Annotated in this window: 45 protein-coding genes and 1 pseudogene (2 of these 46 running past the window's edge); 18 read left to right on the top strand and 28 right to left on the bottom strand. The window is 73.4% G+C overall.

The genetic code is table 11. From position 1 onward, the window contains the following. Together SMD11_RS31935 and SMD11_RS31930 are read right to left on the bottom strand one after the other, a co-directional pair. Window positions 1–79, bottom strand: partial view of an MFS transporter gene (locus tag SMD11_RS31935; protein ID WP_418952498.1) — the beginning only. Its footprint begins 1,169 nt before the window's first position; only the first 79 of its 1,248 coding nucleotides appear in the window; the start codon lies at window positions 77–79; its stop codon lies off the left edge, out of view. 164 nt (window positions 80–243) lie between these two features. Next, complete coding sequence (locus SMD11_RS31930) at window positions 244–522, bottom strand: helix-turn-helix domain-containing protein (protein WP_087929747.1); 279 nt, start codon at window positions 520–522, stop codon at window positions 244–246. Window positions 523–611: 89 nt separating this feature from the next. Between SMD11_RS31930 and map the strand changes: the two genes are divergently transcribed. Then, on the top strand, window positions 612–1,379 hold the full coding sequence (map, locus tag SMD11_RS31925) for a type I methionyl aminopeptidase (protein WP_087929746.1): 768 nt from the start codon (window positions 612–614) through the stop codon (window positions 1,377–1,379). Window positions 1,380–1,737: 358 nt separating this feature from the next. Next, window positions 1,738–2,934 carry a cytochrome P450 gene (locus tag SMD11_RS31920; protein ID WP_159395419.1) on the top strand — a complete coding sequence of 399 codons (1,197 nt, stop codon included), beginning with the start codon at window positions 1,738–1,740 and terminating at the stop codon, window positions 2,932–2,934. On the opposite strand, the gene SMD11_RS31915 is transcribed toward SMD11_RS31920, so the two are convergent. Continuing rightward, window positions 2,898–5,426, bottom strand: coding sequence for a bifunctional lysylphosphatidylglycerol flippase/synthetase MprF (locus SMD11_RS31915; RefSeq protein WP_087929744.1), 2,529 nt, complete (start codon window positions 5,424–5,426; stop codon window positions 2,898–2,900). The two genes, SMD11_RS31920 and SMD11_RS31915, sit on opposite strands and share 37 nt — an antisense overlap. Next, a complete protein-coding gene (locus SMD11_RS31910; RefSeq protein ID WP_234366262.1) occupies window positions 5,423–6,739 on the bottom strand; it encodes an alpha/beta hydrolase in 1,317 nt (438 codons plus the stop codon). The genes SMD11_RS31915 and SMD11_RS31910 overlap by 4 nt, the downstream gene beginning before the upstream one ends. A gap of 260 nt (window positions 6,740–6,999) precedes the next feature. On the opposite strand from SMD11_RS31910, the gene SMD11_RS31905 reads away from it, so the two are divergent. Beyond that, window positions 7,000–7,959: a 2OG-Fe(II) oxygenase gene (locus SMD11_RS31905; protein ID WP_087929743.1), complete on the top strand. Its 960-nt coding sequence runs from the start codon at window positions 7,000–7,002 to the stop codon at window positions 7,957–7,959. A 68-nt stretch (window positions 7,960–8,027) separates the two neighbouring features. On the opposite strand, the gene SMD11_RS31900 is transcribed toward SMD11_RS31905, so the two are convergent. Then, window positions 8,028–9,512 carry an amino acid permease gene (locus SMD11_RS31900; protein ID WP_087929742.1) on the bottom strand — a complete coding sequence of 495 codons (1,485 nt, stop codon included), beginning with the start codon at window positions 9,510–9,512 and terminating at the stop codon, window positions 8,028–8,030. 615 nt (window positions 9,513–10,127) lie between these two features. Between SMD11_RS31900 and SMD11_RS31895 the strand changes: the two genes are divergently transcribed. Next, complete coding sequence (locus SMD11_RS31895) at window positions 10,128–11,222, top strand: PP2C family protein-serine/threonine phosphatase (protein ID WP_087929741.1); 1,095 nt, start codon at window positions 10,128–10,130, stop codon at window positions 11,220–11,222. Window positions 11,223–11,464: 242 nt separating this feature from the next. Here the strand turns inward: SMD11_RS31895 and SMD11_RS31890 are convergent, their stop codons facing one another. Further along, window positions 11,465–12,373, bottom strand: a complete 909-nt coding sequence (locus tag SMD11_RS31890) for an AraC family transcriptional regulator (RefSeq protein ID WP_087929740.1) — start codon at window positions 12,371–12,373, stop codon at window positions 11,465–11,467. Between the two features lie 247 nt (window positions 12,374–12,620). Between SMD11_RS31890 and SMD11_RS31885 the strand changes: the two genes are divergently transcribed. Beyond that, entirely contained in the window at window positions 12,621–13,556 is a 936-nt protein-coding gene (locus tag SMD11_RS31885; RefSeq protein ID WP_087929739.1) for an MBL fold metallo-hydrolase, read from the top strand. A gap of 132 nt (window positions 13,557–13,688) precedes the next feature. Here the strand turns inward: SMD11_RS31885 and SMD11_RS31880 are convergent, their stop codons facing one another. From SMD11_RS31880 to SMD11_RS31870, 3 genes and pseudogenes are all read right to left on the bottom strand, one after another. Further along, the gene (locus SMD11_RS31880) at window positions 13,689–14,786 is read right to left on the bottom strand and encodes a hypothetical protein (RefSeq protein ID WP_087929738.1); all 1,098 of its coding nucleotides are present in this window, start codon (window positions 14,784–14,786) and stop codon (window positions 13,689–13,691) included. A gap of 371 nt (window positions 14,787–15,157) precedes the next feature. Beyond that, window positions 15,158–16,420: pseudogene (locus SMD11_RS31875) on the bottom strand (SufS family cysteine desulfurase). Next, entirely contained in the window at window positions 16,407–17,789 is a 1,383-nt protein-coding gene (locus SMD11_RS31870) for a family 2B encapsulin nanocompartment shell protein (protein ID WP_087929737.1), read from the bottom strand. The pseudogene SMD11_RS31875 and the gene SMD11_RS31870 overlap by 14 nt, the downstream one beginning before the upstream one ends. 598 nt (window positions 17,790–18,387) lie before the next feature. On the opposite strand from SMD11_RS31870, the gene SMD11_RS31865 reads away from it, so the two are divergent. Then, window positions 18,388–19,047, top strand: coding sequence for a MarR family transcriptional regulator (locus tag SMD11_RS31865; RefSeq protein ID WP_199843998.1), 660 nt, complete (start codon window positions 18,388–18,390; stop codon window positions 19,045–19,047). A gap of 46 nt (window positions 19,048–19,093) precedes the next feature. On the opposite strand, the gene SMD11_RS31860 is transcribed toward SMD11_RS31865, so the two are convergent. Then, the gene (locus SMD11_RS31860; protein ID WP_087929736.1) at window positions 19,094–19,810 is read right to left on the bottom strand and encodes a DUF998 domain-containing protein; all 717 of its coding nucleotides are present in this window, start codon (window positions 19,808–19,810) and stop codon (window positions 19,094–19,096) included. Between the two features lie 62 nt (window positions 19,811–19,872). Beyond that, window positions 19,873–20,916, bottom strand: a complete 1,044-nt coding sequence (locus SMD11_RS31855) for a DUF6777 domain-containing protein (RefSeq protein WP_087929735.1) — start codon at window positions 20,914–20,916, stop codon at window positions 19,873–19,875. A gap of 448 nt (window positions 20,917–21,364) precedes the next feature. Between SMD11_RS31855 and SMD11_RS31850 the strand changes: the two genes are divergently transcribed. The 3 genes from SMD11_RS31850 to SMD11_RS31840 all read left to right on the top strand — a co-directional run bounded on the left by SMD11_RS31850 (window position 21,365) and on the right by SMD11_RS31840 (window position 24,548). Beyond that, the gene (locus tag SMD11_RS31850; protein ID WP_234366261.1) at window positions 21,365–22,672 is read left to right on the top strand and encodes a streptophobe family protein; all 1,308 of its coding nucleotides are present in this window, start codon (window positions 21,365–21,367) and stop codon (window positions 22,670–22,672) included. Between the two features lie 117 nt (window positions 22,673–22,789). Continuing rightward, on the top strand, window positions 22,790–23,251 hold the full coding sequence (locus tag SMD11_RS31845) for a DUF4190 domain-containing protein (protein ID WP_234366260.1): 462 nt from the start codon (window positions 22,790–22,792) through the stop codon (window positions 23,249–23,251). A 139-nt stretch (window positions 23,252–23,390) separates the two neighbouring features. After that, a complete protein-coding gene (locus tag SMD11_RS31840; protein ID WP_087929734.1) occupies window positions 23,391–24,548 on the top strand; it encodes a serine hydrolase domain-containing protein in 1,158 nt (385 codons plus the stop codon). A 148-nt stretch (window positions 24,549–24,696) separates the two neighbouring features. Here the strand turns inward: SMD11_RS31840 and SMD11_RS31835 are convergent, their stop codons facing one another. Continuing rightward, window positions 24,697–25,776 carry a type III polyketide synthase gene (locus SMD11_RS31835; protein WP_087929733.1) on the bottom strand — a complete coding sequence of 360 codons (1,080 nt, stop codon included), beginning with the start codon at window positions 25,774–25,776 and terminating at the stop codon, window positions 24,697–24,699. 241 nt (window positions 25,777–26,017) lie between these two features. Here SMD11_RS31835 and SMD11_RS31830 point away from each other — a divergent pair, with 241 nt between their 5' ends. Further along, window positions 26,018–26,542: a hypothetical protein gene (locus SMD11_RS31830; protein WP_087929732.1), complete on the top strand. Its 525-nt coding sequence runs from the start codon at window positions 26,018–26,020 to the stop codon at window positions 26,540–26,542. Window positions 26,543–26,557: 15 nt separating this feature from the next. On the opposite strand, the gene SMD11_RS31825 is transcribed toward SMD11_RS31830, so the two are convergent. Genes SMD11_RS31825 through SMD11_RS31815 form a run of 3 tightly spaced genes read right to left on the bottom strand, consistent with a single transcriptional unit; the run spans window position 26,558 to window position 30,508 of the window. Beyond that, complete coding sequence (locus SMD11_RS31825; RefSeq protein WP_087929731.1) at window positions 26,558–27,640, bottom strand: serine/threonine-protein kinase; 1,083 nt, start codon at window positions 27,638–27,640, stop codon at window positions 26,558–26,560. Continuing rightward, on the bottom strand, window positions 27,640–28,152 hold the full coding sequence (locus SMD11_RS31820) for a hypothetical protein (RefSeq protein ID WP_199843997.1): 513 nt from the start codon (window positions 28,150–28,152) through the stop codon (window positions 27,640–27,642). Before SMD11_RS31820 ends, SMD11_RS31825 begins: the two co-directional genes overlap by 1 nt. A 13-nt stretch (window positions 28,153–28,165) precedes the next feature. Beyond that, the gene (locus SMD11_RS31815; protein ID WP_087929730.1) at window positions 28,166–30,508 is read right to left on the bottom strand and encodes an FHA domain-containing protein; all 2,343 of its coding nucleotides are present in this window, start codon (window positions 30,506–30,508) and stop codon (window positions 28,166–28,168) included. Window positions 30,509–30,591: 83 nt separating this feature from the next. Here SMD11_RS31815 and SMD11_RS31810 point away from each other — a divergent pair, with 83 nt between their 5' ends. After that, a complete protein-coding gene (locus SMD11_RS31810) occupies window positions 30,592–31,014 on the top strand; it encodes a gamma-glutamylcyclotransferase family protein (RefSeq protein WP_087930855.1) in 423 nt (140 codons plus the stop codon). A gap of 536 nt (window positions 31,015–31,550) precedes the next feature. After that, the gene (locus SMD11_RS31805; RefSeq protein ID WP_087930854.1) at window positions 31,551–33,296 is read left to right on the top strand and encodes a M4 family metallopeptidase; all 1,746 of its coding nucleotides are present in this window, start codon (window positions 31,551–31,553) and stop codon (window positions 33,294–33,296) included. 159 nt (window positions 33,297–33,455) lie between these two features. Here the strand turns inward: SMD11_RS31805 and SMD11_RS31800 are convergent, their stop codons facing one another. Beyond that, on the bottom strand, window positions 33,456–33,893 hold the full coding sequence (locus SMD11_RS31800; protein WP_087929729.1) for a hypothetical protein: 438 nt from the start codon (window positions 33,891–33,893) through the stop codon (window positions 33,456–33,458). A gap of 94 nt (window positions 33,894–33,987) precedes the next feature. Then, complete coding sequence (locus tag SMD11_RS31795) at window positions 33,988–34,860, bottom strand: helix-turn-helix transcriptional regulator (RefSeq protein WP_087929728.1); 873 nt, start codon at window positions 34,858–34,860, stop codon at window positions 33,988–33,990. A gap of 133 nt (window positions 34,861–34,993) precedes the next feature. On the opposite strand from SMD11_RS31795, the gene SMD11_RS31790 reads away from it, so the two are divergent. Together SMD11_RS31790 and SMD11_RS31785 are read left to right on the top strand one after the other, a co-directional pair. Next, complete coding sequence (locus tag SMD11_RS31790; protein WP_087929727.1) at window positions 34,994–36,049, top strand: NAD(P)-dependent alcohol dehydrogenase; 1,056 nt, start codon at window positions 34,994–34,996, stop codon at window positions 36,047–36,049. Between the two features lie 256 nt (window positions 36,050–36,305). Continuing rightward, the gene (locus SMD11_RS31785) at window positions 36,306–37,088 is read left to right on the top strand and encodes a VOC family protein (RefSeq protein WP_087929726.1); all 783 of its coding nucleotides are present in this window, start codon (window positions 36,306–36,308) and stop codon (window positions 37,086–37,088) included. Window positions 37,089–37,146: 58 nt separating this feature from the next. Here the strand turns inward: SMD11_RS31785 and SMD11_RS31780 are convergent, their stop codons facing one another. Next, window positions 37,147–37,779, bottom strand: coding sequence for a 50S ribosomal protein L25/general stress protein Ctc (locus tag SMD11_RS31780; protein ID WP_087929725.1), 633 nt, complete (start codon window positions 37,777–37,779; stop codon window positions 37,147–37,149). Window positions 37,780–38,640: 861 nt separating this feature from the next. Between SMD11_RS31780 and SMD11_RS31765 the strand changes: the two genes are divergently transcribed. Continuing rightward, the gene (locus tag SMD11_RS31765; RefSeq protein WP_234366258.1) at window positions 38,641–40,794 is read left to right on the top strand and encodes a hypothetical protein; all 2,154 of its coding nucleotides are present in this window, start codon (window positions 38,641–38,643) and stop codon (window positions 40,792–40,794) included. 12 nt (window positions 40,795–40,806) lie between these two features. On the opposite strand, the gene SMD11_RS31760 is transcribed toward SMD11_RS31765, so the two are convergent. The 4 genes from SMD11_RS31760 to SMD11_RS31745 form a co-directional block, all read right to left on the bottom strand. Continuing rightward, window positions 40,807–41,868, bottom strand: a complete 1,062-nt coding sequence (locus SMD11_RS31760) for a TolB family protein (protein WP_087929722.1) — start codon at window positions 41,866–41,868, stop codon at window positions 40,807–40,809. A gap of 117 nt (window positions 41,869–41,985) precedes the next feature. Beyond that, the gene (locus tag SMD11_RS31755) at window positions 41,986–43,305 is read right to left on the bottom strand and encodes a UDP-glucose dehydrogenase family protein (RefSeq protein WP_087929721.1); all 1,320 of its coding nucleotides are present in this window, start codon (window positions 43,303–43,305) and stop codon (window positions 41,986–41,988) included. Window positions 43,306–43,383: 78 nt separating this feature from the next. Continuing rightward, window positions 43,384–43,821 carry an NUDIX domain-containing protein gene (locus SMD11_RS31750; protein ID WP_087929720.1) on the bottom strand — a complete coding sequence of 146 codons (438 nt, stop codon included), beginning with the start codon at window positions 43,819–43,821 and terminating at the stop codon, window positions 43,384–43,386. A gap of 28 nt (window positions 43,822–43,849) precedes the next feature. Further along, on the bottom strand, window positions 43,850–45,562 hold the full coding sequence (locus SMD11_RS31745; RefSeq protein ID WP_267896875.1) for an asparagine synthetase B family protein: 1,713 nt from the start codon (window positions 45,560–45,562) through the stop codon (window positions 43,850–43,852). A gap of 339 nt (window positions 45,563–45,901) precedes the next feature. On the opposite strand from SMD11_RS31745, the gene SMD11_RS31740 reads away from it, so the two are divergent. Beyond that, entirely contained in the window at window positions 45,902–47,293 is a 1,392-nt protein-coding gene (locus tag SMD11_RS31740; RefSeq protein ID WP_087929718.1) for a sporulation protein, read from the top strand. Between the two features lie 24 nt (window positions 47,294–47,317). Here the strand turns inward: SMD11_RS31740 and SMD11_RS31735 are convergent, their stop codons facing one another. The 4 genes from SMD11_RS31735 to SMD11_RS31720 all read right to left on the bottom strand — a co-directional run bounded on the left by SMD11_RS31735 (window position 47,318) and on the right by SMD11_RS31720 (window position 52,586). Next, the gene (locus SMD11_RS31735) at window positions 47,318–48,541 is read right to left on the bottom strand and encodes a cytochrome P450 (protein WP_087929717.1); all 1,224 of its coding nucleotides are present in this window, start codon (window positions 48,539–48,541) and stop codon (window positions 47,318–47,320) included. Window positions 48,542–48,622: 81 nt separating this feature from the next. After that, complete coding sequence (locus tag SMD11_RS31730; RefSeq protein WP_087929716.1) at window positions 48,623–50,419, bottom strand: ABC transporter ATP-binding protein; 1,797 nt, start codon at window positions 50,417–50,419, stop codon at window positions 48,623–48,625. Then, window positions 50,416–51,558, bottom strand: a complete 1,143-nt coding sequence (locus SMD11_RS31725; protein WP_087929715.1) for a hypothetical protein — start codon at window positions 51,556–51,558, stop codon at window positions 50,416–50,418. The genes SMD11_RS31730 and SMD11_RS31725 overlap by 4 nt, the downstream gene beginning before the upstream one ends. Beyond that, window positions 51,555–52,586, bottom strand: a complete 1,032-nt coding sequence (locus tag SMD11_RS31720; protein ID WP_087929714.1) for a DUF1611 domain-containing protein — start codon at window positions 52,584–52,586, stop codon at window positions 51,555–51,557. The genes SMD11_RS31725 and SMD11_RS31720 overlap by 4 nt, the downstream gene beginning before the upstream one ends. Before the next feature lie 342 nt (window positions 52,587–52,928). Here SMD11_RS31720 and SMD11_RS31715 point away from each other — a divergent pair, with 342 nt between their 5' ends. Further along, the gene (locus tag SMD11_RS31715) at window positions 52,929–54,422 is read left to right on the top strand and encodes an FAD-dependent monooxygenase (protein ID WP_087930852.1); all 1,494 of its coding nucleotides are present in this window, start codon (window positions 52,929–52,931) and stop codon (window positions 54,420–54,422) included. Between the two features lie 58 nt (window positions 54,423–54,480). Beyond that, the gene (locus SMD11_RS31710) at window positions 54,481–55,089 is read left to right on the top strand and encodes a WYL domain-containing protein (protein ID WP_087929713.1); all 609 of its coding nucleotides are present in this window, start codon (window positions 54,481–54,483) and stop codon (window positions 55,087–55,089) included. Here the strand turns inward: SMD11_RS31710 and SMD11_RS31705 are convergent. Both SMD11_RS31705 and SMD11_RS31700 read right to left on the bottom strand, forming a co-directional pair. Further along, window positions 55,086–56,312, bottom strand: coding sequence for a lanthionine synthetase C family protein (locus SMD11_RS31705; protein ID WP_159395417.1), 1,227 nt, complete (start codon window positions 56,310–56,312; stop codon window positions 55,086–55,088). The two genes, SMD11_RS31710 and SMD11_RS31705, sit on opposite strands and share 4 nt — an antisense overlap. 159 nt (window positions 56,313–56,471) lie before the next feature. Beyond that, window positions 56,472–57,168, bottom strand: partial view of a lanthionine synthetase LanC family protein gene (locus SMD11_RS31700; RefSeq protein WP_234366256.1) — the final stretch only. 2,345 nt of this gene lie beyond the right edge of the window; 697 of the gene's 3,042 nt are visible here — the last part of the coding sequence; its start codon lies beyond the right edge, outside the window — the gene reads right to left on this strand; the stop codon is at window positions 56,472–56,474.

Here is a 57,168-nt window from a genome sequence, read left to right as displayed (position 1 = left end):
GTACGGCACCGGGGTGCCGGAACAGCGCGCGGTAGCCACCCGTCATGCGTCGCGTACTCCGCCCTGCCGTTCCGCTCACGTGCCGGGGTCTCTTCCCCGGACGCGGGCCTCGCACCCATCAGGCGTGGTGGAGACGTCCGAGGGACGGACGATGCCACCCGGGTGGCATACGCGCACTGCATTCCGCTTGCTGTCGCGGCGGAAGCAGGATGCCTGTGTCGGGGCCGCCCTACGGCGTCCCGCTCATCCGGCCTCCGCGAGTTCCGGCTCCGCGCCGGCGCCCTCCGCCGAGGCCGCGGCGAGGTCGTCCATGGACAGGCCGAGCACGGCGGCCAGGGCGGCCACCGTGAAGAAGGCCGGGGTCGGCGCGCGGCCCGTCTCGATCTTGCGCAGCGTCTCGGCGGACAGCCCGGCCGCCGCCGCGATCTCCACCATGCTCCGGTCGCCGCGCGCTCTGCGGAGCAGCAGGCCGAAGGTCTCACCACGGCGGCGCTCCCACGGGGTCAAAGGATTTCTCACCATGACCGTGATACTAATACCGTGATAACTATACCGGTATAGAAATTGGCTCGGCCTGTCGGGCCGAGCCGAGGGAACGGGAGCGACAGACCATGGTGGAGATCAAGTCCGATGCCGAACTGGACGCCATGCGCGAGGCGGGGCGCGTCGTGGCCCGCGCGCTGGCCGCCGCGCGCGAGGCGGCGGGCGTGGGGGTGAGCCTGCGGGAGCTGGACGAGGCGGCGCGCGCCGTACTGGACGAGGCGGGCGCGACCTCGCCGTTCCTGGGCTACCACCCCTCGTTCGCGCCGACGCCGTTCCCCGCGGTGATCTGCGCGTCGGTCAACGACGCGGTCGTCCACGGCATCCCCGACGGCTACCGGCTGCGCGACGGCGACCTGGTGAGCGTCGACTGCGGGGCGCGGCTCGACGGCTGGACGGGCGACTCGGCCATCACGTTCGGCGTCGGCACGCCGCGCCCCGGGGACACCGAGCTGATGGACGCCACGCGCGAGGCGCTGGCCGCCGGGATCGCCGCGGCCGTCGTGGGCAACCGGCTCGGGGACATCTCCCACGCCATCGGCGGTGTCGTCCGCGCGGCCCGCTGCGGGACGCCCGCCGACTTCGGCGGCCACGGCATCGGCCGCCAGATGCACGAGGACCCGCCCGTCCCCAACCGGGGCCGCCCGCGCCGGGGGATGCCACTGCGGCACGGCCTGGTGCTGGCGATAGAACCGATGCTGATGGCGGGCGGCCGGGACGGCTACCGCACGGACCCCGACGGCTGGACGCTGCGCACCACGGACGGCAGCCGAGCGGCGCACTTCGAGCACACGGTCGCCGTCACCGAGGACGGGCCGCGCGTCCTCACGGCCCTCTGAGCCCCGGGAGTTCTACCGGGAAGGGGCGACCACGGACGAGCCGGTGGGCTGTACGGCACCGGCTCCCCGGTGGCACCCCCGTGCGGTGCGGGCTGCCGGGCGGCGGGCCGTCAGGGGTTCCCCGGCCGTCAGCACTGAGAGCCGGGCAGGTCTGTGGGTCCGGGAGCGCCTGGGGGTTGCCGACGGGCCCGGGACCGTACAGACGGGGTGGCCGATGTCGTGGCCTTGCCCGCGGCCGGTCCTGCCGGGTAGCCGTACTCCCGGTGCCATCATGGCACCTGCCGAGGGGGCCGGAGTGGACGATCGCGGGCACGTTTACGACATGCCGGTACGGGAGTTCAGGGGCGATCCCCCGGCCTTGCCCGAGAGCGCCGTCTTCCGGACGCGCCTTCCCGGCGGGGAGCTGGTCTGGGCCGTCAGGGGATACGACGGGGTCCGTACGGCGCTGAGCCATCCCTCGCTCGCGCGCGATGTCACGGCGGGCACACCGGAGCTGGGCGCGGCCGGGCCGATGGGCGAGGGCGTCCTGCGCGACCGTACGCTCCTTCTCGACGGGCCTCCCCACACCCAGTTGCGCAATCTGACGGCCAAGCCGCTCACCGCCCGCCGGGTCACCGCGCTGCGCCCCCGTGTCCAGGAGCTGACCGACGGGCTCCTGGACGCCCTTGAGGAGTCGGGGCCGCCCGCGGGTCTCGTACCGGGGCTGTCCTTGCCGCTCCCGATCACCGTGATCTGCGAGATCCTCGGCGTTCCGGCCCGGGACAATGTGCGGTTCCGGCGGTGGGCGGACCGGATGGCCGCGATCGGTGAGGCCCCCCAGGACGAGGCGATGTCCGCGTTGCTCGACGTGCTCGCCCATCTTGAGCGGCACCTGGAGGAGAAGCGGGCGCACCCCGGCGACGATCTGCTCAGCGCCTGGCTGGCGGCACAGGAGGGTGACGACCGGCTGACCGACGCCGAGATCGTCCAGCTGGCCCTCAGCATTCTCCTCGCCGGCTACGAATGCACCGCCGGCGCCATCGCGGCGTCCGTCTGGAGGCTGTTGCGCCACCCCGATCAGCTGCGGGCGCTGCGCTCCGAGCCGGAGCTGATCCCGAACGCCGTCCAGGAGCTGATTGGCTATCAGACCCCGGCCCTGCTGTTCCGCGTCCTCGTGGCGCGCGAGGACTTCGGACTCGGCGGCACGGCCGTCCGGCGGGGCGACAGCGTCATGCCGCTCACCTGGGCCGCCAATCGCGACCCCGCGCCCTTCAAGGACCCCGGCCGGTTCGGCATCCGGCACCGGGGCAACGCCCATCTCGTCTACGGCCAGGGCCCGCACAGGTACCTGGGGGCGGCTCTGGCCACGGCCGAGCTCGAAATCGCGATCAGCGGTCTGCTGCACCGCATGCCCGGCCTGCGCCCGGCGGCGCCGCTCGACACGCTGGACCGGTGCACGGACCGGCTCCCCCGGCGGAGGGCTCCGGACACTGCCCGTTCAGTGGCGCGGGCCCCTGACGGCGACCCGGTGGACGGCCCCTACGACGAGAACTGCCTCATCAGCCGGACCCCCTGAGCTGCCGTCATGTGCGGCAGATACGCCTTCCCGATCGCCCGCGTGATCGCCGGCAGCGCCGCCGGGTCCGGGTACGTCATGTACATCGGCCGGTACTCCGGCTGGAACTTCGCCTTGAAAGCCAGCAGGGAGCGGAAGCCGTAGACCGGTTCCAGGACCCGCCCGCCGAGGTCGAGGATGCGCTGGAGCGCCGCCGGTGGTTCTTCCGTCGCCTTGCGGGCCAGGGGGGCGCCGGAGAGGCTGAGGAAGCGGGCGCCCTCCTCCTGGAAGCCGAGGGCGGCGGAGGCGATGAGGAATTCCATCGAGCCGCGGAAGCCGCTCGTCCGGCGGCGCATGAAGTCCAGGGTCCAGCCGACGGGCTTGCCGTGGCCGTACACCGGCATCCAGCTGGTGATGCCGTGCACGGTGCGGTCGGCGTCGACGGCGAGGAGGCAGCGCACCGAAGGGTCGTCGAGTTCGTCGAGGCCGCCGAGGGTGAAGCCCATCTCCGGGAGTCCCTTGTCGGCGACCCATTCCTCGGAGATGGAGCGCACCTGGTCGGTGAGGGCGACGGGGGCGTCGGGGTAGGACCACCACTCGGCGGTGATGCCCTCCTTCTTGGCCTTGTTGAGTGCGGTGCGGACGTCCTGCCACTTCTTGCCGGTGAAGGCGAGGTCGGGCAGCGGGACGACGGTGTCCTCGGCGACCTGCACCGACCGCCAGCCGAGCCGTTCGGATGCCTCACGGGTCTCCTCGCCGACGCTGTAGAGGCAGGGGGTCCAGCCGCGTTCGTCGCAGTACCGGGAGAAGCCCGCGACGGCGGCGGCGCGGGCGTCGGGGGCGCCGAAGGGTTCGCCCGTGGTCAGGGCGACCGTGGCGACCACCCGGTAGGCGACGGCGGCGCGCCCGCGGTCGTCGAACCAGTAGTAGTTGCCGTCCCAGGTGGTGAGGTACGACAGCGTCGAGCCGCCCTGCTCGATGAGGAGCCGCCGGGCCCGTACGGCCGCGTCCGCGTCGGTGTGCAGCCGGGGGCGCCGGAAGGTGAAGAGCAGGGCGATCAGGGTGACGAGCCAGAAGAGGAGGCCGCAGTACTGGAAGAGGGCCTGGGCGGTGCCGCCGACGGGCACGGGCCAGTCGGCGAACGCGCCGACGAGGGTGGGCGGCAGGAACTCGGAGGGCAGCCCGGAGAGCAGCAGGGGCAGGGTGGCGTCGGGGTCGTACTGGTCGCGGACGGCGTAGCCGATGCCGACGTACGCGGCGCAGGCGACCAGGAGCGCGCCGCCGGTCACGGCCGCGAGCCGGCGGATCGTCGAGTGCGGCAGCCGCAGGTCGAAGCGGGCGCGGGTGACGATCAGGAGGGCGACGACGAGGACGGGCAGCAGCATCTGTTCCGCGAAGGCCTGGGCGTAGGTGGAGCGTTCGGTGGGCTCGGCCCAGCCCGCGGGGTGGCTGAGGAAGTCGTTCAGCCAGTACGAGAACAGGGCGATCCAGGCGAGGTGGACCAGGATCGCCAGGGCCCAGGCGAGGCGCAGCCCGCGGCGCAGGCCCTCCGCGAGGACGAGCATCATGGCGGGGACGAGCACGGCCATGACGGTGGCCGGGGAGTCGTAGAAGTTCCGCAGGGCGTGGGTGAGGTGGCAGTCCTCCGCCGAGGCCGCGCAGGCGTCGGCGACCTCCTGGTCGGTGGGCTGGACGGAGACGTAGAGCTGGAAGGAGTTGAGGGGGCCGTAGGAGTCGCGGTAGAGGATGGCCACCATGGGGCCGATGGCCGCGGCGGCCACGACGAGCGCGACCAGGACGCGGGCCTCGGTGTGGGAGGAGTAGCGCAGCCGCCAGGGCCCGGACCGGTGGTACATGACGGCGCCGGCGACGAGGCCGACGACGGCGCCGCCGAGCCGCAGCACGCCCTGGAGGTGTCCGACGTAGAGGGCCATGACCAGGGCGAACGCGACGATGCCGAGTCGGGTGCGGCGGCGCCACAGGGCGGTGAGGCGGTAGCTGAGGACCCCGCCGACGGCGAGCGCGCCGACGCTCGGGGTCACGGCGCGGTAGTCGGCGAGCTCGTCCAGCCACCACTCCCCCGCCAGGGAGCCGAGCTTGACGACACCGACGCCGAGGAGCGTGCCGAGGATCTGGCCGCCGAGCAGGACGGCGGCGGTGCGGGCCACGCCCAGGCGGCGCTCGGCGGGGGTGACGAGGAGGAGGACGACCAGCGTGGAGCCGATGTAGCCGCCGAGGCCGGGGCACCACAGGAGGGAGCTGGCGGGCGTCCACCAGCGGCCCTCGGCGAGCGCGGGGACGCCGACGGCGACGGTTTCCATGCGGTGCCGGCCGGGGCCGGAGCCGAGGCTGCCGGTGACGGCTCCGACGATCCAGAGCACCGCGAGGAAGGCGAGGGTGAAGGGGGCGTGCCGGACGGGGGCGAGGATCCTGTCGAGGGTGACGCGCCAGGCGTGGGTGCCGTCGCCGCGGGTGGGGGCGTCGGGGGGCGGCGCGGCGGTGGCGGCGGTCATCGGATCAGTCCCGTCTGCCGGGAGATCCAGGGCAGTTGCCGCTCCAGGCCGGGGCGCCAGACCTGCCAGCTGTGGCCGCCGGGGAGCAGCACCCACTCGGCCCGCATGCCGGCCTTGACCGCCGCGTCGTAGACCTTGCGCTGCTGCGGCCGGTACGTGCCGTCGTCGCTGCCGGCGACGAAGGCGGCCTTGGTGTCGGGGAAGCGCTGCCGGGCGAGCACGTCGAGGGGGTTGGCCTTCTCGAAGGCGGCGGTGTCGCCGCCGAAGGCCTTGTCGACGGTCTTCTGCCTGCTGCCGAGGGTCGGTGCCTCCTGGCCGGAGATGTCGTTGACGACGCCGTAGACCTGGGGGGCGTTGACGCCGAGCTGGATGGAGCAGGTGCCGCCGAAGGAGATGCCGGAGATCGCCCAGGAGGTGCGGGCGGTGGCGACCTGGAGGTGGGTGCGGATCCAGTCGGGGACGTCGGTGGCGAGGTAGGTCTGGACGTTGCCCAGCCGGGAGTCCATGCAGAGGGTGTTGGCGAACTGGGAGCCGAGCGGGTCGACGACCACGACGACGGGGGCGAGGCCGCGGTGGCCCGCGGCGAAGGCGTTCATCATGTCGAGGAGCCGGCCGGAGTTGATCCAGTCGTCGGGGGAGCCGGGCTGGCCGGCCATGAGGACGATGACGGGGAGCAGGGGGCGGGGGGTGGCGCGGTAGGCGGGCGGGAGGTAGACGAAGGCGCCGCGGGCGTCGAAGCCGGAGCGGGTGCCGGGGATGTCCGACTTGGAGAGGGTGCCGTTCTCGGGGAGGTCGTGCGGGGGCCGCCAGACGTCGGCAGTGACCTTGCCGGGCGGTACGGGCAGGACGGGTTCGGTGCGTCCGGTGGCGTCGGCGAGGCTGGTGGTCTTGGTCAGCCAGGAGTTCAGGGCGGTACGCGCGGTGGGGTACTGGTCGAAGTGCTTGTTGATCTCCGAGGCACCGAGGAGGACGGTGAGCACGGCGGCGAGGACGGCGCCCGCCCAGTACCGGGGGCGGAGGAGCGGAATCCGGAAGACGGCGAGGCAGACGCCGAGGACGGCGATCCCGGCCCAGATCACCACATCGGTCGGCAGCGGGTCGGGGAAGGGCTGCCACCAGTCGTCCACGGCGGTGCGCAGCAGCCAGGTGAGGACGGCGGCGAGCAGCACGGCGAGCGGGGCCCACCGGGTCCACCAGGTGCGGCGGCGGGAGAGGAGCAGCGCCGCCAGCGCGCACAGGCCCACGACGAGGAGGGCGACCGGGATCCATCCGCTCACCAGGGACCAGTCCAGCGGGCCCGCCGCCATCCGCATCCGTCGCACCACGTCCGTGTGGGGATATAGGGGGTGAACGGGTCGCTCTGCCTTGAGCTACGGCCCCTGGAGTGGAGCCGGGTGGACTTGAACGCACCATCTACCCGTTCGGAAATAACGCTACTTGTCATCCGATAGGCGGCAAGCCGGGCGCCGCCGGGCGGGGGGACGCTGGCGGGTTCGGGCCTTGTGACGGCCCGGGGGCGGCGTTTTGATACTCGGCATTCAGCGGATCGCGTTCTCCTCGAAGGAGATGCCCCATGCCCATGCCCTCGGCGCGGAGCGCCGGAACGAGCGCGCTCGACCTCCCGAGAACCCCGACCGGACTCCAGCAGCTCTCGCACGCCCTGCGGGCGCGTACCCCCCGGCGGGGCGCGACGCTGCCGGCGGAGCCGCGGTGGCGGAGCGGGTTCGTGGACCCGGCGGCGGCCGGGCCGCGCGTCTCACTGCGGGAGTTCGGTTACCGGAGCGACGAGCTCGGCGCGTGGCGTGGCCGGCTGGACGACACGGCCGTCGTGGGGCCGTTCCAGCTGCTCACCCACGAGGGGCTGGCCTGCCTGACCGAGGTGTGCGACGCCCTGGAGGGCACGGCGGGGCACAGCCGGTTCATCGCGACGCGGCGGCTGCGCAGCGCGGACCTGCTCTCGCCCTTCATCAACAACATGATCCGCGACCGGGCGTTCCTGGTGGCGTGCTCCCGGCTGGTCGGGGTCCCGCTGATCCCGCACCCGCTGCGGATCCCCACCGCCCAGATCAACTACGGCAGCGGTCAGGGGCGGCCGGAGATCGTGCGGTGGCACCGCGACGGCATGGACTACGTCTTCACGATCCAGCTGAACGGCTACGAGGACTACGAGGGCGGCCGCTTCACCTATTTCCAGGGACGTACGGAGGAGTTCCCGCGGGCGTCGCCGGGGGACGCCCGGATCCGCGAGGCGGCGTGCGGGGAGCGCGGGGCGACGCTGTTCCTCCACGGGAGCCGCATCTTCCACGCGGTCACACCGGTGACGAAGGGGCGGCGGGTGGTCCTGGTGATCTCCCTCTTCTGCCCCTACTTCGCCCGGCAGGACTCCAACACCTTCTGGCATCTGGCGGGTGACGACGGGATCGCGGCGACGGTGCCGCACTGGCTGCGGCTGAAGTGGCCGGTGCGCAACCCGGCCGTGGACTTCAGCCTGCGGGCCGGGAGCCCGGTGGTCACCTGGGACGACCTCGGGTAGCGGCGCGGAGACGCGAGGAGCCGGCCGCCCCCCGAGGGGACGGCCGGCTCCTTACCGGAGAGGGGAGGCTACTGCTCGGCCCCGGCACGCTCCAGCTCGGTCTCGTGCTTGATCCGCGCGACCTTGCCGCGGACGACGAACCAGCCGCCGACCAGCGCCGCCACGATCAGCGGCAGGCACAGCACGGTGGTGCGGCCGGCGCCGGGCTCGGCGGCCATCAGGCCCAGCACCGAGGCCAGGAAGACCAGGGTGATGATCTGGGTGTACGGGGCCCAGGGCAGCTGATAGGAGGGGCGGGAGAGCTTGCCCTCCTTGGCGCGCTTCCAGAAGAGGAGCGAGCAGAGCATGATCATGCCCCAGGTGCCGATGATGCCGATGGCGGCGAAGTTCAGCACGATCTCGAAGGCGTCCGCGGGGACGACGAAGTTGAGACCGACGCCCAGCACACAGAAGAACGCGGTGAGCAGGATGCCGCCGTAGGGCACCTGGCCCTTGTTCATCAGACCGGTGAACTTCGGCGCCGAGCCCGACATGGCCATCGAGCGCAGGATGCGGCCGGTGGAGTAGAGGCCCGAGTTGAGGCTGGAGAGCGCCGCGGTGAGGACGACGAGGTTCATCACGCCGGCCGCGTAGGGGACGCCGATCTTGCCCAGGACGGTGACGAAGGGGCTCTCGTCGCCGGTGAAGGCGTTGTACGGCAGCAGCAGGGCGAGCAGGATGACCGAGCCGACGTAGAAGAGGCCGACGCGCCACATGATCGAGTTGATCGCCTTCGGCATGATCTTCTCGGGGTTCTTGGTCTCGCCCGCGGCGACGCCGCACAGCTCGACCGAGGCGTAGGCGAAGACGACACCCTGGATGACGAGCAGCATCGGCATCACACCGGAGGGGAAGACGCCGCCGTTGTCCATGATGTTCGCGATACCCGGGGTGCTGCCACCGACGTCGTGCTGGGTGACCAGCAGGAAGATGCCGATGAACATGAAGAGGACCAGGGCGCCGACCTTGATGATCGCGAACCAGAACTCCATCTCACCGAAGTACTTCACCGAGATGAGGTTCACGGTGAGGACGACGGCGAGGGCTATCAGGGCGAGCACCCACTGCGGGATGTCGCTGAACATGCCCCAGTAGTGGGTGTACGTGGCGACGGCCGTGATGTCGGCGATGCCGGTGGTGGCCCAGTTCAGGAAGTAGAGCCAGCCGGCGGTGAAGGCGCCCTTCTCCCCCATGAACTCTCGTGCGTAGGAGACGAACGCGCCGGAGGACGGGCGGTAGAGCACGAGCTCACCGAGTGCCCGGACGACGAAGAAGGCGAACACTCCGCACACCGCGTAGGCGATGAAGAGGGAGGGGCCCGCGTTGGCGAGGCGGCCACCGGCGCCGAGGAAGAGGCCGGTGCCGATCGCCCCGCCGATGGCGATCATGTTGACGTGGCGGGACTTGAGGTCCTTGCTGTAACCGGCGTCGCCGGCGTCGACGTGTGGGGACGCCGTGGCCGGGGCGGTGACGCCGGGCTCAGTGTCGGCCGCAGTGAGGGTGCGGTCACTCATGTATGTGTTCGCCTTCGCTGGAGGGGGGAGCAGGACCGATCCCGCCCGGGGCTCAGATCCGGCTGGCGACGCCGGCTGCCGGGTGGGTTCGGGAAGTGTGGACTGGTGGACCGACGGGACGTCCCGGTGCCACGGCGCGCCTCGACGAGGTCGCGCCGCCGCGAAACGGAGACCGGGAACTACCGGCCGGCCCCTTCACCGCTTAAGCGCGGCTGGGGGACCGTGCCTCCCGTACGGCTGACAGGCCTGCCGTGGCGCACCAGCGCCCCACGGCAGGGGTGGGCACCGTTTCCCTGGCGCTCTCGCGCCGCGGTGCTCCGCCGCCTGTCGGACAAGTCCATGCGGTGAATAGTGAGAGGCTCGCAAGGAAGCCGTCAAGAGTTTACGGAATATTGACATTACCGGGCACTCACGCTAGCGAACCGCCGGTAAGTGTTTCGGTGGGGCTTTTTCCGGGGAGAGAGCGATGTCGATTCTCAATGCACCTATATAGATGCTCCGCGCACCTACAGAGATCGTCCAGGCGTCGAATCCATAGATGCCCTTTACATCGAATGCCGTGCGGCCCTGTCGCCGCCCGTCGCGGGACGGCGCTCCTTATGGTGGACGGCAATCATGAAGCACCCGCCAGGCCGGAACGGGCCGCCCAGGACGCCCCGTCTCCCCCGCCGCGCGCGCCGGCTCGTCACCGCCGGCTACGCGCTGCTCGCCCTCGCCGTCGTGACGGACCTCGCGTCCAACCCCGACGTCACCCTCTCCCCCGTCCTCGCCACCGCGCCGGTGCTCGCCAGCGTCGGCACCCGGCGCGCCAGGGTGCCCCTGGTCACCGGGCTGGCAGCCACCTTGCTGATCGTCCCGCTGCTCGCGTTCTCCGACAGCCAGGTCCCCCTGGCCGTCCACCTGACCTCCGGCTTCGCGGTGCTCGCCGTCACCTGCGTGAGCACCGCGAACGTCGTCCTGGTCGCGACCCGGGAGCGGGAGCTGCTCCAGTCCCGCTCCGTGGCGGAGGCGGCGCAGGACACCCTGCTGCGCCCGCCGCCGGAGCGGGTCGGCGGGCTGCGGACGGCCGTGCGGTACATGGCCGCGGCGGCGGACGCCCGGGTCGGCGGGGATCTGTACGAGGCGCTGGCGACCCCGTACGGCACCCGGCTCCTCGTCGGCGACGTGCGGGGCAAAGGCCTGGACGCGATCGCCACCGCGGCCGACGTGCTCGGCACCTTCCGGGAGGCCGCCCACGTCGAGGCCGACCTGGCCACGGTGGCCGGCCGGCTCGACGCCGCCATGGGGCGGCGCCGGCCGCGTGAGGAGTTCGTGACCGCCGTCCTGATCGGGGTGCCGGAGGACGGCGGCCCGGCCGAGATGGTCAACTGCGGACACCTGCCGCCGCTGCTCCTGCGCGACGGCCGGGTGACGGAGGTGGAGACGCCCGTACCGCAGCCGCCGCTGGCCCTGCTGGAGCTGGTCGGCGACGTCTACCACCGCCGGACGTTCGCCTTCGAGCGGGGCGATCTCCTGCTCCTGTACACCGACGGCGTCACGGAGGCCCGCGACGCGGGCGGCGTCTTCTACCCGCTGGCCGAGCGGCTGGCGGGGATGCCGGAGACGGCCCCGGAGGCCCTGCTCGGCCACGTGGTGGCGGATCTGCTGGCCTACGCGGGCGGGGCGCTGTCCGACGACGCGGCGCTGCTGGCGGTCCGCAAGGAGGCGTGAGGGCGGGCTCCGGCGGCCGGGCGCCCGGCCGCCCGGCCGCCGGAGCCGGGCACTCCCTATTCAGGACCGGTAAACCTTGGATACGCCCGAAATGGAATGAGCAAGCCTTTGATAGGCCAGGCAATTAACCCGGAAGACCTTTAGATATATCGCCATCAAGCCCGCCGAGCCTTGGATGCACCTCCTTCCGGGTCTCGGGTGGCCCGTCGACTCGGCGGGAGCACCCGGACGCCCTCGCCCGCTCAGCCGGCCGCCGCGGTGACCTTCACCCGGTCGCCGGCGGGGTCGTCGCCGTCGCGCCGCTCGTGCCGGTAGCGGCCGGCCGGGATGCCGTACGCGCGCTTGAAGGCGTGCGCGAAGGCGAACTGCGACGTGTAGCCGATGCGCTGCGCGACGGTGGCGAGCGGCGCGTCGGACTCCCGCAGGATGCTGGCCGCCAGGGTCAGCCGCCACCAGGTGAGGTACGTCAGCGGCGGCCTGCCGACCAGGGCGGTGAACCGCCGGGCGAACGCGGCGCGGGACATCCCCGCCCGGTCGGCGAGCCCGGCCACCGTCCAGGCCCGCGCCGGGTCGGCGTGCAGCGCGCGCAGGGCGGCGCCCACCGCCGGATCGGTCAGGGACTTGCACCAGCCGGTGCCGGGCAGGGCGGTCCGCTCCTCGTACCAGGCGCGTATCAGATAGACCAGGAACAGCTCCAGGAGCGCGGGCAGCGTGAGGTCGGTGCCCGCCCCGGGCGACCGCAGTTCGCCGGCGAGGAGGGCGACGGTCGCGTGCACCGAGGGGTGCCGGCCGGAGTCCGCGGGCAGGTGTACGACCCGGGGGAAGTCGGCCAGCAGCGGGTGGGCACGGGCCCGGTCCAGCTGGTAGGCGCCGCACACCAGCACGGCCGGCGGGGGCGCGCCGTCCGGCGTCCCGGAGGCGGTGAGCGTGTGGGCGCTGCCGTGCGGCAGGAACACCGCGTCACCCGGGCCGAGCCGCACCGGCTCCCCGCCGTCGCCGGGCAGCAGTTCGCAGCTTCCCTCCAGGACGACGTGGAACCCCGCGCCGGCGAAGGGCTCCAGGTCGACGCGCCAGTCCCCCTGACGTTCGGTCAGGGCGGCGAAGGGGCGACCGGTGCGCAGTGCGGCCAGGGCATCGCTGAGTACGTCCATGTGTCGAGTATGCGTACGACGGCGGGCGGGACGGATCCGGGGCGGGGGCCGCCGGCCCGTCGGCCGGTTCCGGCGGGGCCCCGGTAAGGGGTCCCGGCCCGATTCCGGAGCGGTTCCGGATAGATTCCGGACCGCTCCGGAACCGGTCCGGAAACGGCCCCGGCTCCGCTCCCGGTGAGACGATGACGCAAAGACAGGGCACTTCTGGCTATTGGCCGTTCCGCCGCCGTTGCCTAGCGTCTTGTTCATGCAGACGATCACTCTGGGCGACGTAGAGATAACCCGCGTCGTGGAATGGCACGCGCCGATCGCCCCCACCACCGCCATCTTTCCCACCAGCACTCCGGAGATGTGGCAGGAGCACAAGTCCTGGCTCGCCCCGGACTTCTGGAATCCGGAGACGAACGCCCTCGTGGCCGCCGTGCAGACATGGGTGCTGCGCAGCGAGGGGCGGACGATCCTGATCGACACCGGCGTCGGCGACGACAAGGACCGGCCGGCCATGCCCGACTGGTCCCATCTGCGGACGGGCTACCTGGACCGGCTGGCCGCCGCCGGCGTCCGGCCGGAGGACGTGGACGTCGTCGTGAACACGCACGCGCACTCCGACCACGTCGGCTGGAACACCCGGCTGGTGGACGGCGAGTGGGTGCCGACCTTCCCGAACGCGACGTACCTCGTCTCCAAGGCCGACTTCGACTACTGGGACCCGGCCAACGGCCACACCGTGCGCGGGACCCTCGGCGACATCACGGTGGCGCAGGCCGGCGGCGACATGTTCGCGGACAGCCTGGCGCCGGTGCACCGGGAGGGACTCACGGAGCTCTGGGAGGACGGCTACCGCATCGACGGGAACCTCACGCTGGAGCCCGCCCCGGGCCACACGCCCGGCTCCGCGGTGGTGCGGCTGGCCTCGGGCACGGACCGGGCGCTGTTCATCGGCGACCTGGTGCACAGCCCGCTCCAGTTCGCCGAGCCGGACTGCGAGCCCTGCCTGAGCGAGGACCCGGAGCAGGCGGTCCGCTCCCGCCGCCGGATCCTGGCGGAGGCCGCGGACACCCGGTCCCTGGTGTTCCCGGCGCACCTGGCGGGCCACGGTGCGGCCGAGGTTCGGCGCGAGGGGAGCGGGTTCGCCGTGGAGCGCTGGGCGGCCTTCGACCGGCAGCTGAACGGGCTCCGCTGAACGTACGAGCGGGTGGCCCGGCGGACGTTCCGCCGGGCCACCCGCTCGGTGGCGTGCGCGCCTGGGTGACGGTCCCTCAGGGGACGGGCCCTCAGGTGTCACTCCTCCGTATCCGGTTCACCCGGGTACGGTTCACTTCCCTCCCTTGATCGCGAAGGGGAGCTCCTGGGAGAAGTAGGACAGGTCGCCGTTGCCCGCCGTCACACCCGCGTCCGCGGCGGTGACGTCGCGGGGCGCGGAGCCCGCGACGGCGACCCGCAGCCGGTAGGTGGCGGTGGCCCCGGGGGCGAGCGGGCCGTTCACCGCGGGACGCAGCGTGGCGCTCATGCCGGGGTCGCAGCCGCCGGCGACCAGTCGCACGCGCTCCCAGCCGTGGCCGGGGCGGTACTGCTGGAGGTCGATGTCCTTGGGGGTCAGGGCGTGGCCGGTGCCGGCGCCGTAGGCGAAGTAGGAGGCGTACGGCCGCGGGTAGGCGCGGTCGGTGGTGTTCTTGACGGTGAGGGTGAACTCGCCGGCCGGGCCGCCGCGGGTGAGCGTGGTCCCGGAGCGCCAGCCACTGACGGAGGCCTCGGGCCGGGTCGTGGTGGCCGTACGGGCGGGGGCGCGGTAGGTGTGGCCCTTGCCGTCGGTGACGGAGGCCGTCACGGTGAAGGTGCCGGGGCGGTCGAGGTCCATGAACCGCAGCGCGACGGTGTGCGGCTTCGCGGCGCTCGCGGAGGTGGTGAGCGGGAAGGTGAGGACCCCGTGCTGCGGGCTGCCGGAGCCGCTCGGGGTGGTCGTCAGGTCGACCCAGCGGTGGCTCTCGGGCACGTAGCGCTGCACGGCGAGCGAGTCGGTGCTGAAGCCCCGGCTGGTGACGTCGAGGCGGACGGCGCCCTTGGAGACGGGGGTCCGCAGGGTGACGGAGGAATCGGTCCACAGGCCGATGGGGGCCTGCGCGGGCAGGCTGTAGGAGATCCGCTCGGCGGCGGTGCCGACCGCGGCGGAACCGGGGCGGGCGGCGTCCGCCGCCGCCGTGGCGGCCGTCACGGACGCGGCCTTCGCCGCGTCGCGGGCGGTGCCGCCGCCCTCGCAGCCCTCGGACGTCTTCACGGCCGCGGCGGCCGGTATGGCGGCGGCCGGCCCCGCGCTCCCGGCGACGAACGCCAGTCCCGCCGCCAACGCCAGCACCGACCCCACAGCGGCGCTCCGCACCCCCGGCAACCGCCGCTGTGTCACTCTCTGAGTCATTTACCGCCCCCTGCTTTCGGGTTGTCCGCACACGCGTACGCATCTGGTGTACGAGATTGTCCTACACGGCTGATGGTTCCCTGTACCACCGGGAGTACCGCGAAATCCCCTGAAGGCCCCACGGGTTGCCTCCCGGCGGCCCGGCCGCCGTCGCCGGAACGTGCTCGCGCTCATCCTGCCACTGCGGGTCGGGTGCCTGTCACTGTTGCGGGCCCGTGGCGGGCCGTCAGGTCCATGAATCCGTGGGACTCCTCCCCCTGTTCCGCCCTCCCACGCCTGTTCCGCCGCCTCCCGCGACGCGGCGGGCCCGTCCGTCCCGGCACGGCGGCCGGGACGGACGGGCCCGGGCGGTCGCGGACCGGGCCGCCGGGCTAGCGGCCGCTCGCCACGAGCGCGCGCAGGGACGCCGCCAGGCGGTCCACCTCCTCACGGGTGTTGTAGAGCGCGAGGGAGGCCCGCGCGGCGGTGGCGCGGCCGTAGTGGCGCAGCGAGGGCTGGGCGCAGTGGTGGCCGGCGCGGACGGCGATGCCGTCCTGGTCCAGCCAGTGGGCGATCTCCATGGGGTCGTGGCCCGCGAGCGTGAAGGTCAGTACGGCGATCTTGTCGGGGGCGGTGCCCAGCACCTCCAGTCCCTCGACGCCGGCCAGGGCCCGCTGCGCGTAGCCGAGGAGTTCGGTCTCGTAGGCCGCGACGGCCTCGTGGCCGAAGGAGGTCAGCCAGTCGATGGCGGCCTTCATGCCGACGGGGCCGGAGATGTGCCCGGTGCCGGCCTCGAAGAGGTGCGGGACGTCCGCGTACGTGGTGCGTTCGAAGGACACCTGGTCGATCATGTTGCCGCCGCCCTGCCACGGCGGCATGCCGGCCAGCGCCTCCGGCTTCCCGTAGAGCGCGCCGATGCCCGTGGGGGCGTAGAGCTTGTGCCCGGATATGGCGTAGAAGTCGACGTCGAGCTCCTGGACGTCCACGGGGAAGTGGGCGACCGCCTAGGCGCCGTCGACGAGCACCTTGGCGCCGTAGCGGTGGGCCAGCGCCGCCATCTCCCGGACGGGCGGGACGGTGCCCAGGACGTTCGAGGCGTGGCTGACGGCGACCAGTTGGGTGCGGCAGGAGAGCAGGTCGGCGAAGGCGTTCTGGTCGATGCCGCCGTCGGCCGTGAGCGGGATGGGCACGACCCGGGCCCGTCGTTCCTTGGCGATCAGCTGCCAGGGGACGATGTTGGAGTGGTGCTCCAGGGAGGAGACGAGGATCTCGTCCCCCGGGCCGAGGTTGCGGCTCCCCCACGTCCGGGCGACCAGGTTGATCGCCTCGGTGGTGCCGCGGGTGAAGACGATGTCCTCCGGCGAGGCGGCGCCGAGGAACTCGGCGACCGTGGCGCGGCCGCCTTCGTAGAGCTCGGTCGCCTCGCGGGCCAGGGTGTGCGCCCCGCGGTGGATGTTGGAGTTGGAGTGGCTGTAGTAGCCGGCCAGCGCCTCGATCACCTGGCGCGGCTTCTGGGTGGTGGCGCCGTTGTCGAGCCAGACGAGCGGGTGGCCGTTGACCGTGCGGTGCAGGATCGGGACGTCACGGCGGGCCCGCTCGGGGTCGAAGCCCGCGCCGCGCGCGGGCGGGCGCTCCCGGACGTCAGGAGTAGTCATGGTACTTGGACACCTCGACGTTCTGGAGCACGGCGACGGCGTCCTCGACCAGGACCGCGGCGTTGAAGTAGGCGGTCATCAGATAGGAGGTGATGCCCTTCTGGTCCATGCCCATGTTGCGCATGGCCAGGCCGGGCTCGATCTCGTCCGGCACCTTGGCGGGCCGCAGGCCGACGACGCCCTGCTCGGCCTCACCGGCCCGCATCAGCAGGATCTCGGTGGTGCCGGCGCCCTCGGGGCCGGATATGCGGACCTTGTCGGACGGGAGCAGCGGCACGCCGCGCCAGGTGATCAGCGGGCTGCCGTACCGGGTGTCCATGACCGGGGGCACACCCCGCCGGGTACATTCGCGGCCGAAGGCGGCGATGGCCTTGGGGTGGGCGACGAAGAAGCACGGCTGCTTCCAGACCTTGGCGAGGAGCTCGTCGAGGTCGTCGGGGGTCGGCGAGCCGGTGCGGGTCTGGACGCGCTGGCCGGGCGCGACGTTGTGGAGGAGGCCGAACTCCGGGTGGTTGAGCATCATCGACTCCTGGCGCTCGCGGAGCGCCTGGACGGTGAGGTTGGCCTGGGCCCGGGTCTGGTCGATGGGCTCGTTGTAGAGGTCCGCGACGCGGGAGTGCACGCGCAGCACGGTCTGGGCGAGGCTCATGTGGTACTCGCGGGGCACGTCCTCGTAGTCGACGTAGGTGCCCGGGAGGTCGGGCTCGCCGACGTGCCCGGAGGCGAGGTCGACCGGCACCTCGGCGCCGGGCGTGGGCCGTTCGGCGGTGGTGTACGTCTCCAGGGCCGCGCGCAGGGTCTCGTCCCGGTCGGCCAGGCGGGCGAGGACCGCGCGGTCGGCGCAGAGGGCGACGCCGGGGGTCAGGGCGCCGACGCGGTACGGCAGGGGCGTGCCGCGCGTCCAGGAGTCGAGGTCGAAGAACTGGCCGTCGCCGATGACTTCGAGGACCGCGTCCTCGCCGTAGCGCCCGGTGGTCCGCTTCTCGGCGCGGCCGCGGACGAGGACCCACAGGCGGTCGGCCCGGTCGCCCTCCTGGACCAGCTGCTGTCCGGCGTCGAAGGTGACCTCGGTGAAGGCGCCGGCCAGCTCGCGCAGCAGGTCCGCGTCGGCCTCGCGGAGGTAGGGCACCTCGCGCAGGTCCTCGGGGACGACGTGGTGGGCGTCGCCGTCCTGGTAGCTGCTGACGCGGTCGTCGCCGAGGATGAACGTACGGCGCCGGTTGACCCGGAAGACGCCGGACTCCACGTCCACCCAGGGCAGGGCGCGCAGCAGGTAGCGGGGGGTGATGCCGCGCATCTGCGGGGTGGTCTTGGTGGTGGTCGCGAGTTGCCGTGCGGCGTCCGGACCGAGACTCAACCGGTCGTTCATGGGGGTTCCTCCTCGAAGAAGTGGCGTGCCCGTCCGGATCGCGGACGGGCACGTCCGATCGAGGGTGATCGTCTTGGCGTAATCCCCTGTTCACAAGACGACATGTTTTTGCAACAGTCTTAAAGTAATCCCCTTGTGGAAAGGGGAAGTTGGTACGACGCCGAACCACCCTCGGATTCCGGACCCCTGATCAGGACCGATGATCCACACCGCCGGGAGCCCCGCCCCACGCGCCCGGCGCGTCCCGGCGGACCCCACGGAGCGCGAACGTCCGGAACCGGCCCCAGGAACCCCGGATTCCTTCGGGCCAGGCGGGTGACGCCGGGGGCGTGTGTGGCCCGCCGTCGTGTCACGCGGGACCCGGCGGCACATGCTGGGCCCATGCCTCCCCACCCCGCCGCCGGCCCGCTCGCGCCCGCGGGCCGGACAGCGCCCCGGCTCCAGGACGCCCGCGCCTTCGGCGGCGTGCCCGCGCGCCCGCCGGGGCCGGACCGGTGGACACCGGGTTCCCCCGGCCGCTCCCCCGGTCGGTGGACAGCGGACCGGCCCCGGGGCTCCTTACGGTGGACTGAGCTGCCCCGAAAGGAGCGTTCCCTCCATGAACCGGTCCCGAGCACTCGCCGGCGGCACCGCGGCGGCGCTGCGGCTGCTGGCCCAGCACCCGGACGACGGCGTCACCGTGCGCCGTCTGACCACCACCTTGCACCTGCCCGCCCGTACCGCCTGCGCCCTCGTCGACAGCCTGCGGGCCGAGGGCCTCGTCCGCCACGATCCGGGCACGGACGTCCTGCGCCCGGCCGGCCCGCTGGTCCCCGCGGCCCCGCCGCCGGACGCGAACCTCCTGCGTTCCTCCGCGATGAACTGGGCGGACCGGCTGGCCGCGCACAGCGGTCTGAGCGTCCTCCTCGCCGTCGCCCACCCCGACGGCGTGCGGATCGTCCACCACGTCTTCCGTCCCGACAACAGCCCGCAGCGCCTCCTGACGGGCGAGAAACGCCCCGCCGGCTGCGCCCTGGCGCAGGTCCTGGCCGCCCCGCACGACCGGCGGTGCGTCTACGCCCCCGAGGACGCGGTCACCGGCTCGCTGGCCGTCGCCATCGGCGGCCCCGGCCCCGTCCCGTACGCCGCGGCGCTCGCCCTGACCGGCCCGCGCGCGCTGCTGGACCCGTCCACCGGCCGGAGCGCGCGCTACGAGGCGCTGCTCCGGGAGGCCGCGGACGCCGTCGCCGCGGAGCCGGCCCTGTCGCCGTCGGCCTGAGGCCCGGCCGTGTCCCGCCCGCTTCCCGCCCCGGGAGGCCGGGCGGTCACGGACCGCCCGGCCGGGCCGCGGGTTCCGGATCCGGCCGGCGGGCCGTCGCCAGCAGGACGAGCCACACCCCCACGAGCACCAGGTGGGCCCGCTGCGGAAGCCCGTGCCAGCCCGGCCGGGCGAACAGCGGGCCGACGGTGGTCAGCGCGGTCAGCAGCGCCGCGCCCAGCACCCACGGCCCCCAGCGGCGCAGCAGCGGCCACCCGGCGCTCCGGAAGGCCGCGGTGACGAGCAGGGCCATCGACCCGAACAGCGCCGCGTGCACCATGGCACTGGTCGTGGTGTGCCAGAGGTTCACGGCCTCGCAGGCGTGGTTGACCGACGGCGCGCAGCGCATCGGCACGACCACGTCGGCCACGGACGACGCGGCGAACGCGACCAGCGCCCACCGTCCGGCGCCCGCCCAGGGGCCGGCGGCCGGGCCGTGCCGCACGGGCAGGGACAGGGCACCGGCCGCGACGAGCAGCGCGGTGACGATCTCGATGCCGCCGAAGAGGACGTGGAAGGGCTGGTCGGCCGCGTAGAGCTCGCTGACGTAGGAGTGGCGGGGGTCCAGGCCCGTGGGCAGGACCGCCTCCAGCGCCCAGGCGTTGTAGAGCACCGCCGCCACGATCAGCGCCCATCCGGCGCGGGCCGGGCGGGCCGCCGGTCCCGCCCGTGCCCGGGCGGTGGCGGACGCCGCGCGGCCGGTGGCGGTGGACGGTTCGGTCATCGGAGGGCCTCAGACCGGCCGCGCGCGGCGGCACGGGCGGGCCGGGTGCGGCCGCACGGGGGTCATGGGCGGTCTCCCTGTCCGGCGGGCCGCCCGTAGGCCGGGCCGGGGGCCGGATCGGTGGGCGTCTCCACGGGCGGGGGCGTGGTGACGGGCGGCGTCGTGCGCGGGGTGTACGGCTCCGTGGTCCGCGGGGTCTCGGGGGCCGGCTTCGGCGGCGCGCTGGGGGTCTGCGGGGGCGCCGAGGTCATCCCGCCGCTGGGGCGCGAGACCGGGCGGTCCTGGTCGCCCTGGGTGCCCACCGGTCGCTCGAACCATTGTTCGCTGTGGGCGTCGTAGAGGACGAGGACGTCGAGGGCCTTGCCGGCCGGCGAGACCGTACCCACGTCGGCCGCCCGGTAGGCGCTCCACGACCGCCCCTTGGCCTTCGGGGTCCCCTCGGCGTCGGCCGGCGGGCCCAGCGGGTTGCCGCAGGCGCAGCGCACCCGCGGCAGGCCGCGGTCGTCGACCAGGACGGCCGTGCCGGCCTGGAGGACGGCCTGGTAGGTGGTGGCGGAGCCGTTCTTGTAACCGTGGTTGGTGACGCGGGTGTCGGTGCGCAGGTGTGCGGACGTCAGGCCGCGCAGGTAGGACGGGATCCGGTCGGGGGTGATCTCGGCCGCGCCCGCGAAGGCGCGGGCCTTGGCCTGGTCGTCCGTCAGGTAGCGGATCTGGCGCTCCACGTCGCAGCTGGCCAGGGACTGGGTGCCGCCGTAGAGGCCGGGCGTGGAGCCCTCCACGGCGCGGGTGCCGCCCGTGCTCTTGGGGGCGTCCGTCGCCTCGGCGCCCGCCCCCTTGGCCGTCGAGGCGGTGAAGGGGTCGTTCCCGTCGGCGGCGGCCGGCTGGAGGAAGACCTCGTCCGATCCGCCGTCCGAGCGGAGGAGGAACACGGCGAGGGCCGCGGCGACGACGACGGCACCCGTGAGGAGGGCGATCCTGGGCGCGGACTTCCACCATGGGGAGCCGCCTCCGCGGCCGGGCCCGGAGGCGTCGTGACCACCGGTCGGCGGGGCGGGCGGGCCCGCGGGACGGCTCGGGCCTCCCGGGCCGGCGGGAGCCCCCGGCACGGTTTCCTGGCCGGAGGGCCAGTCGGCCCGGGTCGGCTCGGGGGGACGCGAGGCGCCGGATCCGGGTACCTGCCCGGGGCCCTGCCCGGACAAGGGGCCCGACGGCGGGCCGGTGGGGCGGTTCTCTGACGGTGGTTCGGACGACACGGCCCTCTCCTGCGTTGGCGGCGTTTCCGCGCGTTTCTCGCTTCTGCCTGCTCTTCACCGAATTCGCCCCCACCGGCCATTGTGTGCCGCAGACCCTCGGGTGCCGCAAGCGGGCGTCCGGGTCCGCCCGTCCGACGGGTGGGGCGCCGCCCGGAGGCTTACGTTGAAGCTCCGGGCCTTCCGCGCCCGGCGGGGAGGGGCCCGCGGGAGGAGCGGACGCCGGGCGGACGCCACGGGCGAACGGGTAACCGGCGGGAGCGGACGAAACACCGACGATCGACCGACGAGTGACGGAGGCAGCGTGAGTCAGCCACCGAGTACCGCGCCGGAGCCGCCGCGGCACGCCCTGCGCGTCTGGTGGGACGCGTTCGCGGCGGTGGCCGCGGGCGTGGCCGCCCTGTTCGTGACCGCCGCGCTCGGCCTGTGGGCGGCCGGCGCGACCGGTCTGCCCGGCGGCGGGTTCCCGGCCGTCGTCGCGGCGACCGTGGTAGCGGCGGTGGGCGGTACGGTCGAACTGTCCGGCGGCGCGGGCTTCCTGGGCAGCACGGCCGCGGGCCTGGACGTCGTGCCGCTGTCGGTGACCCTGGCCGGCGCGGTCGTGACGGCCGAGGTGTTCCTGCGGCCGCTGCGGCACCGGGCGGTGGCGAGCGGCCGCGAACTGCTCGGCCGCGTCGCCCGAACGGCCCTGCTGTGGCTGGTCGCGCTCCTGCTGATCTGTCTCGCCGCCCGGCACACGTTCCGCGTCGACCTCGGCGGCACGGAGGTCGGTGACCTCGGGGACCTGGGCGATCTGGGGGACATCGGCGACGCCCTGGGCGTGACGCCGGAGGTGGGGTTCCGGGCCGCGGTGGGACCGACCGTCGTCCTGGGGCTGGTGTGGCTGCTGGTGCTGCTCGCGGTGGCCGTCGCCGTGTCCCGCAGGACACCGCTGCCGTCCCGGCTGCTGCGCTTCCAGGAACCGGTCCGGCCGGCCGCGTTCGCGATGCTGGCGGTCCTGCTGGCCTATGTGGTGCTCGGCCTGGTCGCCGGGGTGGTCGTGCTCCTCGTGCGCGGCCATCCGGCGGAGACCGCCGCGGTCCTGCTGCTGGGACTGCCCAACCTCGCCTGGCTCGCCTTCGGCGTCGGCCTCGGCGGCACCTGGGACGGCCGGGCGCCCGACATCGGCCTGCCGGTGCCCAAGGCGCTCGCGGCGGTGCTGCGGCAGTCCGACGGCAAGGGCGCCGTGAACCTCTCCTCCCTCACCCAGCAGGACGGCCGCGCCTGGCTGCTGCTGGTCCTCGCGGCCCTGGCCCTGCTGGCCGCGGGATTCCTCATGGCCGTCCGCTCGTCGCCCCGCACCCGGCCCTGGCAGCACGCCGCGCAACTGGCCGTGGCCCTCGCCGTCACCCTCCTGGTGATCGCCGCCCTGACCCGTATCACCGCCCGCTTCGGGCTGTCCCTGCTGGGCATCGGCGACCTGGGCGCCTTCGGCGGCGAGGTGTCGCTGCGCCCGCGGTGGCTCCCCCTGCTGGGCTTCGGGCTGCTCTGGGGTCTGATCGCGGGGTTCCTGGGCAGCGTGCTCGCGCGGCGGGTGCGGCGACGGGGGGACGTGGCGGAGCTGGCCGAGTAGTTCACCGGGAGGTCTCCCCCGATCGGGGGAGCGTCATTTCCCGCCTTCCCGCGATGTGCGCCCAGGACTCCGGAAGCCAGGATCGTGCCCTGAGCGATCGACCGGAGGACGGCAGAGATGAACACGCGAGGAATGAGGACGCCGCCGCGTCACACGGCGTCGGCGGAGGCCGCGCCCACCCGGGCGGCTTCGGCCCGGAACCCCGGGGAGGACCCGGATTCCGCCCGCCCCCAGGGCCCCGCCCACGGCACACGGCCTCCGGCCGGCGGGAACGGCCTGGCCACGGCCGCCGTGGTGCTGGGCATCGTCGGCCTGACCACCTCGGTCGTCCTCATCGGCGGCCTGCTCGGCGTCGTCGGCCTGGCTCTGGGCCTCGCCTCCCTCGTGACCACCAGGCGGACCGGCGCCGGCCGGGGCAAGGCCCTCACCGCCGTGGTGACGTCGTCCCTCGCGATCGTGCTGGCCGCCCTGGCCGCCGTCTGCCTGGCCTGGTACGCCGACAGGACACAGGAGTGCTACCGGCCCGACAGCTTCCGGCAGTACAAGCAGTGCGTCCACCAGCAGTTCGGCGAAGGCTGACCGGCGGCCGGCGGCGCCGCGGGCGACACCCCCGGCCCCGGCGCACCACCCGGGGGATGCTCCCAATCACCGTCAGGCCCCGGGCGGTCCCTGACGTCTTCCCGATGATTTCCGTAGGAGTCGAATCGTGCGTGAACGTATGCGGCAGAAGTCCCGTCCCTCCGGGCGGCGGCCGGGCGGCCGGCGTGGAACCGTGCCGGCGGCGGCCGCACTGGCCCTGAGCGTCCTGACGACGGGTGTCCTGGCGTCGCCCGCGGCGTCCGCCGCCGGACCGGACGCCGTCCAGCGGGGCCTGAGCTCGCTGGTGCGCGACGACGGCCTGCCCGCCGCGCTGGCGAGCGTCAAGGACCGCGACGGCCGCACCCGCACCTACACCGCGGGCGTGGGCGACCTGGCCACCGGCGCGAAGGTGCCCGAGGACGGGCAGGTGCGGATAGGCAGCAACACCAAGACGTTCACCGCCGTGGTCGTGCTGCAACTCGTCGGTGAGGGAAAGGTCGACCTCGACGCCAAGGTCGACACCTATCTGCGGGGCCTCGTCCGCGGTGAGGGCATCGACGGGCGTCGCATCACCGTCCGCCAGCTCCTCCAGCAGACCAGCGGGCTGCCCGACTACGTCAAGCACCTCGGCGAGGACGTCCGGTACTACGAGCCCCGTGACCTCCTGGACATCGCCCTCCGGCACAAGGCCGACTTCGCCCCCGGGGAGAAGTGGGGGTACAGCAACACGAACTACGTGCTGGCCGGCCTGATCGTCCAGAAGGTCACCGGCCGGCCCCTCGCCGAGGAGATCGACCGGCGCGTCGTCCAGCGGGCCGGGCTGCGCCACACCTACTTCCCCGCCCCCGGTGACACGACCGTCCGGGAACCCCACCCCAAGGGCTACTACCAGGACGCGGCGGGCGCGCCCCTGCGCGACGGCACGGAGCTGGACCCCTCCTGGGGCTGGGCGGCAGGCCAGATGATCTCCACCAACTCCGACCTCAACCGCTTCTTCACCGCGCTCCTGACCCCCGGCCGCCTCCTCCCGGCGGCCCAGCTCGCCCAGATGCGCACCACCGTCCCCGCCGGCCGCCCCTTCGCCCCCGGCGCCCGCTACGGACTGGGGCTCGTCAGCACTCCGCTGTCGTGCCACGGCGTGTACTGGGGCCACGGTGGCAGCACCACGGGGTACGAGACCCGGGGCGGCGCCACGGACGACGGCCGCGCCGCCGGTGTCGCGGTGACCACGCAGCCGGCCGACCCGGCGGCCATGAAGCGGGTGGAGCGCGTCGTGGACACGGCCCTCTGCCGCTGAACCGCGGCCGGCCGCGGGGGAAACGGCTGGTTCGCGCGTACGGCGTCGCCCTGTGCGGCGGCCGCGGCCCCGCGGAGTCCTGGAGCGGCCGGGGCCCGACCGCCGGTCAGGGGAAGGCCCCGCCGGCCCCGGCCCGGCCCGCTCGTCCTCACCATTCGAGAAGCACCAGTTCGCTGGTGAGGCCCGGCCCGAGGGCCAGGAGGAGACCGCGGGACCCCGGTGCCGGTGGGTCGGCCATGGTCCTGGCCAGGACGTCCAGGACGGACGCGGAGGAGATGTTGCCGCGCTCGGCCAGGGAGGCCCGGCTGTGGTCGAGCGCGCGCGGCGGCAGGCCGAGCGAGTCGTCCAGGGCCTCCATGACCTTCGGCCCGCCGGGGTGGCAGACCCAGGTGGTGATGTCCTCCGCGGCCAGGCCCCGGCCGGCGAGGAAACCGTGGACCTCGTCCGGAAGGTGCTTCCCGATGAAGTCGGGGACCTGCGGGGAGAGGAACACGACGAAGCCGTCGGTGCCCACGCGCATGCCCATCAGGTGCCCGGTGTCCGGGTGCAGGCGGCTGCGGGTCGCCACCAGCGCGGGCCCGGCGGCCTCCCGGGCCCGGTGCGCGCCGAGGACCACGACGGCCGCGGCGGCGTCGCCGAACAGCCCGGTCGCGACGAGGTTCGCGACGGACGTGTCCGCGCTCTGGAAGTTCAGCGAGCACAGTTCGACGGAGACCAGGACGGCCACCTGATCCGGGTGGCCCCTCAGGTGGTCGTGCACCCTCGCCAGGCCCGCGGCGCCGCCCGCGCAGCCGAGGCCGAGCATCGGGGTGCGCGCCACGTGGGGCGGCAGGCCGACGCGCCGGATGAGTTCGGCGTCGTAGGACGGGACGGAGGCGCCGGTGGTGGTCGTGGTGACGACGGCGCCGACCTCGTCGGGCCGCACGCCCGCCGCCGCGAGGGCGCGGGTGAGGGCCTCCTGCCCGACCCGGCGCGCGGTGAGCTCCCAGGTCTCGTTGTACTCGGTGAAGGTGCGCGGCCGGGGGTACTCGGCCAGGGGCAGGGAGAGGTTCCGGTACTCGATGCCCGTATGCGCGGCGATTCCGGTGAACTGCCTGCGCACGACCGCGTCGGCGGAGAGGAACGCGCCGGCGAACACGGCGGCGATGTCCCGCTGGCGGTGCCGGTGCGGTGGTACGGACACGGCGACGGACGCCACCCGGGGAGCCGCCGGTCTCGGGTCGCTCATGGGCCTCCCCCTCGCGGTCACTCTGGCGCCCGTCCCGTGGCGGGCACCCCACGGTGACGCGGGCGTGCCCGGTGCGGCAGGGCGTGCGGCCGGGCGTGAGGGCGCGTACCGCGGCGCGGGACAGGTGGTGGTGCTTTTGGTCGTCCGTGGAAAGCGGTGGAACCGGGGGCGGCCGGGGTAGCACGTGCCGGTAACCGCGCCGGGGGCCGGCGCACGCGCGGGACGCGAGAAGGGGTACCCCATGATCGGCAAGCGTGGCATCGGAGTCGCTCTGTCCGCCCTCACACTGGTCGCGGCGGGCACCGTCCAGGCACCGGCGGCACAGGCCGGCACCGCCCTGGAGTGCACGGGCAAGGAGAACATCACCTACGGGCCGGGGCTCGGCCTCTCCTCCCGGCCCACCACCGTCACCGTCGACGGCGCCTACCACTGCGCGGACGCCTCGGGCCACACCCTCACCGCCAGATACCACACCGAGGGGACCACCGCGGGTACTTGTGTGCTCCTCGCGTGGAACAAGTCGGAGGAGACGCTGCGGTACGCGGACGGCAGCGAGACCGTCATCGCCTACCACGCCGGAACGTCCCTACGGGTTCTCGGACTCAACACGGCGAGGCTCCACGGTGTGGTCGTCGAGGGGCGCGGCAAGGGGGCGGTAGCGGAGAAGACCATCCAGACGGTGCCGGGGAGCCTGCCGACGGACTGCGTGCTGGCGGGCGGTCTCCGGCGCACCACGGCGGCCACGCACTTGAGCGTCCGCCCCTGACCGGCGCGCCCCGCGCTACCGCCACAGCTCGGGGAACACCGCCGCGGCCCAGCGCGGCGGGGGCGGCACGGGCTCCGGCTCCTCCTCCTGCTCCGAGGGCAGCGCCGCCAACCCCCTTACCACCCGCGTCGGTTCGTACACCACGCGCGTAGGCTCCCGCACCACCCGCGTCGGCTCGTGCCCCACCGGCGGTCCCGAGGCCACCACACCCCCGGTGGCCGTCCGGCGCAGCGCCGTCACGAACTGGAGGCAGCTGTCGTAGCGGTCGTCGGGGGACTTCGCCAGGGCCGTGGCGAGGACCTCGTCGGCCGCTGCGGGCAGGCCGGGGATGTTGTCGGAGGCCAGGGGCGGAGGGTCGTACTGGTGCGCCCAGAGCAGGGCCATGTCGTCGTCGCGCCGGAACGGCGGCGCCCCGGACAGCATTTCGTAGACCACGCAGGCGAGGCTGTAGACATCGCAGCGGCCGTCCACGGGCTTGCCGGAGATCTGCTCGGGGGCGACGTAGTCGAGGGTGCCGACGAACTGCCCCACCCGGGTGTAGCCGGTCAGGGACAGCGACTTCTTCGTCAGCCCGAAGTCGGTGAGGTACACGTGCTCGGGGTGGTCGACGTCGGTGCCCTCGGCGACGAGGATGTTGCCCGGTTTGACGTCCCGGTGCACGAGGTCGTGGGCGTGGGCGGCGTCGAGGGCCGAGGCCACCTGGACGGCGATGCGGCAGGCGACGGCGAGGGACAGCGGCCCGCTGCGGTCGAGCAGGGCCCGGAGGTCCTGGCCGGCCACGTAGCGCATGGCGATGTAGAGCACGCCGTCGGCCTCGCCGGCCTCGAAGACGGGGACGATGTGCGGGTGGTCGATGGCGGCGGCGACCTGGGACTCGTGGCCGAAGCGCTTGCGGAAGGTGTCGTTGCGCGCCAGCTCCGGGGCCAGCAGCTTGAGGGCGACGGTGCGGCCCAGGCGCAGGTCGCGGGCGCGGTAGACGACGGCCATGCCGCCCCGGCCGATCTCGCTCTCCACGCGGTACGCGGCGATCCGGCGGCCGACCAGTTCGGAGGGCCGTTCCACGGGAACCTCCGGCCGCAGCGGCTCGTCGCCCGCCATCAGCCCTCGCTCCCGGACGGCGCGGCGGGCTCGGCGAACGCCGTCGCCGCCGTGCCGTCGTAGTAGAGCCAGCCGTCCCGTTCGGCGTCGTAGAGCCAGACGGACTCGCCGTCGACGACCACGCCGAGGCGCAGGCCCTGGGTGGTCCGGCGGAACGTCTCGCCGTCCACGCGGCCCGCCGCCAGTTCCTCCGCCGCGCGCCGGTAGCGGCCGAGCGTCTGCTCAATCCGGCCGAGCAGGCCGCGGGCGTCGGCGGTCCGGGCCAGGGGGGCGGACGCGGCGGGCGGGCCCTGCGGGAGCGGTACGAGGAGCCGGCCGTCGACCCAGGCCGCCCAGCCGTTGGAGCACAGCACCTGGCCCCAGTCGCCGAGCCGGTCCAGGAGCCGCACCGGCAGCAGCGGGTCGAGCGGCTCGGTGGGCACCGCGCCGTCGGGGGACGACCAGGTGGGCAGCCCGTCCGGCGGCACCACGTGGGTGGGCCGGAAGTCCGCGACGGTGTTCATGCCGTCCATGCGCGGCCGCCCTTCACTTCCGCATGACGGCGGGCTCCTGGCGGCGCAGCAGCCGCACGATGATCAGGCCGAGGACGACCGAGAGGACCGCCATCATCGCCATGTCGAGCAGCCAGACGCCCGCGCTGTGGTCGAAGAGCGGGTCGGCGGTCGCCTTGGTCTGCATGATGCGCTCCAGATCGACCGTGGCGGCCATCGCGGCCAGCGCCCAGCGCGAGGGCACGAGCCAGCCGAGCTGCTCCAGGCCGGGCACGCCGTGCAGGGGGAGGAACGCGCCGCAGAAGACGACCTGGACGATGGCGAGGAGCACCAGCAGCGGCATGGTGACCTCCTCCTTGCTCACCAGGGCCGACACCAGCAGGCCGAGCATCATGGCGGTGAAGGACAGCAACGCGACGGCGAGGGTGATCTCGGCGAGCGGTGGCAGGAGGACGCCTTTGCCGTCCGGGGCGGAGGTGTTCACGCCGAAGAGGGCGACGAGGGTCAGGACGACGGACTGGCAGACGGTGATCAGGCCGAGGACGACGATCTTCGACATCAGATAGGCGGACCGGGACAGGCCGACGGCTCGTTCGCGGCGGTAGATGGCCCGTTCCTTGACCAGTTCGCGGACGGCGTTGGCGGCACCGGTCAGGACGCCGCCGACGCACAGGATCAGCAGGGCGTTCATCGCGGTGTCACCCGTGAACCGGCTGCCGGCGAGCGCGCGTGCCATGGCGCCCATGACGAACGGCAGGGCGATCATGATGGCGAGGAAGGTGCGGTCGGCCGTCAGCGCGGCGGTGTACCGGCGCACCAGGGTGCGCAGCTGGGCGCCCCAGCTCTGCGCCTTCAGCGGCGCGGGGGCGTGGGCGGGCGCGGGGACCTCGCCGAGGTGGGGCTGTTCGGTGGCGGCGCTGACGTACTGCCGGTACTGCGGTGACGCGCGGTAGTCGCCCGCCCAGTCCCGTTCCTTGTCGTTCTCGAAGGCCTCGAAGGCCTCGGGCCAGCGGGGCTGGCCGAAGAACGGGAGTGTCTCCTCCGGCGGGCCGTAGTAGGCCGTGCGGCCGCCGGGGGCGAGCACCAGCAGCCGGTCGCAGAGGTCGAGGCTGAGGACGCTGTGGGTGACGACGATGACGGTGCGGCCGTCGTCGGCGAGCGTGCGCAGCATGGTCATCACGGAGCGGTCCATGCCCGGGTCGAGGCCGGAGGTGGGCTCGTCGAGGAAGAGCAGGGAGGGCTTCGTCAGCAGTTCGAGCGCCACGCTGACGCGCTTGCGCTGGCCGCCGGAGAGGCTGTGGATGGGCTGGTCGACGCGCTGCTGGAGGCCGAGTTCGCCGATCACCTCGTCGACCCGGGCCTGGCGTTCGGCCTTGGCGGTGTCGCCGGGGAAGCGGAGCTCGGCGGCGTAGCCGAGGGCGCGGCGCACGCTGAGCTGGGTGTGCAGGATGTCGTCCTGCGGTACGAGGCCGATGCGCGCGCGGAGCTCGGCGTAGTCGCGGTAGAGGTCGCGGCCGTCGTAGAGCACGGTGCCGCGGTCGGCGGGGCGCAGCCCGGTGAGGGCGTTGAGGAGCGTGGACTTGCCGGCGCCGCTCGGTCCGACGACGGCGAGGAGGCACTTGGCGCCCACGGGGAAGGAGACGTCGTCGAGCAGCGTCTTGCGGCCCTTGTCGACCTGGACGGTGAGGTCCTGGACGTCGAGGGAGACCTCGCCGGTGTCGACGTACTCCTGGAGCTGGTCGCCGACGAGGCAGAAGGCGGAGTGCCCGATGCCGACGATGTCGCCGGGGCGCACCGGCGCCCGGTGCACGAGGCCGCCGTTGAGGTAGGTGCCGTTGTGGCTGCCGAGGTCGACGATCTCGTAGCCGCCGTCCGGCAGGGCGCGCAGTTCGGCGTGGCGGCGGGAGACGACGAGGTCGTCGACGGTGAGGTCGTTGTCGGCGCCGCGGCCGATGCGGACCGTGCGCGAGGGCAGCGGGCGTACGGAAGTGGGCTGCCGGAAGGTTCCGGTGGCGGCGGGGAGTGACACGGACGAGGGACGTCGCGCCGGGGGCGGGGGCGCTCCTTTGAGGACGGCCGCGGGGCCGTCGGAGGGGTTCCCGAAGCGGATGACGCTGCCCGGGCCGACGTCCTCGGCGCGCACCCGGTGGCCGTCGGTCCAGGTGCCGTTGGTGCTGCCGGTGTCCTCCACCGTCCAGTGATCGCCCACGGGGCGCAGGACGGCGTGGTGCCACGAGACCCGTTCGTCCCGCAGCACGATGTCGCTCAGGGGATCGCGCCCTACCTGATAGCTCCGGCCCGGACTCATGGTCTGCGAGCCGCCATCGGCCTCGACGACGAGTTCGGGGGCGGAGGGCGCGACCGGCCGCTCTCCCATACCCGGTATTTTACGGCGGGCAGCGCGCCTCCGCCTTCCGGCGACCGTGACCTCGGGTGCGCCGGGCCGGTGGAGGGAGATCCCTGGTGAGCGCGGACCGCGAGCGGCTGCCGGTGTTCGTCTACGGGACGCTGCGTCCCGGGCAGCGGAACCACGCGGCGTTCCTGCGGGGGCGGACGGTCGGGGAGGAGCCGGCCCGGATGCGGGGGGCGGTGCTCTTCGAGGGGCCGGGCTATCCGTACGCGGTGCCGGACGCGACGGGTGAGATCTTCGGCGACCTGGTGCACCTGGCGGCGGACCAGCACGACGGGGTGCTCGCCGCGCTGGACCGGCTGGAGGGGAGCCTGCCCGGCGGACCGGGGCGGCACTACGTGCGGGTGGAGCGGCCGGTGCTGACGGAGGGCGGCGAGCCCGCCCGCGCCTGGGTGTACCTCGCGGGGGACGAGGTGGCGCGGCGGCTGCGGGCGGTGGGGACGCGGATCCCGGGCGGCCGCTGGCCGGCCTGACGGGGCCTCGGGCCGGGAGCTGACGGAGCCTCGAATCCGCGGGCGGGCCCGGGGGCCGGTCCAACAGGCGGACAGGACGGGGCAGGGGCCGGAGCGGGCGCCTGTCCCTTGCCCGGACCGGGGCCGGGCAAGGGACAGGGCGGACACCGGGCCGGAACCGACTAGGGAACACCCCAGTCCCCGTCTCACATCGTGAACACTTCCCACGAGGTGTCAACCTGCGCGGAAGTTGACCCGTCTTCACTTTCGAGTCGACGGCACGTCACTTCGCGCTCACCGTCCGTTGTTTCTGTGTAAACAGTTGATCAACTGTACGGACATTGTGAAATTTCCGCTTTTCGTGGGCATGCCAATCAGGGCAGAGTCCTCCGCGGGACCACAGGTTCCCGCGGTTCGCCGGAGACGGCACCGCGCGCATGCAGGCGGCGGGCCCGGCCCGGACCGCCCTCACGACAAGGGCGCTGAAAGTGCGTATATCCCCCACGAACCACAGACGAATACTCACCGCCGCCGTCGCCGTGGTGGCCGCCGCGACCATGGCGGGCACCGCCGTCGCGGTCACCCCCGACGAGGTCAAGGAGGCCGCCCGCGCCTCCTCCATATCCGCCTCCCGCACCGCCGCCAACGCCTCGCTCATCAAGGCCGCGAGCGCCGCCGCCGTCTCGCACGCCGCCGAGACCGGGGTCGGCAAGGACGACACCCTCAAGGTGAAGGACACGCTCGTCGACCCGGAGGGCAAGCGGCACGTCCGCTTCACCCGCGTCTACCGCGGCGTCCCGGTCGTCGGTGGCGACCTCGTCGTCCACCTCGACGCCAAGCAGACCTACCTGGGCGTCACCCGCGCCATCCAGCACAAGGTCTCCCTCCCCTCGGTCACCCCCAAGCTGACCGCGCCGCAGGCCGCTGCCAAGGCCGCCGGCTCCGCCAAGGGCTCGGCCGGCAAGACCGAGCTGGTCGTCGACGTCCGCGGCGGCAAGTCCGTCCTGGCCTACCGGGTCACCGTCACCGACAGCCGCACCCAGGAGACCGGTGGGCTCCACTCCGTGGTCGTGGACGCCACCTCCGGCACGGTGCTCAGCGACACCCCGCTGACCGACGCCTTCATCTCCCCGGGGCTCCGGACCAAGCTGCGCAGCCTGGGCGAGCGGGCCACCCCCAGCACCGGCCCGAAGGCCGCCCCGCCGCGCAAGGTCCAGCCCGACGCGAACTTCCCGGCCCGGGCCGACGGCAGCGGCGCCTCGCTCTTCGCGGGCAACGTGCCCCTCGTCACCACGCAGACCGCCAAGGACTCCTTCGTACTGAAGGACCCCAGCCGCGGTGGCGGCGAGACCCGTGACGCCGGCGGCAAGGAGCTCAACTACTTCTCCGAGGGCAAGGCGATCACCGACGGCGACAACCGCTGGGGCAACGGCACGGCCGCCGACTCCGCCACCGCCGCCGTGGACGCGCAGTACGGCATCACCAGCACCTTCGACTACTACAAGAGCGCCTTCGGCCGCGACGGCATCAAGAACGACGGCGCCGGCCCGCACGCCCTGGTGCACTTCGGCGACAAGGTCGCCAACGCCTTCTGGTCGCCCGACTGCTCCTGCATGCTCTACGGCGACGGTGACGGAGAAACGTTCAAGCAGCCGCTGGTCGCCCTGGACGTCACCGGTCACGAGCTGAGCCACGGCGTGATCGAGGCGACGGCCGACTTCCAGCCGACCCGCGTCGACGCCCGGCAGAACCAGTTCGGCGAGGCCGGCTCGCTCAACGAGTCGCTCGCCGACATCTTCGGCACCGGCGTCGAGTTCCGCACCAACAACGCCGGCAACCCGCCGAACTACCTGCTCGGCGAGAAGCTCGGCCTGGACCAGAAGTTCCTGCGCCGCATGGACAAGCCCTCCCTGGACGTCCTCGAAGGCACCGTCGACTACTGGGACGCCGACTCCTTCGACCGCGAGGTGCACGCGGGCTCGGGCGTCTCCTCCCACGCCTTCTACCTGCTGGCCGAGGGCAGCGGCAAGAAGACCATCGGCGGCGTGGAGTACGACTCCCCCACGTACGACGGCAAGCCCGCCACCGGCATCGGCCGGGAGAAGGCCGAGCAGATCTTCTACCGCGCCCTGACCCGCTACATGGTCTCGACGACCGACTTCCACGAGGCCCGCACCGCCACCCTCCAGGCGGCCGCGGACATGTACGGCGCGGACAGCGCCGAGCGCGCGGCGGTCGACCGGGCCTGGGCCGCGGTGAACGTCACGGCCGGCAACACCCCCAAGGAGTCGGTCAAGCGCTGACCCCGGCGGTTCACCGACGTCCCCCGGGGCACCACATCGGCGGTGCCCCGGGGGCATTTCCCGGCGCGGCCGTCCGGTGGGACCGTCGCGGCCCGTCCCCGGGGGGCCTGCGGAGCATTGTGTTCCGTCGTCGGTGGACGGCGGCGGAACACCGGCCGCTCACATGCCCATCATGTGCGGGTCCATGGCCGCTTCCAGCATGATGAGGCTGTTTCCCCCGCGGCAGGTGCCGACGGCGCAGTCGTAGTGCTCACAGCCCGGCCCCGCCAGCTCGCCGCCGGACACCCGGCTGCCCGGCGGGCCGCCCGTCGCGGTCAGGGTGACGGGAGCGTCGGTCATCCGGTAACGGACCGCGGCGGCACCGGACTCCCAGGGGAAGTGGACCGATGTGACCCGGAAGGTGTCCGATTCCCGGGGACGCAGGACGTGGCCTTCGTCCGGGGCCTCGTCGAACGACCCGGAAACCACCTTCGACGTCAGCACCAGAGCGTGCGCGGACTGATTGCTCACGGTGACCTCGTAATGCTCACGCTCGGGCATCGGAATACCGGTCGCGATGGCCGCGTCCCTGAGCTTCTTGGCGAATTCCTCGTTCATGCCGTCCAGCCTGCGCGTACGAGCGTGCGCACAGGGTCACCCGGCCGCCCGAAGGAACGGAGGAGCTCCGGTCCCCCGATCAGGGGAGCGGCGGCTACGTGCCGGAGTGCGGCGAGGCCTCCGGGCGCGCGGCCGGGTCCAGGGTCCAGCTGGCGAGCAGCCGCAGGGACTCGGCGGACGGGGAGCCGGGCTCGGCATGATAGGTGATCAGCTGCTGGCCGTCGGCGGGCAGCACCAGGGACTCGCACGAGAGGGTCAGCGGACCCACCACAGGGTGATGCAGCTCCTTGACGCCGAAGCACTTGTCCCGCACGTCGTGGGCGGCCCACAGGCCCCGGAACTCCTCGCTCTTGACGGACAGCTCCCCCACCAGCGCGCACAGCCTGGCGTCGTCCGGGTAGCGGCCCGCCTCCAGGCGCAGGAGGGCGACGATGTCGGCCGCCTTGCGCTCCCACCCCACGTACAGGTCGCGGCAGGCCGGGTCGAGGAAGATCTGCCAGGCCAGGTTGCGCTGCGGGGCGGGGACGGCGGCGAAGTCGCCGAGGAGCGCGCACGCCATGCGGTTCCAGCCGATGATGTCGAGCCGCCGCCCGACGACGTAGGCCGGGACGCTGTCCATGGCGTCGATGAGGTGCTGCACGGCCTGGCGGACGCGCTGCGGGCGGCTGGGAGCCCGGCGGGACCGGGTGACCGGGCGGATCAAGTGCGTCAGATGGTCCCGCTCGGTCGGGTTCAGCCGCAGGGCGTCGGCGATGGCGTCGAGGACTCCGGCCGAGACGTTCTGTCCCCTGCCCTGCTCCAGGCGCGTGTAGTAGGTGACGCTGACGCCGGCCAGCTGTGCCAGCTCCTCCCGGCGCAGTCCCGGCACCCGCCGCCGCCCGCCGTGCGGCGTCAGGCCGACCTCCTCGGGGCTGAGCCGGGCTCGGCGGGAGCGGAGGAACTCGCTCAGTTCGGTGCGCTGGTCCATGACCCCAGTATGCGGGGCGTTTCCGCAGGCCAGGGTGGCACTGTCAGGAGTAGTCACGGCAGGGGCAGGCACCCCGAGACTAGGCTCGGCCGGGTTCTGGCTAGCCCCGCCGGACGGCCGCATCCTTGATCGCATGACGCACACCACTGTTCCCGCCTACGCCGCACCGTCGCCCAAGGCCCCGCTGGAGCGGATCACCGTTCCGCGCCGTGAGCCGGGCGAGCACGACATCCTCATCGAGATCAAGTACGCGGGCATCTGCCACTCCGACCTGCACACCGTGCGCGGGGAGTGGGGCGACGGCGGCGTCTTCCCGATCGTCCCGGGCCACGAGATCGCGGGTGTGGTGGCCGCGGTCGGCTCCGGCGTGACGCGCCACGCGGTCGGCGACCGCGTCGGCGTCGGCTGCTTCGTCGACTCCTGCCGCACCTGCGAGAACTGCCTGGCCGGCCTCCAGCAGTACTGCACCGGCGAGCTCGGCTCGGTCGGCACCTACGGGGCCACCGGGCGCGACGGCCAGGTCACCCACGGCGGCTACTCCACGCACATCGTCGTCGACGAGAACTACGTCCTGCGGATACCCGACAGCATCCCGCTGGACGCGGCGGCCCCGCTGCTGTGCGCGGGCATCACGCTGTACTCCCCGCTCTCCCACTGGAAGGCGGGTCCGGGCAAGAAGGTCGCCGTCGTGGGCCTGGGCGGCCTCGGCCACATGGGAGTGAAGATCGCGCACGCCATGGGTGCCGAGGTGACCGTGCTCAGCCAGTCCCTGCGCAAGAAGGACGACGGCCTGCGGCTGGGCGCCACCCACTTCCACGCGACGTCCGACCCGGCCACCTTCGAGGCCCTGGCCGGCACCTTCGACCTGATCGTCAACACCGTCTCCGCCGATGTCGACCTGGGCGCCTACCTCGGTCTGCTGAAGACGGACGGCACCCTGGTCCAGGTCGGCGCCCCCGAGGAGCCGCTGCCGATCGCCCCGTTCGCGCTGATCACCCAGCGCCGGTCGTTCGCCGGCTCGATGATCGGCGGCATCCCGGAGACCCAGGAGATGCTGGACTTCTGCGGTGAGCACGGGCTCGGCGCCGACATCGAGCTGATCCGCGCCGACCAGATCAACGAGGCGTACGAGCGGGTGCTGGCCAGCGACGTGCGGTACCGCTTCGTCATCGACACGGCGACGATCTGATCCCTTCCCGGGCCTGATCCTTCCCGGCCGGATCCGTTCCCCGTGCCGGCCTTTCCCCGGCCTGTATACGTTCCGGCGCGGCGCTCCACGGCCCGCTCCCGGCCGCTCTTGCGCGACTCCACGCGCGGGGGGCGTGCCGCGAGCGGGCCTCGCGCGGTAGCCGGTGGCCGGTGCCAGACTGGGAACCGGCCCGGGACACCGCCCGCCGCGCCCGCGGGGACGGCCCCGGCGAGGACCGTCGAAGGAGCACCCCACCATGCTCACCACAGACTTCGTGACCGGCGCGCCCAACTGGCTCGACCTCGGCAGCCCCGACACCGCGGCGTCCGCCGGGTTCTACGGGGCGGTGTTCGGCTGGGACCTCCGGTCCGCCGGTCCGGACGCGGGCGGTTACGGCTTCTTCCAGCAGGACGGCCGGACCGTGGCGGGGCTCGGCCCGCTGACCGAGGAGGGCGCGAGCCCCGCCTGGACGGTGTATTTCCGGACGCCCGACGCCGATGCCACGGCCAAGGCCGTGGAGCAGGGCGGCGGCACGGTCCGGGTGGCGCCGTTCGACGTCATGGACGCGGGGCGGATGTCCTGTCTCACCGACCCCGGCGGTGCCGAGTTCGCCGTCTGGCAGCCCGGGGCGGTGCAGGGGCTGGAGCGGACCACCGAGACCCACAGCCTGTGCTGGGCCGAGCTGCACACCGCGGACCCCGAGGCCGCCTTCGCCTTCTACCGCTCGCTGTTCGGGTGGCGGAGCCAGGAGATGGAGGTCGCGGAGATGACCTACCGCGTCCTGTCCACGGCCGAGGGCGACCCTCAGGAGGCCTCGTTCGGCGGCCTCGCCCCGGCCCAGGGGGACGGGGAGGAGCCGCGCTGGATCCCGTACTTCACCGTGGAGGACGCCGACGCGGTCGTCGCCACGTCCCAGGAGCACGGCGGCTCGGTGCTGATGCCCGCCGCGGACGTGCCGGAGGTCGGCCGGATCGCCTGGCTCGCCGACCCGTTCGGCGCCCCCTTCGCCGTCATCAAGCCGGCTCCGTCGGCGGCCTGACGACACGCCCGGCGCGCGGCCCCCGGTCCTCTCGGGAGGCCGCGCGCCCGGGCCCCGCTCAGCTCTCCTCGGCGGACTCCGGGGCCGCCGCCTCGGCCTCGGCGACCGCCGGCTCGCCCTCCTCCTCGGCCTCCTCCTCCGTCGGCTCCTCGGCCTGCGCGGCCACCACCTGGAGGACGGCGGCGTCCTCGTCGACGGCCAGCGTGCAGCCGCGCGGCAGCTCGATGTCCCCGGCCCGGATGGTGTGCCCGGCCTCCAGCCCCTCGACGGACACGGTGAACCCCTCCGGGATGTGGGTGGCCTCGGCCTCCACCGGCAGGGCGTTGAGGATGTGCTCCAGGAGGTTGCCGCCGGGTGCCAGCTCGCCCTCGGTGTGGACGGGCACCTCGACGGTCACCTTCTCGCCCTTCTTCACCGCCAGGAAGTCGACATGGACGAGGAAGCCGCGCAGCGCCTCTCTCTGGACCGCCTTGGGGATGACGAGTTCGCCCTTGCCCCCGATGTCCAGCTTGATCAGCACGTTCGGGGTCTTGAGCGCCATCATCAGCGCGTGGCCGTCGAGGGACACGTGCTTGGGATCCGCGCCGTGGCCGTAGATGACGGCCGGGACCTTGTTGGCGCGGCGGATGCGGCGGGCGTAGCCCTTGCCGAACTCGGTGCGCGGCTCGGCGGTCAGCTTTACCTCGGCCATGACGGCACTCCTCGTGTCCAGATGTAGCTGTCTGTAAGGGCGCCGGGAGTTTATCCAGCCTGCGGGCGGTGTGCGCCGACGCTGCTCCATCCGGCCCAACAACCGCCCCGAAGGTGCGCACGGGCGGGCGGGCGCGTGTTGAGCGGCCGCAGGACGCGGGCGTCGGGTATCGACGCGGCGCAGTGTTCGCAGACCTCGGCGAGCCGCCACAGCCGCCCCGTGTCGGTGTGCAGGATCACCTGGCCGGTGGCCTCGCCCCGGCAGCCGGGGACGGTCCAGGCGTGCCAGGCGCAGCCCTCCTTCCCGCAGCGGCAGCCGGTGCCCGGCGGCGGGGGCCCGGCCGCGTGGCCGTGGCCGGCGAGGTGGCCGGCCGCCGCCGTGCGGGCCGCGGCGGGCGTGGGCAGGGGCACGGGGTCGGGCCGGCATCCGGGCACGGAGCACCGGAGCGTCATGGTCCGCCGGTCCGGGTCCCGGTCCGTGGTGAGGTGCACGGTCCAGAGCCGGCCGACGGCCGGTACGGCGTGGTTCGCCACAACTCGCTCCCGAGGTCTTGGGTTTCCGTTCGGTTCCGGTGGTGTTGCCGCGGTGCGCGGCACCAGGTTCCAGGGTGCGGTGGCCGGGCCCGCCGGGACATCCCGGGCACGGGGATTGGCCGGAGGGCGACGCCGTCCCCCGGCCGGACGAGCGCTCCGCCCCCCGGCCGCCCCCCGGCCGGCCGCCGGCCGGGACGCGGGCCGGCCGGTGGCGGACGACCGGGCGGAGGGCCTCCCGCCGTATACGCGTTCGCCCGCCGGGGCGGGCGGGATCGGGCAGACTTTGCGGGCACCGTGCAGACACCGTCGCGAGGACGAGGGGAAGTCCATGAGCGGAATGCGAAGATTCAGCCGTCGAGGGATCTTACGGGCGGGCCTGGGGGCCGGCGGGGCGGCGCTGGCGGCACAGCTGACACCGGGGCTCCCGGGCCCGTACCACCTGCTGGACAGCCCGGCCTGGGCGGCGACCCCGGGGGCCCGGGCGGCCTTCCCCGAGTGGAGCCGCTACGCCCGGCTGGCCGACGGCACCTTCGACGAGGACGCCGATCCGCAGCTCGACATGAAGCCGGTCATCACGGCGCTCAAGGCCCAGAACGTCAATGTGATCGAGGTCGACACGATCCTCTCGCACTGGCTGACCGAGGCGGAGTTCACCGAACACCTGGGGAAGATCAAGAGCTTTGTGGAGCTGGCGCACGCCGCCGGGATCCGCGTGGTGATGTACTACCCGTCGCTCGAAGTGATCAGCATCGGCGGCGAGAAGGGCAAGTCGTTCTACAAGGACGGTGACGGCAAGTCCTGGGTGCAGCGCTCCCTGGACGGCAAGCCGAACGTCTTCTACGGCAGCCTGGTGGTCTGGGTCGACCCGGGTGACGAGAGCTGCTGGGTCAGCCCCGACTCCCCGTGGCGGGAGTTCTACCTGGGCCGGATCAAGGCGCTGGCGCGGACCGGTCTGGACGCCGTGTGGCCGGATGTGCCGATCTACTTCGACGGGGCGCTGAGCTGGTGCGACGGCTCCACCTGGGCGGCCGACGCCTTCCGGGCCGACACCGGGCTGGCGATGCCCGCCAAGGACGACTTCACCAGCCTGCCCTTCCGCCGCTACGTCGAGTGGCGGCACCACAACCTCAACCAGTGGCAGCTCGACATCGCCGCCGCCGGCCGGTCGGTCAACCCGGACCTGGTGACGTTCATCGAGACGGTCAGCATGGACTACCAGTACGCCACCTCGATCGGCCTGGACGGCGCGTACCTGCGCAAGGCCGACGGCGTGAGCCACGTCTGGGAGGTGGACATCCTCGGCAACTACGACGGGATGCGCCACGCGACGGCCACCGACTGGACCTGCCTGATCTCGATGTACAAATACGCGCGGGCGGCCAGCGGCACCAAGCCGGCGTGGGCGTTCTCCTACGGCTGGAAGGGCGACGACGCGTCGCTGGTGATGGCCGAACTGCTGGCGGCGGGCTGCAATCCGTACGAGGTGAAGAGCCCGTTCAAGGACGTGACGACCGACAAGGCGATGCGCACCCGGATGTACGCCTTCGTCGCCGCCAACCAGGCGAAGCTGTACGACACCGCGCCGGCGGCCCAGGTCGGCGTCTACCACTCGTCGGCGTCGCGGGACTTCGTCAGCCATTCGGTCGGCAGCGGTATGTACGCCAACGCCAAGCCGCCGACCGGGATCAAGGCCGACGACTGGTGGAGCTCGGGCAGCGCGGAGGAGAGCTGCACCACGCAGGCGTGGCTCGGCGAGTTCCGCGGCACGGTCAAGGCCCTGGTGTACGCGCACGTCCCGTTCTCCACCGTGACCAGCCCCGGGCTCACCGCCGACGACCTGACCGGCTACCGCGTGCTGATGCTGCCGAACCTCCAGGCGGTGTCGGACGAGGAGGCCGAGGTGCTGCGCGGCTTCGTCAACGGCGGCGGCACGGTGGTGATCACCGGCCCGGCGCCCACGGGCCTCGACCGGTTCGGATCCGCCCGTGCCGAGTACGCGCTGGCCGACGTGCTCGGCTTCCGCAAGGCGGACCCGCTGCCCGCCACCAAGGAGAATCGTTACGGCGCGGGCTTCTGTCACTACGTCAGGAACCTGATCGGCAAGAGCTATCTGGCCTCGACGGACCAGCCGAGCGCCGACCAGCTCCTCGCGCCGGTACGGGCCGCCGTCACCCCCTCGGTGACGCTGACGGGCGACCGGAGGATCCATCTGGAGGTGGGCACGCTCGGCGACGACACGGTCGTCCAGCTGGTCAACTTCACCCACTGCCAGGACACCCCGACCGCCTTCCGCACCACGCCGGCCACCTGTACGGTCTCGGTCGCGGTCCCGGCGGGCAAGCGGGTGCTCGCCGCCACGGTCAGCACGCCGGACGCGCCCTCCCCCGCCCCGCAGCCGGTCGCCTGGCGGGTCACCGGCTCCACGGCCGCGGTCGATCTGACGGTGGCGCAGTACTCCCTGCTGACCGTCACCACCGGCTGAGGCCCGCGGCCCTCACCGCGTGACCGCCCCGGGGGCGGGGATCCGCCACAGCGACGTCGGCCGGTCCTCGTCCCCCGGGTGCGCCTCGAAGGCGATCCACCGGCCGTCCGGTGACCAGCTGGGCGCGCCGTCGTAGCCGGCGGGGCTCCGGGTCACCCTGACCGGGGTCCCGCCGGTAGCGGGGATCACGAAGATCTGCGGCACCTCCAGGCCCCCGGCGGTGGAGGAGAAGACCACCGACCGGCCGTCGGGCGACCAGCTCGGGTCGGTGTGCTCGCCGGATCCGCCGGTGAGCCTGCGCAGGCCGGTGCCGTCGGCGCCCATCACGTACAGCGCCCAGGTGTCGCTGTCCCGCTCCCGCCGCTGGAAGACCAGCCGGTCCCCCTTCGGCGACCAGTTGGGCTGGCGGTTGTCCGTCCCGGTCGCGGGCCCGTCCAGCAGCCGCGTCGCCCCGCTGCCGTCGCGCCGCACCTTCCACAGGGACCCGAGCGCGGCCCGCGACGGCCGGCGCTCCTCGCTCCCCGTCTCCTCCTCCACGCTCTCCTGGAAGACGATCCACCGCCCGTCGGGCGAGAAGCTGGGCTCCAAGTAGCCCGACCTCCCCCGGTGTTCGGTGACCCGCACGGGCCGCTCGCCACCCGGCGGCAGCACCCACACCTCGTCGTGCCCGGCCCGGTCGGAGGCGAAGGTGACCCCGGCGGAGGGGTGCCAACTGGCACCCGGGAGGTTCACGGCGGCCCGGTCCGACTCGTCGAGCAGCGTGTCGGCCCGCCGCCCCGGCCCGGCGGCGCCACGACCGTCGAGCGGCAGCACCCGGAGGGCGGCGGCGCCCTCGTTGTAGCCGTCGTGGAAGAGGGTGAACAGCATCCGCCGCCCGTCGGGCGAGAACGCCGGATTCTGCGCGCTGGCCCGCCCCTCCCCCCGGTAGACGAGCCGGGCACCGTCGGGGCGCGTACCGCCGGGGTGGGTGCCGGTGGGGGCGGGCGGCCCGGGATCGGGTTCCCGGGACGTACCGCACGCGGTGAGGAGGAGGGCGGCGAGGGTGACGGCGAGGACGAGCGGTCGGCTGCGCACGTGTTGACGATAGGGGGTGGGGCCGAGTCGGTGCCCGCACAGTCGGCTATGAGGCCGACTTCAACGTACTGGTCGCCGTTCACGACCAGCACAGCCCCGGGACGGCTGCCGACGACATCAGCAGCACCCGAGGGACCGGAAATTCCATCCGGCTTGGCGCCAGCGGCCGGGATCGAGGGTGCCACGGCCGTCGACAACCTTGGTCCGGGAGACGTGGCTCGCGAGCCCGACAGGGCTGATGTCGGTGAACTCAGGCCATTCGGTCAGGTGCAGCAACAGGTCGGCGCGTTCGGCCGCGTCGAAGGCCGTGTCCGCGTAGTCGAGCTCCGGGTGAGCCTTGCGGGCGTTGTCGAGGGCCTTGGGATCGTGGACGGTGATATCGGCACCGAGCCGGTGGAGATGGGTGGCGACAGCGAGAGCGGGGGAGTCACGGATATCGTCGGTGCCGGGCTTGAAGGCCGCTCCCCAGACGGCGATGCGCTTGCCCTTGACGGTGCCGTCGAGCTGTTCGCGGGCAAGGTCGACCATGCGTTCGCGGCGACGCAGATTGATGGCGTCGACTTCGCGGAGGAGGCCCAGGGCCTGGTCGGTGCCGAGTTCACCTGCGCGGGCCATGAATCCGCGAAGGTCCTTGGGCAAGCAGCCGCCGCCGAAGCCGAGGCCGGGCCGCAGACCGCGGGCGCCGATGCGGCTGTCGTGGCCCAGGGCTTCGGCGAGCTGGTGGACGTCGGCGCCGGCTGCTTCGCACACCTCGGCGATGGCGTTGATGAACGAGATCTTCGTGGCGAGGAAGGCGTTCGCCGAGCCCTTGACCAGCTCGGCTGTTGCCAGACTGGTCGTGATCACCGGCGCTCCGGCTTCGATGATCTTGCCGAAGCACTGCCTCAGCACGCGCTCGGCGTGGGTGTGCTCGCTGGTGAAGCCGAGAACGAGGCGGTCGGGGTGGAGGGTGTCCTCGACGGCGTAGGACTCGCGCAGGAACTCCGGATTCCAGGCGACCTCGGTCTGCTCGCCCGCCGGGGCTTCCTCACGGAGAATCGCGGCAAGCCGCGGAGCGGTGCCGACCGGGACAGTGGACTTGCCGACCACGACGGCGGGGCGGTGCAGGTGGGGTGCGAGACTACGGACGGCGATGAAGAGGTCGTTGAGGTCGTAGGCGTCGGACCCGGCTCGCTGCGGTGTTCCGACGCCGAGGAAGTGCAGGTCGGCGAAGGACGCGACCTCAGCGTACGAGGCGGTGAACCTCAGGCGTCCGTCGGCGGTGTGCTTGGCCAGCAGGTCGTCCAGGCCGCGTTCGAAGAATGGGGCCTTCCCTGCTCCGAGGGCGAGAATCTTGTCGCGGTCGGTGTCCATGCCGAGGACTTCGTGGCCGAGCTCGGCCATGCAGGCGGCATGGGTGGCGCCGAGGTAGCCGCAACCGATGACGGTGAGCTTCATGAGGCTCTTCCTTCCGTAAGGGCAGTGTGGGGCCGCACACCGGCCCCACACCCGCCCCCGGTCAGGAAGGGGGAAGCATCAGGTAGGCCGGGCGACCAGGTAGCGGGTGATCCCGTCCCGGATGAACGGCGGGATCGTGAGAACCGGTAGATGTTCAGGAGCGAAGAACTGGAGCTTGACGCCCTCGGCCAGGGGGAGGCTCGTCTCGTCTCCGTCCCAGGAGGCGGAGAAGAAGGTGATGAGCTGGCCGGAGCCGGCCTCGTCACGGATCTCGAACAACTCGGTCAGGTCCCGGGCCGTGAGGCCGGCTTCTTCGTCCAGTTCGCGGGTGATCGTCTCGGTCGGGGTCTCACCGAGGTCGGTGCCCCCTCCGAGCAGGCTCCAGTGGGCGGGCCAGGCGATGCCGTCGATGTCGTCGCGCAAGTGCATCAGGACCTCGCCCCCGCAGTTGCTGATGATCGCGACGGCTCCACGGGCGGTGGACGGGCCCTTGGCGGTGGTGGTGTCGGAGTGCATCCCGACACCGTAGTGAGGTGAAGGCTCGTCATGCGGCTGCCTTCGCCGTCTGCTCGGAAAACCAGGTAGCTGCCATCAGAGCCAGCACGCGGGAGCGGTCGAACCTGCCGCCCGCCTCCAGTCCGCGCGCCAACAGCGTCCGCAGAGGTTCCGGCGCCTCGCCAAGGGCAGCACGAATCCGAGCGTCCGTCCATTGGGCGAGCGGGCCGGTCAGCCAGGCAGGGACCGGGGAAGCGAAGCCGAGCTTGTCCCGGCTGGCCCAGACCTCGCGCGGCAGACCCAGCGCTTTGGCGGCATCCCGCAGAATGCGCTTCCCTGCCGCAGGCTCGCTGATCTTGTGTTCGGTCGGGAGCCGGTAGGCCAGCTCCACGAGCTCGCGGGCCAGAAACGGCGAGCGCCGCTCCAGAGCGAAGGCGGAGGCGAGCTTGTCGCTGGTCATGACCAGCGGACGCCAGGCCGTCGCCAGTTCGGCGAGCGTGAGCGCGCGGGCCGTGTCGCCGCCCGCGCGGGTGAAGGCATCGGCCACCAGTTCACTGATCCTGCCGTCGGGGTCCGGGCCGCGAAGGATCAGCCGGGCGGCGGCCTCGGAAGGCTGCGTGGGTTGCCCGGCTGAGTGCAGCAACTTGCCTGCCAGAGGTCGGTACGCCTCCAGGCCGGCGCCCAGGACGGCTTCGGGGCCGAAGAGGATCAGGGCCTGCCGGACGTAGCCCATCAGGAACTCGTCCGGCCCCAAGCCGCCGATCACGACCTTGATGCCTCGCTCGGCGACGGCCCGGTAGGCCATGTATTCGGAGAAGGTCGAGGCATTGCCCATGGGGTAGTCCAACGCGTGGACCATGTGCGGCAGGGCGGTGGTGAAGTCGGTGGTGTCCGGCTCGACCACGATCAACTCGGCGTCGATGTCACGGGCGATGGAGGCGGCGATCTGTGACTCGTCGAGGCGGTCCTGGTCCCGGTAGCGGACGGTGACACAGACCGGCGGACGCATGAGATAGGCGAGCACCGAGGAGTCCAGGCCGCCCGACAGCAGCAACGCGAAGTCTCCCGAAGGGGCCCGCAGCGGAATCTGCTCGGCCAGAACGACGGAGAAGCGGGCCAGGGCCGGCGCGTAGTCGCTCTCCCAGGGCTCGCGGTCCTCCAGGCTCCACCAGGTGGTGTGCTCCAGAGATCCGGAGAAGAGGTCGAAGGACAGCAGGCCGGCCGGAGCCAGCAGCTGAACACCTTGGAACGGGGTCTCGACTCCGGTCGGGGTCTCGATGGCCAGCATCTCCGGGCGGACCACGAGCGATGCCATGCCGTAGCCGGTCAGGGTGGTGACCTCGGAGGCGAAAGCGAGCCGGCTGCCGTCCAGCCGCCAGTAGAGCGGCTTCTCCCCCAGCCGGTCCCTGGCCAGGAACAGCGTTCCGGCCTCACCCGCGCCGGGATCGTAGAGGGCCAGTGCGAACATGCCGTCCAGTCCGTCCAAGCAGGCGGGCCCGAACGTGACCCAAGCCTTCAGGACCAGGTGGGCATCGGTCTCGTGGCGGGCAAGCGCGATGCCCCAGGCGGTGGCCTGCTGCCGGAAGTTGTAGATCTCGCCGTTGAAGGCCAGCAGCAGCCCTGTGCTGACGTCGAGGTAGGGGCCGGGCCGGGCAGCCGGGTCAACGATCAGCAGGGTGTTCATGGCCAGCACGGCCCGCCCGTCCGATGAGGCGACTTGAAATGTGCCATCCGGTCCACGGTGTGCCTGGGACAGACCCATCGTCCGGACCGTCGTCCGGTGCCGGACAGCGTCGGTTCCGGCCAGTCCTGCGATTCCGCACATCTGGTTCACCCCCGTAAATTTCGGGATGTCTTGGCGACGGCCAAGGCCGGACCGCCCTATCTCTCGGCCGTGCCTCGGGCTCTCATCACAGCCGCCGGGCAAGACCCCGGGGAGGGCTCGCAGGGGGGCTCACAACTCGCAGACGGGGTTCACCCTGCGGCGAACAGGCAATACCCTCGGTCACCCGACACAGTGATTCGCATACGGCATTCCGTGGGCAGCCACGCGTGCGATTCCGTCGGCAAAGGTTCTTCGGATCGGCAGAGGGGAACGCCAGTGGCGTCGACCGCCCGCCGGACCCGTCCGCCCAACGCGGACCTGGCCCGGCTCATCGAAGCCGGTGGAGCGAGTCACAAAGCCCTCGCCCATCGCGTCAACCAGCTCGCGCAGGCCGCCGGGATGGAGACCGGCTACTCACATACCGCCATCGCGAACTGGTGTCGCCGGGGTATGACCCCGAAATGGCCGGTCCCCCGCCTCCTCGCTGAGGCCGTCGGCGAACGGCTCGGACGCCCCGTCTCACTGACGGAGATCGGAATGGGCGAGGCCGAGACACCGCAGGCGAACCTGGGACTGGAATTCCCCCGGGAACCCGCCGACGCCGTCCGCGTCGCCGCCTCCTTCTGGAGCACCGTGAACCGTCGCGACTTCCTCACCGGATCGAGCTTCGCGCTCTCCGCCTTCACCACGCCCGTTACCCGCTGCCTCGTCACCCCCGCCGACGACACCGCCCACCACTGTGGAGGGATTCAAGTCGGCCGCCTCGACCTGGACGAACTACGGGACGCCGCAGACGAAGCTCGCCGCTGGGACTCCAGATACGGCGGCGGGAACTGGCGAGCCAACTCCGTCACCACCTGCCTCGAACAACAAGCCGCCCCACTCCTTCAGGGCTCGTTCTCCGACGAGGTCGGCCGCGCACTGTTCTCCGTCACCGCCGAACTCTCCCGTCTGGCCGGCTGGACGGCCTTCGATGTCGGCCAGCACGAAGTGGCCCAGCGGCACTTCATCCAGGCTCTTCGCCTCGCCCGCGCCGGCGGCGACATCCAGCTCGGCTGCTACATCCTGACAACCATGGCCATGCAAGCCCTGATGCGAGGCTTCGCCGACGAAGCCATCGACATGGCCCAAGGCGCCTTCGAACGCGCCAAGCACAACGCCACACACCGGGTACTGGCATTCACCAAACTCATCGAAGCCCGCGCCCACGCGCGAACCGGAGACGAACGGGCCGCCTCCCGGGCCCTGTCCGCCTCGGAGAACCTCCTCGAACAAGCCCGCGGGGACACCGGAGACGATCCGGGCTGGATCGACTTCTATCACCACGCGCGACTGTCCGCCGATGCCGCCGAGGTCTTCCGGGACCTGAGGAACCCCAAGGCCGCCCTGGCCTGGAACCAGCGGGCCGCCGCCATGCAGCCCGGAGTCTTCACCCGGTCCGTCGGCATGCGACTCGCGATCGTGGGAACCGCCCACCTCCAGGCCCGAGACCTCGACCACGGTCTGGAACTGGGCAACCGGTCCGTCGACATCCTCGCCCGCGTGAAATCCACGCGGGCGTTGGACTACGTCCGTGAGTTCAACACCGCCCTGGCCCCCTGGCGTCGCGAACCGGCCGTCCGCGACTTCATCCACCGCACCCGCACCGAACTCGGCATCGCCGCATAGCCACTCACGGATGGATTCACATCCTCAGCGCAACAGAACCGGCAAGTCCTCCAGCCAGTTCATCGTCATGCTCTGCTGCCTCCGCACCTTCTCCGCCGGCACGGCCAGCCGCATCCGGGGGAAACGGTCCAGCAGCCGCCCGAAGAGGACCTCCATCTGCGCGTACGCCAGCAGCGACCCGATGCAGCGGTGCGTGCCGTGGCCCATGGCCAGGTGCTGGTGATCGGTGCGGGTGATGTCGAAGCGGTGCGGGTCGGGGAAGCGGCGCGGGTCGCGGTTGGCCGCGCCCACGGCGATCAGCAGGAACTCCCCGGCCGGGATGGTCACGCCCTCGCCCAGGTCCACCGGCTCGGCGGTGTGGCGCGGGCCCACCGCGCGGAACGGGCCCTCGTGGCGCAGGCATTCCTCGACCGCGCCCCGCAGCAGGCCGCGGTCCGCGAGCAGCGCGTCGTACTGACCGGGGTGGCGCAGGAGGGCGTACACGCCGTTGGTGAGGGCGTTGGCCGTCTCCACGCCCGCGATGAGCAGGAGGAACGCGGCCGAGGCGAGCTCGTGGCGGCTCAGCGCCCGGCGGCCCGCGCGCCGCGATCCCAGGGTGGACAGCAGACCACGGACGGGCTGGGCGCGGCCCCGGTCCACCAGCCGTTCGCCGAAGTCGGCGATGAACTGGGAGGACTTCTGGTCGCCCGGCGAGCTCCGGCGGCACATCAGGGGTTCGAACCAGGCGGGGAACGCCGCCTGTTCGTCGTCGCGCAGGCCGAGCAGCTCGCCGATCACGGCGATGGCGAAGGGATAGGCGATCCGCGCGCGGAACTCCACGGGCCCGGAGCCGCGGAGGGCGCCGAGGGTGTCGTCGGCGAAGACCTCGACGCGCCGGCGCATCGCCTCCACCGGGCCTCTGCTGAGCGCCTGCTGGGTGCTGTGGCGCAGGCGCTGGGGGTCCGGCGGATCGGCGCCGATCATATTGGCCCGGATGCGGGCGCTCGTCTCGCGCCGCCGTTCCGAGCGGACGGTATGTCGCTCGCGGCGGTCGGGCCGCTTCCACTCGTCCTTGCGGACGGCGGGCGAGGCCAGCAGCGTACGCGCCGCCTCGTAGCGCGGGACGAGCCACAGGCGGCTGCCGCTCACCCCGGTGACCAGAGTGGCGGGGGCCTGGGCCCGCAGGGCGTCGAGGACGGGGTGGGAGTTCTGGAAGAAGGCCGGGGTGAAGATCTCAGGCGGTGGGGCGACGGTCCGGTCGGGTGACACAGCGATCCTCCTCGAACGAGTGAGCAGGGCGGGTCGTCAGCGGCGCGGCGCCCCGCAAGCCTACCCAGGGTGGTCGGGTGATTACACATCGCTACCGGCGCTCCGTCGGACCGGCGCCGACGGCCTCACCACACCCGTATCCACCGCCTCTGTCGCCTCGTTCACCTCACCCGATGACAATCGCACCACCCGGGTCGCCATCCGCAGCAGCGCCGGCCGATGCGTCGTCATCACCACGGTCCGGCCCGCGACCAGCCGGCCCAGCGCGGCCACGACACACCGCTCCGTCTCCGGGTCGAGCCCCGACGTCGGCTCGTCCAGCAGCACGATCGGGGCGTCCGCGAGCAGCGCGCGGGCGATCCCCACGCGCTGGCGCTGACCGCCGGACAGCCCTGTGCCGCAGTCGCCGAGCCGGGTGTCCAGACCGTCCGGCAGCAGGTCGGCGAAGTCGGTGACCAGCGCCGCCTCCGCCGCCGCCCGCACGTCCGCGGGGCTCGCGTCCGGGCGCGCGTAGCGGATGTTGTCGGCCAGGGTGCCGGCGAAGAGGAAGGTGTCCTGGAGCACCGCCGTCACCTGCCGGCGCAGCCACCGCTCGGACAGTTCGGCCGTCGCCGTGCCGTCGATACGCACCTCGCCCCGTGTGGGCCGGTACAGCCCCGCGATCAGCGCGAGCGCCGTGGACTTGCCGGCCCCGTTGGGCCCGGTCAGCGCGACCCGTTCGCCGCGGCCGACGCTCAGGTCGAGACCGCGCAGCGCGGGCCGCTCCCCGTAGTCCATCGCGACCCCGGCGAAGTCGACGCGGCCCGCCGCGCGCTCCGGCAGCCCGGCGGGCGGTTCCCCCGCGGGCGCGCGCAGCGGGCACGGCTCGTCGAGGATCGCGGCGATCCGCTCCGCCGACGCCTGGCCCTGCGCGAACGTCCCGGCGAGCTTGGACAGCGCGCGCAGCGGGGCCACCATCCCCGTCAGATAACTGAGGGCGACGACGAGATGGCCGACGCTCCACCAGCCGCGCAGCACCCCCGTGCCGCCCACCCACAACAGCGCCGCCGTGCCGACCGCCGTGACCGACTCCACCAGCGGCACCCGGCGGGCCTGCACGTCCGCCGCCTCCAGGCCGGCGCGCAGCACACCATCGCTGCCGGCGGCGAAGTGCCGGTCGTGCAGCTCCTGACGGCCGAAGACATGGACCGTCCGGATGCCTTGGAGGGCCTCGGCGACGAGCCCGGTCAGCCGCCCCTCCGCCTCCCGGCGGCGCCGCGCGGCCCGGTGCCCGCGCCGCCGGTTGCGCACCCCGACGAGGAGCACGAGCGGTACGCAGCCGACGCCGATCAGCCCGAACCGCCAGTCCAGGAAGAGCAGCGCCGTCACGTACCCGGTGACCGAGAGGACACCGGGGAACAGCACCGAGAAGAAGGCGACCAGGCTGTCCTTGATCCGGCCGCAGTCGGTGATCACCCGGCTCGTGGACTCGCCCACGGCCTGCCCGTCGTGGTAGGCCAGCGGCAGCCGTTGCAGGTGGGCGAAGATCTCGCGGCGGATCGCCACGCTCATCCGCTCGCCCACCGCGTTCATCACCCGGTCGCCGGCGTAGTCGAACGCGGCCGACACCAGGGCCAGCAGCACCACCGCCCCGGCGGCCGTGGCGAGCATGGTGCTCCGCTCGGGGCCGAAGGCGTCCAGCGCGCCGCTCAGCGGATTGCCCGATCCGCTGCCGCCCAGCACCCGGTCGACGACGGCCGCGATCGGCCAGGGCGTCACCAGGTCCGTGACCATCTCGCAGATCCGCAGCCCGACGCCGAGGAGGAGCCGGGGCCGGTAGGGGGCGCCGAAGCCGCGGAAGAGCCGCGCCACCTGCCGGCCGCGGCGCCCCTCGCTCATCCGGGCAGGGCCGCCGCCGCGGCCTCGGGGAGGGCGGCGGCCAGGGCCCTCTCCCGCAGCGCCCGGTTGCTTCCCTCCGGGTGGATGCCGTGCCGCGCCATGGCCGCCAGGACCACCGGGGCGAGCGCGGGGTCCGCGGCGGTCATCTCCCGCAGCAGCGACGAGAACTGGTTACGCCGCTTCCGCTCCTCGGCCAGCGCGGCGGCCGTGAACTGCCCGGCCGCCTCCGCCCCCGTGCCCGAGCCGAGGCGTACGAGCCCGCGCAGCAGCATGGCGACGAACCGGTCGCTCTCGCCTCCGCCCTCCCGCACGGCCTGGTGCGCCGACCACAGGGCCGACGCCCAGACGGTGCCGTTGGCGTGCGTCTGCCCGCCCCGGCCGGGCCGCAGATGGGCCATGGTCCAGCACCGGTCGAGGCCGCGCCGGCGCTGGTCCCACGGCGGCACGTGCCCGCGGTGCCAGCCGTGGATGTCCGGGGTGCCCAGCTGCATCGCCGTCAGGAAGTCGGCGGTGCCCTCGTCCAGCGCGTTCTTCCCGCTGTGCTGCCCGTCCGGCGGCCGCAGCCGGTTGACCTTGAAGTCCGCGGTGTGCCGGCAGACGTGGTGCCCCACCTCGTGACAGACGACCGCCGCGTCGTGCGCGGGCGCGTGGAAGTACGAGCCGACGGACGGCCCCGGGAGATAGGCGTCGCCGCCGCCGAGGTGGACCTCGCCGGCCCACGAGATCCGGTACGGCTCGGCCGGTTCCGCTTCGCCGGGCAGCCGGTAGTGCCCGCCGCCCCAGCGGACGGGCGAGTCGTGCGCCCCGATCCGTACGGTCAGGTGCGGCAGCGGCCGGCCCAGCAGCCGCGCGGCCGACCGCAGCAGCCGCTGCGCCCGGTAGGCGGTGTTGCCGACGCCGAAGGCGCGCGCCCTCCGCTCGGCCCCGGCCTCCGCCAGCGGGCCCCCGCCCGCCGCCGGTTCGACGGCCAGGTCCGTACCGCCGGAGTCGTCGAAGAGCGCGCCGCCGCGCTCGTCGCGCACGGTGACCTCCGGCGACCACAGCTCGGCGGGCCCGGTCACCTCCGCGTCCAGCTCCACCTCGGCCAGGATCCCCGGGCCGGGTGTGCCGTCCTCGCGGTAGGCCCCGACCCGGATCACCTGCCGCCCGCCGTGGCCAGGGCCACCGGGCCCGCGAGCAGTTCCACCGCGGCCCCGTCGGCCAGCCGGGCCGGTGACAGCACCGGCAGCCCGGTGACCGCCGCGGCCTCCCGGGCCGCCAGCGGGCCGGCCGTCACCAGGCCGCTCACGGCCAGCACCCGCACCCCGAGGGCGGACAGCAGGTCGACGCCCGCGCTCGCGGCCAGCGCGTCACCCACCGCCAGCACGACGCCGTCGCAGACCTCGGGCAGCGCGGCCGTGAGCGTGCGGGTCTCGTGCTGGAGCAGCCCGTCCGCGAGCTCCAGGACGATCGCGCCGGCGCCGTCGTGTGCCAGTGCGTCCCGCATCGCCGTCATCGCCGCGAGGAGCCGCTCGACGGGATAGCCGAAGGTCGACGGCATCCCGAAGTCCAGGAAGTCGGTCACGTGCCGGGCCCCGGCGTCCAGGTAGGCCCAGCGGTCCTTGCCGCTGCCGGTTCCGGTGACCTTCGCGGCGCCGGGCACCAGCCCCGCGCGGGCCCAGCCGGTCAGCAGGCCGGCCGCCGTGGTGGTCTTGCCGGCGTTCATCGACGAGCCGACGACCGCCAGGACGCGGGGCCGCTCGGCGGGCGGTGGCGGTGCGGGCCGGGCGAACCGGTCGAGGGACAGCGGCCGGTCGTCCTCGCCGGCCAGCGCGCCGAGGATCGTCAGCTCGGTCGGCGCCGTGCAGCCGGTGTGCCAGGAGACGGCGGTGCCGATGACGCCGCCGGAGGTCAGCAGGTGCGCCCGCGGGCCCGGCCGGTGGTAGCCCTCGTACGAGTCCGTCGCGTAGCGGTTGCCGCAGGCGCCGACCACCAGATCGCCGGTGCGCAGCCGGACCCGTCTGCCGTGCGTGTCCTCCAGCCGGCCGCCGCCTCCCACCCGGTCGACGCCCGCCACCACCAGATCGCCCGGCCGGTGCGGCGTGGCGAGCCCGCCGAGCCGGCACCGGCCCGGCGCGGTGACGCCCCGCGTGACATGGCTCCACTTCGCCGTGGACAGATCCCTCATCAGCTCTCCCAGCGGGCGTGCGCATCCTGCTGACGCAGCGTCACCCGCGCCCCCATGGTCAGCGTCCCGCGGCGCCTCGGCAATCCGGCACGCGGTGCCTTGGCGAACTCATGGAACGGATGGTTCCGCTTTGCGCGCCGTCCGGAACCGGTCCATCGGGGCCCCGGCCGCCAGGCCCGGGCGGCCCGTCCGTCCGCCCGGCCGGTCCGCGGTTCCCCACGGCCCCCGTGTCCCCCATCGGATGGGTTACGAGTGATGAGCTGATGTACGACGTGCCGGTGCGTCACACTCCGCCCAACCGGAAATCGCGGGTTGCACGGCGAACAGGGCGGGGGCCTGGACATGGACGTCGGCTACGGAACGGACGGCAGCGGCTTCGAGGTGATCATCGCCGGGGCGGGCCCGACCGGCCTGACCCTCGCCTGCGACCTGGCCCGGCGCGGCGTGCGCGCCCTCCTCGTCGAGCAGGGCGGCAGACTCTTCCCCGGCTCGCGCGGCAAGGGCATCCAGCCGCGCACCCAGGAGGTGTTCGACGACCTCGGCGTCATCGAGACCGTACGGGCCGTCGGCGGACCGCACCCCACCATGCGGCGCTGGGAGAACGGCGAGCCGCGCGGCGACTGGGACATGTTCCAGCGCTACGCCCCCACACCGGACGTGCCCTACCCCGAGGTGTGGGCCGTGCCGCAGTGGCGCACCCAGGAGATCCTGCACACCCGGCTGCGGCAGCTCGGCGGTGACGTGGCCTTCGGGGTCACCCTCACCGGTCTGACCCAGGGGGACGGGGGCGTCGAGGTCCGGCTCGCCCACGGCCCGGACGGCAGGGAGCACCTGGTGCGCGCCGCGTACGTGGTCGGCGCGGACGGCGGCCGCAGCACCGTGCGCGCCGCCCTCGGCATCGGCCGTACCGGCGAGACGGTCGACGCCCGCCCCGCGATCGTCGCCGACGTCCGGGTCGACGGCCTCGACCGGGACCGCTGGCACGTCTGGCCGGAGCCGAAGGGCGGCGGCCTCGCCCTGTGCCCGCTCGCCTGCACCGACTCCTTCCAGCTCCAGGCCCACTTCGACGACGAGGACGCCCGCCCCGACATCTCCGAGGCGGGCGTGCGCCGGCTGATCGCCGAGCGGACGCACCTGGCCGCGCGCGACGTCCGCGAGGTGCTGTGGGCCTCGCACTTCCGGGTCGAGGCCGCGCTCGCCGACTCCTACCGGTCGGGCCGCGTCCTCCTCGCGGGCGACGCCGCGCACGTCCACTCGCCGGTCGGCGGCCAGGGCCTCAACACCGGTGTGCAGGACGCGTACAACCTCGGCTGGAAGCTCGGCCTCGTCCTGCGGCACGGCGCCGGCCCCGCCCTCCTCGACACCTACGAGCACGAACGGCGGCCCGTCGCGGCCGAGGTCCTCGCCGTCAGCACCCGGCTGCACCGCTCCGCCCGGCTCACGGACCGCATCCCGGCCCGGCGGCGCGGCACCGCCACCCGCCAGCTGGCCATGGGCTACCGCGGCGGCCCGCTCACCGTCGAGACCCGGCCGGGCCTGCCCGAGGACGCGCTCCGGGCGGGCGACCGTGCCCCCGACGGACCCTGCGGCGAGGGCCGGCTGTTCGACCTCTTCCGCGGCCCGCACTTCACGCTGCTGGCCTTCGGCCCGGTGGAACTGCCGCTCGTCGCGTCGTCCCTGGTGGTGACGCACCGGGTCCCGGCGGACTCCGGCGCCGTGTGCCGCGCGTACGCGGCGCGCGGGCTGTTCCTGGTGCGGCCGGACGGGTACGTGGGGTGGGCCGGGGACGGGGCCGGCGGGGTCATGGACTATCTGGGGCGGCTGGGCCTGTCCTGACGCGGACAGTCCTACGGGCACAGGAACAGCAGCGCTCAGACCAAGGTCGACGGCCGGCATGCTGCTGGAGCTGGCCGCCGCGTGCCGCCGGGGCGAGCGCGCCCGCCTGTCGTACCGCGGCTGGGAGGGGAAGGCCACGGTCCGCGACGTCGACCCGTACCGCCTCGTCCACACGGGCCGTCGGTGGTATTTCGTCGCCCGGGACGTGACACGGGGACAGTCGCGGGCCTTCCGGGCCGACAGGGCCGACCGCCTCCAGCTCATCGGGCAACCGGTGGATCTCAGCGACCCGCCCGACCCGGCGCTGCTCGTCTCCCGCTCCGTCGCGACCGGCCCCTACCAGGTCTGTGCAACGATCCGCCTCCCGGTGCCCATGGACCGGGCGTTGCGGCTGATCCCCTCGACAATCGGATCCCACCGCGCCGAAGGCCCCGGCGTCACCATCGTCGATGTCGGCGGTCCCGACGCGGACGGACTCGCCCGGTACCTCCTCGGCCTGGCCACGCCCCTGCGGGTCCTGTCACCGGAGTCCGTACGGCAGGCCCTGCTGCGCCGTACCCGGGAACTCTTCGAGGAGAACACGCCCGGCTTCCCCCGGCAGAGCGACCCCGCATGGGAAAGGCCACCCGCGGAACCGCACGCCGCCGACCAGGACGACACCGCCTAGGACAGCAGCAACACCCGGTCCCAGTCCGGTGGTACGTCCGTCGCGGCCGACAGGAAGGCCAGGACCGCGCCCGCCGCGCCGTCGAGGAAGCCGGGGCCGGCCGCCGAGGTCCGCAGGCGGGTGGCCGACGCGTCGGCGAGCGCGGCCGCCGCGCCCGCGAGCTCGGGGTCACCTGTGTCGTGGGCGAAGCGCACCGTGATCTGGAGGAGTCCGGCCAGGCCGTGGCAGAGGCCCGTGCCGTCCCTAATAGGGCGGCGGAGGACTGCCTTCAACGCCTGGATCGCGAGGGCGCGCAGAGGGGCGTCGTCGAGGGCCGTTCCCGCGTGCCACAGGGCGCGGGCGATCCCGGGGGCGCCCCGGCACCACGAGGCGGGTGCCGCGGCGGGGCGTGCGGGCGTAGGGCCGCCGGGCGGTGGGAGCGGGACCAGGGCGGGCCAGTCGGGGCCCTGGGCGTCGTCGGAGCGGTGGTCTGCCAGCCGTTCCGCCAGCCGGGCGACGGCCGCGCGCTGTCCGGCGACGGTGACGCCCTCGGTGAGGGCCAGGGACAGCAGGGCGAGCGGCCCGGCGATGCCGTGGGCCACGCCGCAGTCGACGGCGCCGTGCGGGGAACGCGCCCGCCGGGCGGGGTCGTTCAGGGCTTCGGGAGGGGTGAACAAGTGGGGCGTCCCCGCCCGGTCGGCGCCGCTGAGCGCGACGAGGGCGGTGAGCACCTCGCACAGGGCCGCGCGGGCGGCCGGTTCCTCGTGCCGGCACAGCAGGTAGGCCCCGGTGCCGGTCACCCCGGAGATGACGTCGAACGCCCGGGCCGGCGGGCCGTGCGGGTCGGCGCCGAGCGCGCGGGCCCGTACGGCCGCCCGCTCCACTACGTGCTCGTGCGCCGCCGAGTGGGACGGGGCCCCGGGCGACAGCGCCCAGGCGGCGAAGGCGAGGCCCGCGAGCCCGCCGAACAGCCCCGGCGCGGCGTCCGGTCCACCGAGGCGCGCGGCACCCTCGGCCGTGGCGGCGAGATATCCCTCGGCCATGCCGCCCCAGCCCTCCCCCGGCCGGCAGCGGTCCAGTTGCCGGAAGGCCAGGACGAGCCCCGGGCCGCCGTCGGCGAGGTCGGGGTGGACGCGGGCGGGCACCCGGCGCGGTCGGCCGGTGAGGGCGGTGACGAGTTCGAGGGCCTCGGCGGCCTCGCGGTCCCGGAGGACGGCTGACCAGGTGGTGGTGCTTTCGGGCAACGTGTCGCCTCCGGTGGGGACATGGGTCAGGGGCGGGAGTTCCGTACGGCCCGGTCGCGGCGGCCGTACGGAACCTGCGTGACGGCGTCAGGGCGACGGCGTCACGAGTCCTGGCAACGCGGGCCGACGTCCGTGCACTGACCGCTCGTCCAGTCGGTGTCACAGCACATCACCGGTTCCAGCGTCCGTTCGTCCGTCTCCGGCAGTTCTTGCAGCTCCAGAACCTCGCTCTCCATGGTTCCCACCTCCTCTCGGGGTGTCGGAGGTACGTGCGGTGGTGGTGCCCCGCCCGGCGGTGTCGAGCAGCCAGGGGCGGCCGCCTCCGTGGGCGAGACGCAGGAGGAAGTCCAGGGCACCGGCGAGACCCACGTGGTAACTCGCGTGGACCTCGCGGAGGGTCTCGTCCGGTACCAGCAGCCGGCCGTCGCGCCGGGCCGCCCGGAGGTACAGGCAGTCGGCGGCCTCGGCCGCCCACGCGCGATAGCGCTCCCGGCCCGTCGCGTCGGCGAGGTCGAGCAGCAGATGGGCGTTGCCCGCGACGCCGTGGCAGGTGCCGGGGCCGAGCCGCCAGCGGTCCCGGTGGACGGCGACGGCGGCGCGTTCGGCGTACTCGCGGAAGGCCGTCTCACCGGTCGCCCGCCACAGCCGGACCAGCAGCGTGCCGATACCGGAGGCGCCGTGGCACCAGAAGTCGAGACCCATGCGCTCGGTCCGGCCCGGCCCCTTGGGCCAGCGCGCCGCGTCCCCCTCCCGCTCCGCCACCGCGCACAGGGCGTGGCCGCCCGCCGCCGCGATCTCGACGAGCTCCGGCCGTCCGAGGTCACGGCCCACGACGAGCAGGAACGCGGCCTGTCCG

Origin of the sequence: Streptomyces albireticuli, assembly GCF_002192455.1 — a bacterium.
GTDB lineage: Bacteria > Actinomycetota > Actinomycetes > Streptomycetales > Streptomycetaceae > Streptomyces > Streptomyces albireticuli_B.
The sequence above is the reverse complement of the archived record's forward strand: the minus strand, read 5'-3'. Positions and strand labels throughout refer to the sequence as shown.

Coding starts and splice junctions, on each gene's coding strand:
- SMD11_RS31930 (WP_087929747.1), bottom strand. CDS start 522: ATGGTGAGAAATCCTTTGACCCCGTGGGAGCGCCGCCGTGGTGAGACC.
- map (WP_087929746.1), top strand. CDS start 612: ATGGTGGAGATCAAGTCCGATGCCGAACTGGACGCCATGCGCGAGGCG.
- SMD11_RS31915 (WP_087929744.1), bottom strand. CDS start 5,426: ATGACCGCCGCCACCGCCGCGCCGCCCCCCGACGCCCCCACCCGCGGC.
- SMD11_RS31910 (WP_234366262.1), bottom strand. CDS start 6,739: ATGCGGATGGCGGCGGGCCCGCTGGACTGGTCCCTGGTGAGCGGATGG.
- SMD11_RS31905 (WP_087929743.1), top strand. CDS start 7,000: ATGCCCATGCCCTCGGCGCGGAGCGCCGGAACGAGCGCGCTCGACCTC.
- SMD11_RS31900 (WP_087929742.1), bottom strand. CDS start 9,512: ATGAGTGACCGCACCCTCACTGCGGCCGACACTGAGCCCGGCGTCACC.
- SMD11_RS31895 (WP_087929741.1), top strand. CDS start 10,128: ATGAAGCACCCGCCAGGCCGGAACGGGCCGCCCAGGACGCCCCGTCTC.
- SMD11_RS31890 (WP_087929740.1), bottom strand. CDS start 12,373: ATGGACGTACTCAGCGATGCCCTGGCCGCACTGCGCACCGGTCGCCCC.
- SMD11_RS31885 (WP_087929739.1), top strand. CDS start 12,621: ATGCAGACGATCACTCTGGGCGACGTAGAGATAACCCGCGTCGTGGAA.
- SMD11_RS31880 (WP_087929738.1), bottom strand. CDS start 14,786: ATGACTCAGAGAGTGACACAGCGGCGGTTGCCGGGGGTGCGGAGCGCC.
- SMD11_RS31870 (WP_087929737.1), bottom strand. CDS start 17,789: ATGAACGACCGGTTGAGTCTCGGTCCGGACGCCGCACGGCAACTCGCG.
- SMD11_RS31865 (WP_199843998.1), top strand. CDS start 18,388: ATGAACCGGTCCCGAGCACTCGCCGGCGGCACCGCGGCGGCGCTGCGG.
- SMD11_RS31860 (WP_087929736.1), bottom strand. CDS start 19,810: ATGACCGAACCGTCCACCGCCACCGGCCGCGCGGCGTCCGCCACCGCC.
- SMD11_RS31845 (WP_234366260.1), top strand. CDS start 22,790: ATGAACACGCGAGGAATGAGGACGCCGCCGCGTCACACGGCGTCGGCG.
- SMD11_RS31840 (WP_087929734.1), top strand. CDS start 23,391: ATGCGGCAGAAGTCCCGTCCCTCCGGGCGGCGGCCGGGCGGCCGGCGT.
- SMD11_RS31835 (WP_087929733.1), bottom strand. CDS start 25,776: ATGAGCGACCCGAGACCGGCGGCTCCCCGGGTGGCGTCCGTCGCCGTG.
- SMD11_RS31830 (WP_087929732.1), top strand. CDS start 26,018: ATGATCGGCAAGCGTGGCATCGGAGTCGCTCTGTCCGCCCTCACACTG.
- SMD11_RS31825 (WP_087929731.1), bottom strand. CDS start 27,640: ATGGCGGGCGACGAGCCGCTGCGGCCGGAGGTTCCCGTGGAACGGCCC.
- SMD11_RS31820 (WP_199843997.1), bottom strand. CDS start 28,152: ATGGACGGCATGAACACCGTCGCGGACTTCCGGCCCACCCACGTGGTG.
- SMD11_RS31815 (WP_087929730.1), bottom strand. CDS start 30,508: ATGGGAGAGCGGCCGGTCGCGCCCTCCGCCCCCGAACTCGTCGTCGAG.
- SMD11_RS31805 (WP_087930854.1), top strand. CDS start 31,551: ATGGCGGGCACCGCCGTCGCGGTCACCCCCGACGAGGTCAAGGAGGCC.
- SMD11_RS31800 (WP_087929729.1), bottom strand. CDS start 33,893: ATGAACGAGGAATTCGCCAAGAAGCTCAGGGACGCGGCCATCGCGACC.
- SMD11_RS31795 (WP_087929728.1), bottom strand. CDS start 34,860: ATGGACCAGCGCACCGAACTGAGCGAGTTCCTCCGCTCCCGCCGAGCC.
- SMD11_RS31790 (WP_087929727.1), top strand. CDS start 34,994: ATGACGCACACCACTGTTCCCGCCTACGCCGCACCGTCGCCCAAGGCC.
- SMD11_RS31785 (WP_087929726.1), top strand. CDS start 36,306: ATGCTCACCACAGACTTCGTGACCGGCGCGCCCAACTGGCTCGACCTC.
- SMD11_RS31780 (WP_087929725.1), bottom strand. CDS start 37,779: ATGGCCGAGGTAAAGCTGACCGCCGAGCCGCGCACCGAGTTCGGCAAG.
- SMD11_RS31765 (WP_234366258.1), top strand. CDS start 38,641: ATGAGCGGAATGCGAAGATTCAGCCGTCGAGGGATCTTACGGGCGGGC.
- SMD11_RS31755 (WP_087929721.1), bottom strand. CDS start 43,305: ATGAAGCTCACCGTCATCGGTTGCGGCTACCTCGGCGCCACCCATGCC.
- SMD11_RS31750 (WP_087929720.1), bottom strand. CDS start 43,821: ATGCACTCCGACACCACCACCGCCAAGGGCCCGTCCACCGCCCGTGGA.
- SMD11_RS31745 (WP_267896875.1), bottom strand. CDS start 45,562: ATGGGTCTGTCCCAGGCACACCGTGGACCGGATGGCACATTTCAAGTC.
- SMD11_RS31730 (WP_087929716.1), bottom strand. CDS start 50,419: ATGAGCGAGGGGCGCCGCGGCCGGCAGGTGGCGCGGCTCTTCCGCGGC.
- SMD11_RS31720 (WP_087929714.1), bottom strand. CDS start 52,586: ATGAGGGATCTGTCCACGGCGAAGTGGAGCCATGTCACGCGGGGCGTC.
- SMD11_RS31715 (WP_087930852.1), top strand. CDS start 52,929: ATGGACGTCGGCTACGGAACGGACGGCAGCGGCTTCGAGGTGATCATC.
- SMD11_RS31710 (WP_087929713.1), top strand. CDS start 54,481: ATGCTGCTGGAGCTGGCCGCCGCGTGCCGCCGGGGCGAGCGCGCCCGC.